The sequence below is a fragment of the Rhodopseudomonas parapalustris genome (assembly GCF_053772255.1).
Genome location: NZ_JAMKBZ010000038.1, coordinates 1 through 42,443, shown reverse-complemented (window position 1 = coordinate 42,443; position 42,443 = coordinate 1). Strand labels below are relative to the sequence as shown.

The 42,443-nt window shown below is 64.9% G+C and carries 41 protein-coding genes; 5 read left to right on the top strand and 36 right to left on the bottom strand.

Annotation, left to right across the window (positions count from 1 at the left end; genetic code table 11):
* Window positions 1–106: 106 nt before the first annotated feature.
* The 14 genes from hemA to bchF are packed head-to-tail and all read right to left on the bottom strand — an operon-like array spanning window position 107 to window position 16,013.
* A complete protein-coding gene (hemA, locus tag M9H71_RS22950) occupies window positions 107–1,318 on the bottom strand; it encodes a 5-aminolevulinate synthase (protein ID WP_455407187.1) in 1,212 nt (403 codons plus the stop codon).
* Window positions 1,315–2,376, bottom strand: a complete 1,062-nt coding sequence (gene puhE / locus M9H71_RS22945; RefSeq protein WP_455407186.1) for a putative photosynthetic complex assembly protein PuhE — start codon at window positions 2,374–2,376, stop codon at window positions 1,315–1,317. Before puhE ends, hemA begins: the two co-directional genes overlap by 4 nt.
* Before the next feature lie 13 nt (window positions 2,377–2,389).
* Window positions 2,390–3,487 carry a magnesium-protoporphyrin IX monomethyl ester (oxidative) cyclase gene (gene acsF, locus M9H71_RS22940; protein WP_455407185.1) on the bottom strand — a complete coding sequence of 366 codons (1,098 nt, stop codon included), beginning with the start codon at window positions 3,485–3,487 and terminating at the stop codon, window positions 2,390–2,392.
* A complete protein-coding gene (locus tag M9H71_RS22935; protein ID WP_164605063.1) occupies window positions 3,484–3,783 on the bottom strand; it encodes a hypothetical protein in 300 nt (99 codons plus the stop codon). Before M9H71_RS22935 ends, acsF begins: the two co-directional genes overlap by 4 nt.
* A gap of 2 nt (window positions 3,784–3,785) precedes the next feature.
* Window positions 3,786–4,292 (bottom strand): photosynthetic complex assembly protein PuhC, encoded by a 507-nt coding sequence (puhC, locus tag M9H71_RS22930; protein ID WP_455407184.1) that lies wholly within the window; start codon window positions 4,290–4,292, stop codon window positions 3,786–3,788.
* A 14-nt stretch (window positions 4,293–4,306) separates the two neighbouring features.
* Window positions 4,307–4,969: a photosynthetic complex putative assembly protein PuhB gene (gene puhB / locus M9H71_RS22925; protein WP_455407183.1), complete on the bottom strand. Its 663-nt coding sequence runs from the start codon at window positions 4,967–4,969 to the stop codon at window positions 4,307–4,309.
* Window positions 4,966–5,733 (bottom strand): photosynthetic reaction center subunit H, encoded by a 768-nt coding sequence (puhA, locus tag M9H71_RS22920; RefSeq protein ID WP_455407182.1) that lies wholly within the window; start codon window positions 5,731–5,733, stop codon window positions 4,966–4,968. The genes puhB and puhA overlap by 4 nt, the downstream gene beginning before the upstream one ends.
* A 22-nt stretch (window positions 5,734–5,755) precedes the next feature.
* On the bottom strand, window positions 5,756–7,189 hold the full coding sequence (locus tag M9H71_RS22915) for an MFS transporter (protein ID WP_455407181.1): 1,434 nt from the start codon (window positions 7,187–7,189) through the stop codon (window positions 5,756–5,758).
* Window positions 7,186–7,887, bottom strand: coding sequence for a magnesium protoporphyrin IX methyltransferase (gene bchM / locus M9H71_RS22910; RefSeq protein ID WP_455407180.1), 702 nt, complete (start codon window positions 7,885–7,887; stop codon window positions 7,186–7,188). The genes M9H71_RS22915 and bchM overlap by 4 nt, the downstream gene beginning before the upstream one ends.
* The gene (bchL, locus tag M9H71_RS22905) at window positions 7,887–8,825 is read right to left on the bottom strand and encodes a ferredoxin:protochlorophyllide reductase (ATP-dependent) iron-sulfur ATP-binding protein (RefSeq protein WP_455407179.1); all 939 of its coding nucleotides are present in this window, start codon (window positions 8,823–8,825) and stop codon (window positions 7,887–7,889) included. The genes bchM and bchL overlap by 1 nt, the downstream gene beginning before the upstream one ends.
* Complete coding sequence (locus M9H71_RS22900; RefSeq protein ID WP_455407178.1) at window positions 8,822–12,568, bottom strand: magnesium chelatase subunit H; 3,747 nt, start codon at window positions 12,566–12,568, stop codon at window positions 8,822–8,824. Before M9H71_RS22900 ends, bchL begins: the two co-directional genes overlap by 4 nt.
* Window positions 12,543–14,165, bottom strand: coding sequence for a ferredoxin:protochlorophyllide reductase (ATP-dependent) subunit B (gene bchB / locus M9H71_RS22895; RefSeq protein WP_455407177.1), 1,623 nt, complete (start codon window positions 14,163–14,165; stop codon window positions 12,543–12,545). The genes M9H71_RS22900 and bchB overlap by 26 nt, the downstream gene beginning before the upstream one ends.
* Before the next feature lies 1 nt (window position 14,166).
* Entirely contained in the window at window positions 14,167–15,456 is a 1,290-nt protein-coding gene (locus tag M9H71_RS22890; RefSeq protein ID WP_455407176.1) for a ferredoxin:protochlorophyllide reductase (ATP-dependent) subunit N, read from the bottom strand.
* Window positions 15,453–16,013, bottom strand: a complete 561-nt coding sequence (gene bchF, locus M9H71_RS22885; protein WP_455407175.1) for a 2-vinyl bacteriochlorophyllide hydratase — start codon at window positions 16,011–16,013, stop codon at window positions 15,453–15,455. Before bchF ends, M9H71_RS22890 begins: the two co-directional genes overlap by 4 nt.
* A gap of 255 nt (window positions 16,014–16,268) precedes the next feature.
* Between bchF and M9H71_RS22880 the strand changes: the two genes are divergently transcribed.
* Complete coding sequence (locus M9H71_RS22880; protein ID WP_455407174.1) at window positions 16,269–17,150, top strand: cobalamin B12-binding domain-containing protein; 882 nt, start codon at window positions 16,269–16,271, stop codon at window positions 17,148–17,150.
* 60 nt (window positions 17,151–17,210) lie between these two features.
* The gene (locus M9H71_RS22875) at window positions 17,211–17,870 is read left to right on the top strand and encodes a biliverdin-producing heme oxygenase (protein WP_455407173.1); all 660 of its coding nucleotides are present in this window, start codon (window positions 17,211–17,213) and stop codon (window positions 17,868–17,870) included.
* A 33-nt stretch (window positions 17,871–17,903) separates the two neighbouring features.
* Here M9H71_RS22875 and M9H71_RS22870 read toward each other — a convergent pair whose 3' ends face one another.
* Complete coding sequence (locus M9H71_RS22870) at window positions 17,904–20,108, bottom strand: GAF domain-containing protein (protein ID WP_455407172.1); 2,205 nt, start codon at window positions 20,106–20,108, stop codon at window positions 17,904–17,906.
* Window positions 20,109–21,491: a transcriptional regulator PpsR gene (gene ppsR, locus M9H71_RS22865; protein WP_455407171.1), complete on the bottom strand. Its 1,383-nt coding sequence runs from the start codon at window positions 21,489–21,491 to the stop codon at window positions 20,109–20,111. It lies immediately after the preceding gene.
* Between the two features lie 321 nt (window positions 21,492–21,812).
* On the opposite strand from ppsR (M9H71_RS22865), the gene M9H71_RS22860 reads away from it, so the two are divergent.
* Window positions 21,813–22,232, top strand: a complete 420-nt coding sequence (locus M9H71_RS22860; protein ID WP_455407170.1) for a c-type cytochrome — start codon at window positions 21,813–21,815, stop codon at window positions 22,230–22,232.
* Between the two features lie 132 nt (window positions 22,233–22,364).
* On the opposite strand, the gene M9H71_RS22855 is transcribed toward M9H71_RS22860, so the two are convergent.
* The 17 genes from M9H71_RS22855 to M9H71_RS22775 form a co-directional block, all read right to left on the bottom strand.
* Complete coding sequence (locus tag M9H71_RS22855; RefSeq protein WP_455407169.1) at window positions 22,365–22,637, bottom strand: hypothetical protein; 273 nt, start codon at window positions 22,635–22,637, stop codon at window positions 22,365–22,367.
* A gap of 33 nt (window positions 22,638–22,670) precedes the next feature.
* Entirely contained in the window at window positions 22,671–23,135 is a 465-nt protein-coding gene (locus M9H71_RS22850) for a TspO/MBR family protein (RefSeq protein WP_455407168.1), read from the bottom strand.
* A 19-nt stretch (window positions 23,136–23,154) separates the two neighbouring features.
* Window positions 23,155–24,360, bottom strand: coding sequence for a geranylgeranyl diphosphate reductase (locus M9H71_RS22845; RefSeq protein ID WP_455407167.1), 1,206 nt, complete (start codon window positions 24,358–24,360; stop codon window positions 23,155–23,157).
* A 1-nt stretch (window position 24,361) separates the two neighbouring features.
* Complete coding sequence (locus M9H71_RS22840; RefSeq protein WP_455407166.1) at window positions 24,362–25,684, bottom strand: BCD family MFS transporter; 1,323 nt, start codon at window positions 25,682–25,684, stop codon at window positions 24,362–24,364.
* Between the two features lie 2 nt (window positions 25,685–25,686).
* The gene (chlG, locus tag M9H71_RS22835; RefSeq protein ID WP_455407165.1) at window positions 25,687–26,580 is read right to left on the bottom strand and encodes a chlorophyll synthase ChlG; all 894 of its coding nucleotides are present in this window, start codon (window positions 26,578–26,580) and stop codon (window positions 25,687–25,689) included.
* On the bottom strand, window positions 26,573–28,006 hold the full coding sequence (gene ppsR / locus M9H71_RS22830; protein ID WP_455407164.1) for a transcriptional regulator PpsR: 1,434 nt from the start codon (window positions 28,004–28,006) through the stop codon (window positions 26,573–26,575). Before ppsR (M9H71_RS22830) ends, chlG begins: the two co-directional genes overlap by 8 nt.
* Before the next feature lie 286 nt (window positions 28,007–28,292).
* Window positions 28,293–29,216, bottom strand: a complete 924-nt coding sequence (gene pufM / locus M9H71_RS22825) for a photosynthetic reaction center subunit M (RefSeq protein ID WP_455407163.1) — start codon at window positions 29,214–29,216, stop codon at window positions 28,293–28,295.
* A 27-nt stretch (window positions 29,217–29,243) separates the two neighbouring features.
* Window positions 29,244–30,077 (bottom strand): photosynthetic reaction center subunit L, encoded by an 834-nt coding sequence (pufL, locus tag M9H71_RS22820; RefSeq protein WP_455407162.1) that lies wholly within the window; start codon window positions 30,075–30,077, stop codon window positions 29,244–29,246.
* Between the two features lie 131 nt (window positions 30,078–30,208).
* A complete protein-coding gene (gene pufA, locus M9H71_RS22815) occupies window positions 30,209–30,400 on the bottom strand; it encodes a light-harvesting antenna LH1, alpha subunit (RefSeq protein ID WP_011157087.1) in 192 nt (63 codons plus the stop codon).
* Between the two features lie 15 nt (window positions 30,401–30,415).
* Window positions 30,416–30,613, bottom strand: a complete 198-nt coding sequence (pufB, locus tag M9H71_RS22810; RefSeq protein ID WP_011157086.1) for a light-harvesting antenna LH1, beta subunit — start codon at window positions 30,611–30,613, stop codon at window positions 30,416–30,418.
* A 153-nt stretch (window positions 30,614–30,766) separates the two neighbouring features.
* Entirely contained in the window at window positions 30,767–30,991 is a 225-nt protein-coding gene (locus tag M9H71_RS22805) for a hypothetical protein (RefSeq protein ID WP_455407161.1), read from the bottom strand.
* 77 nt (window positions 30,992–31,068) lie between these two features.
* Entirely contained in the window at window positions 31,069–32,517 is a 1,449-nt protein-coding gene (bchZ, locus tag M9H71_RS22800; protein ID WP_455407160.1) for a chlorophyllide a reductase subunit Z, read from the bottom strand.
* The gene (gene bchY / locus M9H71_RS22795; RefSeq protein WP_455407159.1) at window positions 32,517–34,106 is read right to left on the bottom strand and encodes a chlorophyllide a reductase subunit Y; all 1,590 of its coding nucleotides are present in this window, start codon (window positions 34,104–34,106) and stop codon (window positions 32,517–32,519) included. The genes bchZ and bchY overlap by 1 nt, the downstream gene beginning before the upstream one ends.
* Before the next feature lie 23 nt (window positions 34,107–34,129).
* Window positions 34,130–35,128, bottom strand: coding sequence for a chlorophyllide a reductase iron protein subunit X (locus tag M9H71_RS22790; RefSeq protein ID WP_455407158.1), 999 nt, complete (start codon window positions 35,126–35,128; stop codon window positions 34,130–34,132).
* Window positions 35,128–36,066: a chlorophyll synthesis pathway protein BchC gene (gene bchC / locus M9H71_RS22785; RefSeq protein ID WP_455407157.1), complete on the bottom strand. Its 939-nt coding sequence runs from the start codon at window positions 36,064–36,066 to the stop codon at window positions 35,128–35,130. Before bchC ends, M9H71_RS22790 begins: the two co-directional genes overlap by 1 nt.
* 88 nt (window positions 36,067–36,154) lie before the next feature.
* The gene (locus tag M9H71_RS22780) at window positions 36,155–37,276 is read right to left on the bottom strand and encodes a methyltransferase (protein ID WP_455407156.1); all 1,122 of its coding nucleotides are present in this window, start codon (window positions 37,274–37,276) and stop codon (window positions 36,155–36,157) included.
* A 49-nt stretch (window positions 37,277–37,325) separates the two neighbouring features.
* Entirely contained in the window at window positions 37,326–38,192 is an 867-nt protein-coding gene (locus tag M9H71_RS22775) for a polyprenyl synthetase family protein (protein WP_455407155.1), read from the bottom strand.
* Between the two features lie 120 nt (window positions 38,193–38,312).
* Between M9H71_RS22775 and crtD the strand changes: the two genes are divergently transcribed.
* Both crtD and M9H71_RS22765 read left to right on the top strand, forming a co-directional pair.
* Window positions 38,313–39,872 carry a 1-hydroxycarotenoid 3,4-desaturase CrtD gene (crtD, locus tag M9H71_RS22770; RefSeq protein ID WP_455407154.1) on the top strand — a complete coding sequence of 520 codons (1,560 nt, stop codon included), beginning with the start codon at window positions 38,313–38,315 and terminating at the stop codon, window positions 39,870–39,872.
* A gap of 4 nt (window positions 39,873–39,876) precedes the next feature.
* Window positions 39,877–40,830: a carotenoid 1,2-hydratase gene (locus M9H71_RS22765; RefSeq protein ID WP_455407153.1), complete on the top strand. Its 954-nt coding sequence runs from the start codon at window positions 39,877–39,879 to the stop codon at window positions 40,828–40,830.
* Window positions 40,831–40,888: 58 nt separating this feature from the next.
* Here the strand turns inward: M9H71_RS22765 and M9H71_RS22760 are convergent, their stop codons facing one another.
* From M9H71_RS22760 to hemF, 3 genes are all read right to left on the bottom strand, one after another.
* Window positions 40,889–41,038, bottom strand: coding sequence for a hypothetical protein (locus M9H71_RS22760; protein ID WP_455407152.1), 150 nt, complete (start codon window positions 41,036–41,038; stop codon window positions 40,889–40,891).
* Window positions 41,038–41,169 carry a hypothetical protein gene (locus M9H71_RS22755; protein ID WP_455407151.1) on the bottom strand — a complete coding sequence of 44 codons (132 nt, stop codon included), beginning with the start codon at window positions 41,167–41,169 and terminating at the stop codon, window positions 41,038–41,040. Before M9H71_RS22755 ends, M9H71_RS22760 begins: the two co-directional genes overlap by 1 nt.
* Before the next feature lie 70 nt (window positions 41,170–41,239).
* Window positions 41,240–42,154 (bottom strand): oxygen-dependent coproporphyrinogen oxidase, encoded by a 915-nt coding sequence (gene hemF, locus M9H71_RS22750; RefSeq protein ID WP_455407150.1) that lies wholly within the window; start codon window positions 42,152–42,154, stop codon window positions 41,240–41,242.
* Window positions 42,155–42,443: the final 289 nt, after the last annotated feature.

Below are 42,443 nucleotides of genomic sequence, written 5' to 3'. Positions count from 1 at the left end.
GGGGGGGGGGGGGGCGCGGCCCCCCCCCCCCCCCCCCCCACACCACCCCCACCCCCGCGCCCGGCGCGCCCCCCGCCAGTCTTGCTCGGGTAGATCAGGTTCTGGATCAGGCGGCCTTGGCGAGGCCGACGCGCGCCCAGATTTCGGCGAGCGCCTGCACCAGATGTTCGATGTCGGCATCAGTGTGCTGCGGCGACGGCGTGATCCGCAGCCGCTCGGTGCCGCGCGGCACGGTCGGATAGTTGATCGGCTGCACATAGATGCCGTAGCGGTTGATCAGCTCGTCGCTGATCTGCTTGCACAGCACCGCGTCGCCGACCATCACCGGAACGATATGGCTCGGGTTCTGCATATGGGCGACGCCGATCTGATCGAGCCGCATCCGGAGCCGGGCGACGCGATCCTGGTGACGCTCGCGCTCGGCCGAGCTCGACCGAATGTGCCGGACGCTGGCCAGCGCACCGGCCGCGACAGCCGGCGGCAACGAGGTCGAGAAGATGAAGCCCGAGGCGAAGCTGCGGACGAAGTCGCACAGAGCCGCCGACCCGGTGATGTAGCCGCCGACGATGCCGAAGGCTTTCGCCAGCGTGCCCTCGATCACGGTGAGGCGATGGCTGAGGCCTTCCCGATCGGCGATGCCGCCGCCGTTCGGACCGTACAGGCCGACGCCGTGGACTTCGTCGAGATAGGTCATGGCGTTGTGCGCGTCTGCGACGTCGCAGATCTCGGCGATCGGCGCGATGTCACCGTCCATCGAATACACCGACTCGAACGCCACCAGCTTCGGCGCATGCGGATCGAGATCGGCGAGCTTGCGCTCGAGGTCGCGCGGATCGTTGTGGGCGAAGATCCGGGTCTCGCTGCGGCTGTGACGGATGCCTTCGATCATCGAGGCGTGGTTCAGCTCGTCCGACAGAATCACGCAGCCCGGCATCCGCGATGCCAGGGTCGACAGCGTCGCCCAGTTCGAGACGTAACCTGAGGCGAACAGCAGTCCCGCCTCCTTGCCGTGCAGTGCCGCCAGCTCCTGCTCGAGCAGAACGTGATAATGGTTGGTGCCCGCGATGTTCCGGGTGCCGCCGGCGCCCGCGCCGCAGGAATCCAGCGCCTCGTGCATCGCCTTCAGCACCTCAGGGTGCTGGCCCATGCCGAGATAGTCGTTGGAGCACCACACCGTGACTTCGTTGGTGCCCTCGGGATGATGATGGGTCGCACGCGGGAACGATCCCGCATGGCGCTCCAGGTCGGCGAACACCCGATAACGCCCTTCGCGATGAAGACCTTCGATCTGGCGCTTGAAATAGGCTTCGTAGTTCATGACGTCCTCCCGTTGAGCGTCGCGGCGGGTTCTGCGACCCGTGCCGATGCCAAGCCGCTCCGGGGATGTTGCTCCAGGAAGGTCTGGCGGAACTGTTCTTCGAGCCGCTGCCGGGCACACACCTGGCGCGCCTTGGGCTCCGAATCGTCGGCGCGGGCGGTCGGCACCACGACGAGCTGCGGCGCGGCGGGGCGACTCTCGACCGTGGCCTGAGACTCGGTGTGCTGCGAAGGGCCCTGCGCGGAGGCAGCGGCGATGGTGGCGGAGGGTTTCTGTTCCATGACGATGTTCTCCGGCGAGAAACCTGGACGAATGCCCCAGCTCCACAGCGTGATGGCAGGCAAGGGCAGCAGCATGAACCAATGCTCGACGACACCGAGCGCGAACAGCGTCGACACCAGCGTCAGTCCGACCACTTCAAACGGCGTATCGGCGACTTCCACAATGCGCTGGATCATAACCACCAGCACTGCGGTCGCCAGAGTCACAGAAATCGGGAAGAAGGCGCTGACCGGCTTGCGCGCGAAGTACGTCTTCAGGAACTGAACGGCGTCCGGCATCAGTTCGTCGTTGGTGACGGGCACGCCGAGAAACAGATTGATCTTCGCACTCTGGCGCAGCACCCAGAGCGCCACATAGGTCCACAGCCCGACTTGATTCTCGGCGCCGAGCGTCACCGCGAGCACCACGGCGCCGCAGGCGAGCAGGCAGATCTCGTGATAGATGATCGCCTGCAGCGCATAGCTCAGCCGGGCGAAGCCCTTGGCGCCGGGCGGGCACGGTTCGGCCCGCGGACCGGTGAGCCAGCCCGACAGGAACGCGATCTCCTGCGCGCCCCACAGGAAGATGATGCAGCTAAATGCCATGTAGGCCGCGCCGACGCTGACGTCGTGCGCGGTGACCGACAGGCCGCACAGCGCGATGGTGAGCATTCCCCCGGCGCACACCGCGCGCAGCAGTTCGGACCGGCCGACGCTGCCGACCAGGAGCAACACCGCCCCGGTGGAGAACCACCAAACGAAGGCTGCGAAGATCGGCGGGCCGAGGTAGCTGACCATCAGACCATCCCCCTCACCACGCCGGACGCAGGCCGATGACGCGCGGCAGTTCGTTGCGCTTCGCCGGCAGCAAGAACAAGCGGCCGAACGCCAGCGCCGCCGAGGCGGCGTAGAACGGCCGCTTCAACTTGCCGAGCAGGCCCTGGCTGTGGCTGCGGTCGATCTTCTCGGCGGCGATACGCAGCCGCTCGAGGTTCTGAAGGAAGCGCGGATCGTCGAGATTGATCGTCACCGGGAACACCTGCTTGGAGATCTCGGTGGTGACGCGGAACACCTGCATGCCATATTCCGTGGCATCCACCCCGAGCGCTTCATAGAAGGCCGGGCGCATGTGATCGCGGACGTACATCGTCGCGAACACCGCCAGCAGGAAGAACCGGATCCACAGCTTGTTGACGCCCGACAGCAGCGACGGATCGGCGCGCATCAGCAGCGCGAACGCCTCGCCGTGCCGGAACTCGTCGTTGCACCAGCGCTCGAACCACTTGAAGATCGGGTGGAAGCGGCGCTCCGGGTGGCGCTCCATCTGCCGATAGATGGTGATGTAGCGGGCGTAGCCGATCTTCTCGGACAGATAGGTCGCGTAGAAGATGAACTTCGGCCGGAAATAGGTGTACTTCTTGACCTTGGTCAGGAACGACAGGTCGACGCCGATGCCGTGATCTTTCAGGATCTCGTTGATGAAGCCGGCGTGGCGTGCTTCGTCGCGGCTGAGAAGGCCGAACAATTCGCGGATTTCCGGGTTCTTGATCCGCTTCTTGATCTCGGCGTAGAGCACGCAGCCGGAGAACTCGGCCGTCAGCGACGACACCAGAAAGTCCTTGAACTCGGCGCGCAGCTCCGGCGGCAGTTGATCAAGGTCGCTGTTGAGGAACTCGTCGGTCTTCTTGAAGTGCGCCTTGTTGTAGTCGGCGCGCAGCTCGTCCATCATCGCGTTCCATTCGGCACGCACGAGGCTGACATCGAGCTTGTCCATCGCCGCATAGTCGGTGGTGTAGAACCGCGGCGTCAGGATGGTGTCTTGCTTGGCGATGTTGAGACTGTCGACGCTGCCCTTGATGTCCGGTCGCGATCGTAGCGCGCCCTGGGCGCCGCCCTCCATTGGAATCATTGAACCCTCCCGGTCGAAAAGCTGACTTCGTACAGTTCGGTCAGTTCACGGTAGCCTTCGAACCGCGCACGGATCTTGTCGAACAGACCGGCACGGACCACGGTTGCGGTGCGACGAACGACCAAACGTTCGCCGAAGTCGACGTGGGTCGGCGCATCATGAACCAGAACCTCGTCGCCGGGTCCGATTTCGATGTCGCCGTCGAGGACGACGTGCGCGTGCAGGGTCTCCGAGGTCTGTTCGATCTCGACCGTGCAGGGGACGTCGAAGCTCGTGCGTTTCCCTAGTCCGAACATGCTTATTTCGAAGCGCCTTTCTCGGTGAGGTTCTCGTTATTGGAGGTGGTTTGTTCAGCGCCGGAGCCGGCGGGCATCAACTGCGCGAAGGCGCGCAGATTGTCGGCGCCGAACGCATTGAGGTCGATCACCTTCTTGGTGACCGGATCGGTCAGCGTGTACTGACCATTGACGTAGCGGGCGAGCTGGAACGCAGGCGCCGAACCGACGCCGGCTTTCTGGCGCTCGCGCGCCATGCCGTGCAGCACCACGCGGACGAAGCCCGAGTGTCCCGGCTGCAGCGACATCACCAATCCGCGGTCGGCGGCGCGATACACCAGCACCGCCCCGTCCGGACTGTCTTCGAAGTTCAGGTCGAGGCTTTCGACCATCGCCGGCGGAGTCATCCGGGACTGTCCGATCCCGGTCAGGCTTGTGGTCGCCGCCGCAGCGATCGTGAAAAACACGACCGCCGCAGCCGCGATCAGAACACCCTTCGGAACATTGAGATTGTGCGCGGCCTCGCTCATCTCGATCTCCGGGTTCAGGCAATTGCCGTTGCGGTGGAACTCGGCAGCGGACCATCCTGGGGGCCGCTGCTGGTGGCTTGTCCGATCGCCAGCGCAGAGCTTTCGGTCTGTGCCTTCACCGCCTCGGTCAACTTGGCGGCGACGGTGGCGACGTCCGGAACCGAATTGAGCATCGGCTCCGGCTGATTGATGTACCAGGGCCGCACATGCGGCCACAGCAACACATAGGAGGCGCGCTTATCGTCGATCATCCGCAGCGGAATATCACCGCTGCCGTCGCGATTGCGGCGCAGGTCGGCGTTGGCGATCTTGGTCAACGGAATGTTGATGGTGATCGGCAGCGCCACGCCCATCTGGAGAAGGACGCGCTTTGAGGTGATGGTGTAGCAGGTCGCGCGACGGAACAACCAGACGAGTAGCGCAAGCAGGCCGAGGCCACCCAGCGCCGGGATCAGAAGCATCGACGCGGAGGTCAATGCTTCCACCGGCGACTGGCCGCTCGACCAGTGCGACCAGGCCTTCCACGCGATCAGCAGGGCGAAATAGGCCGCCACTGCCCGCATGTGGAAGGACCTGATGGCCAACCCTTTATAGGTCGGCTTCCCCTGCCAGATGACGCGCTCTCCCTCCGGCAAGGGCGACGGAAGCTCACGAAACTGGCTGGGGGTGTCCGTCATACCAGAGACTCCGAACGCAGCGGCGTGGCGTAGAGAGTGCCGGCGCCGTAGTACGCACAGATCTTGTCTTCTTCGAGCTTGGTGACCTGGTCGCCCTTGGCGATGGTCGGAACGCCGGCGAACTGATCGCCGCGGATGGCGTCGACCGACACCTTGCCGAACGGGTCGTTGATCAGCGCGAACGGCACCGGAAGCAGCACGCGCTTCTTGCTCTTGGCGACCTCGACTTCGAGGTAGCGGGCGATCACTTCGGCGCGGTCGACCCAGACTTCGGTCACCGTACCGCCGACCACACCGTCGCAGCCCACCACCGGCATGCCGATCGGATTCGGGTCACGCGGATCGAGGAACATGCCCTTGGCGGCGCGCAGCGGAGCGATCGCCGGCAGGTTGTCGAGCGCGAGCTCCGGAACGTCGGCACGCTGTGCGTAGGAGCCCGGACCGACGCCGTCGGCGAACGGGTTCCCGGTCGGCACGAACGGCGCACCCGGCCACGGCGCGGCCGGAGCGAGCGCCACGTTCGGGCGATCGTTGCTGGTCGACGGCACGGTCTTGGTGGCGCCGCCACGCAGCAGGTAGGTCTTCGGATCCGGCGGCGCAGGCACGCCGATCTTCGCCAGACGAGTGCCGGTACCGGCATCGGCGACCAGCGGATAGCCCTCGCGCTTGTCTTCCCGGCGGAGATAGAACAGCAAGCCAGCGAAGAAGATCCAAAATACGTACAGGGTAACCTGCGCTAAGTCCAAATACGCTCCGGGTTGCATGGGACAGACCCCTTCCTCTTAGTTAACCTGGAAATTCGGCAAGGCCGAATTTGGCTGACGACTGCGTGTAGTCCGTTCGTGTCGTGCGCACGAGCGGACCCACGGCGACGAGCGTTGCAAACAGCAACGCGATCTCGATGTAGTAGACGAAGCAATAACCGATCGCCGGCCCCGACAGCACGGCGCCGAGCGCACCGTCGCTGGCGAGCGAAGCAACGGCGTCGCGAATGCCGCCACCCAGCAGGATGCCGCCGCCGGCTGCGGTCGCCTGCACTGCGCCCCACGTACCGAGCGCCATTCCTGAATCACTGCGAGAGGCCACGGCCATCGCCGCGGTCAGCGTGCCGGCCGCGAACAGGCCGCCGCCGAAACCGATCAGCGCCGTGCCGATCCGGAACAGCAGCGCCGATTGCGCCGGCGCCGAGATCACCACCGCCGCGAAGGCGAACATGCCGATCATCGCGCCGAGGCCGGCGAGCCGATACGGATCGCCGCCGCGGCCGAGGGTGCGCGCCGCCAGCGCGAAACCCGCCAGCGTGCCGAGCGCGAAGAACGCGGTCAGCGCCGTGGTCTGGCCGACGGTGAGCTGCAGTACCTGGGCGCCATAGGGCTCCAGCAGAATGTCCTGCATCGAGAAGCCTGCCGTGCCGAGCGCGATCGCAACCAACATCCGGGTCGAGCCGCCGGCATCACGGAACTGAGCCCAGGACTCGGCGAACTGCGGACGTTGACGCGCCACAGCGGTCAGCGCCGGATTGCGGGCCTCCTGCTTCCACAGCGCGACGATGTTGAGCAGAAGCTGCATCACCGCGACGCCCTGGATGACCTGAATCAGCCTGAGCTCGCTGAAGTCGCGCAGCAGCTCGCTGAAGATCAGCGCACTGCCGGTCATCCCGATCAGCAGCATGACATACAGGAACGCCACGACTCGCGGCCGCGAGTCTTCCGGCGCGATGTCGGTAGCGAGCGCCAGCCCAGCGGTCTGCGTGGTATGCAGACCGGCGCCGACCAAGAGGAACGCCAGCGCAGCGCCGAATTGGCCGTACACCGCCGGATACTCACCGCCGCCGGACAGCACCAGCAGCGCGAACGGCATAATGGCAAAGCCGCCGAACTGCAGCAGCGTGCCCATCCAGATGTACGGCACGCGGCGCCAGCCGAGCACCGAACGGTGATGGTCGGACTTGAAGCCGATCAAGACGCGGAACGGCGCGAATACCAGCGGCAGCGACACCATCAGCGAAACGAGCAGCGTGGTGACGCCGAGCTCGACGATCATCACGCGATTGAGGGTGCCGTTGAGCAGCACGACCGAGGCGCCGACCGAAACCTGAAACAGCGACAGACGCAGCAGACGGCCGAGCGGAAGCTCTTTGGTCGCCGCGTCGGCGAACGGCAGGAATCGCGTGCCAAGACGCATCCAGCCTTTCGCCAATGTCGCCGCAAGTTGGCTCATCGTCGAACCATCTCCAGGGCCTGCGAGGTGTAGAAGCCGGACGACACCCGATGGGTGCGGCCGGGCTGCCATTGCGCCAGCAGCGGCTCAGCCGCGACCAGGGCACGTAGTTTCTTTTCGCTGATCGGCTCGATCGCCGGCGCACGATCGGCGCGCGGGAAGAAGCCGCCGACGAAGTGCATCAGCGTCAGCAGCGGAGTCTTCGGGGCGAAGGTCACCGCCATTGATTGGCGGGTGCGCGACGCCAGCGTCGCCAGCATCCGGCAGATGTCGTGGGGCAGATAATGGATCAGCGAATCCATCGCGACCACGAAGTCGAACTCGCCGAGTTCGGGATCGAGCATGTCGCCGGAGCGGAAGTCGATCGCGGCCGGATCGATGTCGGCCGGCAACCGCTCGCGCGCTACCGCGACGAGGGTCGGAGACAGGTCGATCGCCACCACCTTGGCGCCGCGCCGCGCTGCCTCGATCGACAGAGCACCGGTGCCACAACCGGCGTCGAGCAGCCGGGTGCCGGTCATGTCGGCGGGAAGCCACGACAACAGGGTGTTGCGCATCTCGTCGCGGCCGGCGCGCACGGTGGCGCGGATGCCGCTGACGGGCGCGTCCGACGTCAGCTTCGCCCAGGTGTCGGCCGCAGTGCGGTCGAAATAGGTTTCAAGCTCGCCGCGTCGCTCGATGTAGCTGCCCAACGCCATCAATCAAATCCCAAGAGATCAAAGATGTCGCGATCCTTCAGCGGCTTGCCTTGGACCGGGGGCTCCTTCGCCTCCCACAACTCCGTAGCGAGCCGAAGATACTCATTTTGCACAGCTTCGATTTCTGCGGTGTGATCCATCTCAAAAAGTGTCATCTTTTTCAGACGGCTCTTCCGGATGACATCGAGATCCGGCAGATGCGCCACGCGCTGGATACCGGTGCGCTCGCCGAACTTGTCGATCTGGTCGGTCTCACGGCTGCGATTGGCAATCAGTCCGGCCAGCCGCACACTGTAGTTCTTCGACTTCGCCTGGATCGCCGCGGCGATGCGGTTGGCGGCGAAGATCGAATCGAAGTCGTTGGCGGCGACGATCATCGCCCGCTCGGAATGCTGCAGCGGCGAGGCGAAGCCGCCGCACACCACGTCACCGAGCACGTCGAAGATCACCACGTCGGTGTCTTCGAGCAGATGATGCTCCTTGAGCAGCTTGACGGTCTGGCCGACGACGTAGCCGCCGCAGCCGGTGCCCGCCGGCGGACCGCCGGCCTCGACGCACATCACGCCGCTGTAGCCCTCGAACACGAAGTCCTCGGGGCGCAACTCCTCGGAGTGGAAGTTCACCGACTCCAGGACGTCGATCACCGTCGGCATCAGCTTCTTGGTGAGCGTGAAGGTGGAGTCGTGCTTCGGATCGCAGCCGATCTGCAGCACGCGCTTGCCCAGCTTGGAGAACGCCACCGACAGGTTCGACGACGTCGTGCTCTTGCCGATGCCGCCCTTGCCGTAGATCGAGAACACCTTGGCGGAGCCGATCTTGACGTCAGGGTCGAGCTGGACCTGGACGCTGCCCTCGCCGTCGCCTTCGGCGCATTTGCCGGCATTGATGTCGGCGCAGCCCGAGGTCTTCAGCTTCAGGGGGTCAGTCAGGATGTTCATGCGGCCACTCCCACGCCTTCCAGGCGATCCTCGAGCTCTTCGCCTGCCTTGCGCAGGGTCTCGAGCATTTCCGGGTCCGGAGACCAGTAGTTGCGTTCGTGCGCTTCGATCAGGCGGTTGGCGACTTTCGCCGAGGCCACCGGATTGAGCGCGGCGAGGCGTGCCCGCATTTCAGGATCGAGCACGAAGGTCTCGGTGAGCTGCTTGTACACCCACGGCGCGACTTCACCCGTGGTTGCCGACCAGCCCATAGTATTTGTGACGTGCTCTTCGATCTGGCGCACGCCTTCGTAGCCATGCTTGAGCATGCCCTCGTACCACTTCGGATTCAGCATCCGAGTGCGAGTTTCGAGTGCGACCTGCTCCGACAGCGTGCGGACGGTGCCGGCCCCGCGGGTCTGGTCGCCGATATAGACCGGGGCGGCCTGGCCGCCCTTGGCCTTGCGCACCGCGCGGCTGATGCCGCCGAGCGTGTCGAAGTAATGATCGACGGTGGTGACGCCAAGCTCGACCGAGTCGAGATTCTGATAGGCGAGATCGACATCGGCGAGCGCGCTCTTGAGCAGCTCGGCGTGCTGCACCGGCTGGCCCTTAAGGCCGTAGGCGAAGCTCTTGCGCTTGGTATAGGTCTCGGCCAGCTCGTCCTCGTCTTCCCAGCGGCTGTTCTCGACCAGATGGTTGACGTTGGAGCCGTAGGCACCGTCGGCATTGCCGAACACCCGCAGCGACGCCGTCTCCATGTCGCACTTGTGCTCGGCCTGATAGGCCAGCGAATGCTTGCGGATGAAGTTCTGCTCGGCCGGCTCCTCGGCGCTCGCCGCCATGAAGGCGGCTTCGGCGAGCAGCTTGATCTGCAGCGGCAGCAGGTCGCGGAAGATGCCCGACATGGTGATGATCACGTCGATGCGCGGCCGGCCCAGCTCTTCGAGCGGGATCAGGTCGGCGCCGGCGAGACGGCCGTAGCCGTCGAACCGCGGCCGGGCGCCCATCAGCGCCAGCGCCTGGCCGATCGGCGCGCCTTCGTTCTTGAGGTTGTCGGTGCCCCACAGCACGATCGCGACCGTCTCGGGCAGCGGATTGCCCTCGGCGATGTGCTTGTCGATCAGCCGCTGCGCCTGCTTGGCGCCGTCCTGCAGCGCGTAGGCCGACGGAATGCGGAACGGATCGAAGCCGTGCAGGTTGCGGCCGGTCGGCAGCACCGCAGGCGTGCGCAGCAGGTCGCCGCCCGGCGCCGGACGGATGAACTTGCCGTCGAGCGCGCGCAGGATCGCGGCGAGTTCGTGATCCTCGGCGAGCAGCTTGTCGATCCCGGCCAGCTCCTTGAGCATGTCGAGATTGGCCTGGGCCTCGGGACCATTGCCGGACAGATGCTCGGGATGGCCGCCGCGCACCAGCGCTTCGAGTAAGGACTTGTCCGGCCGCTTGCCGTGCATCGCATCCGCAACGGCTTCCAGCGTCTCGACCCGCTCCTCTTCGGACGGCACATTGCCGACCACATGGAGGCCGTGCGGGATCAGCGCGTATTCCATCTCGAGCACGGAGTCGGCGAGCTTGGCGATGGTCGCCCCCGCCTCTTCGGCGGTCCAGGCCGGTTCGGCCGGGGCGAGGTCGAGGCCGGCGGCCTGAGCCTGCACCAACGTCGCGAGATTTGCGCGCTCGGTCTCTTCCTCCGGCGTCAGGCCGCGCCAGCGCTCGAGCGAAGACTTCAGCTCGAGCAGCCCGCGATACAGGCCGGCATGCGCGACCGGCGGAGTCAGATAGCTGACCAGCGTCGCCGCCGACCGCCGCTTGGCGATCGCGCCTTCGGACGGGTTGTTGGAGGCGTACAGATACATGTTCGGCAGATCGCCGATCATGCGGTCGGGCCAGCAGGTGCCGGACAGGCCGGTCTGCTTGCCGGGCATGAATTCCAGCGCGCCGTGGGTGCCGAAATGCAGCACCGCGTGAGCGCCGAAATCCTGCTTGATCCAGCGATAGAACGCCGAGAAGGCATGCGTCGGCGCAAACCCCTTCTCGAACAGCAGCCGCATCGGGTCGCCTTCGTAACCGAACGCCGGCTGCACGCCGACGAACACGTTGCCGAAGCGCTCACCGAGAATGAAGATCGACGAACCGTCGCTCTGCTGCTTGCCGGGCGCCGGACCCCACTGCGCTTCGATCTCCCGCAGATAGCGTTCGTTCTTGACGTGATCGCCGGCCATCACGCGGGCATGGACGTTGGCATTGGCGCCGAACCGTGCCGCATTGCCGTTGATGATCGCCTCGCGCAAGCTATCGACGCTTTCGGGGACCTCGACGGTGTAGCCTTCGGCCTTCATCGCCTTCAGCGTGTTGTAGAGCGACTCGAACACGCCGAGGAACGCCGCGGTGCCGGTGTTGCCGGCGTTCGGCGGGAAGTTGAACAGCACCGCAGCGACCTTGCGGTCCTTGCGTTCGCTCCGGCGCAGCGCCACCAGCTTGGCGGTGCGAGACGCCAGCATTTCGGCGCGCTCGCTGCAGACATGCATGTCGCCGCCGCTTTCGTTGCGCTCGAACTTGCAGAACTTCTCGCAGCCCGGGCAGGCGACGTCGCCGCCGTCGGAGCGGCCGCCATAGACCATCGGGTTGGAGCAGCCGTCGAGCTCGGGGATCGCCACCATGATGGTGCTTTCCACCGGCATCAGACCGCGATCGGACGTCGCCCACTGCTCCAGCGTCTGGAACTCGACCGGATGCGCCGACAGATACGGCACGTCGAGCGCGGCGAGGATGTCTTCGGCCGCCTTGGAGTCGTTGTAGGCGGGACCGCCGACCAGCGAGAAGCCGGTAAGCGACACCACCGCATCGACCGTGGGACGGCCGTTCTTGATGAAGAACTGCTCGATCGCCGGGCGCTGATCGAGGCCCGAAGCGAACACTGGAATCACGCGCAGGCCCTTGGCCTCGAACGTCTCCAGCATGCCGTCATAATGCCCGGCATTGCCGGCGAGCAGATAGGAGCGCAGCAGCAGGACGCCGACCGTGCCCTTGGCCTCGCTCGGGCCCGTCGGCAGCTTGTCGACCGACTCGGCAATCCGGCCCTTCATCTTCGGGTGGTACACGCCGATATCGGGATATTCGAGCGGCGGCTCGACCTTGGCGACGCCGCGCAGACCCTTGCGCGGACCGCTCGCGTAGCGGTCGATCAGCAGCCGCACCATGTTGGCGATGTTCTGCTCGCAACCGGCCAGCCAGTACTGCAGCGTCAGGAAGTAGGCGCGCATGTCCTGCGCGGTGCCGGGCACGAAGCGGAGCAGCTTCGGCAGCTGCCGCAGCATCTTCATCTCGCCCTTGCCGGCCGAGCCTTCGTGCTTCTTGCCGCGCAGCTTCTTCAGCCAATTGATCATGCCGAGCGCTTCGGCGCTCATGTCGAACTTGCCGATGTGGGTGAGCTTCACCACCTCGGAGGCCGACATGCAGCACACCATCGCGTCGCATTCGGTGCGCCGCGCCTGCAGCGCCGGCATTACCGCACGGACGTGATCGTCCATGAACAGCATGGTGGCGATGATGATGTCGCCGGTGGCGATGTCGGCGAGGCAGCGCTGCAGCGCGTGTCCGTCGCTCCCCCACTCGTCGGCGGAGTGCACCGTCAGCTCGATTCCGGGATAATCCTTCCGCAACACGTTGCGAGCACGTGCGGCGGCACCGGACAAATGGCTGTCCAGCGTGACGATGACGACCCGGACCGGGGTCTTATCAGCGGGCGAAGTGCGCTTTGGCATCGTACAATGTCTCGACAGTGATTGTTGCGACACCATTCTCGTTGGCGAAGCGCTCGGTATTTCGTCGAGCCTTGCCGCGGACGAAGAACGGTATCTTCAGCAGTTCCTTTTCGGCTTCCGGCGCCCATACGGCTCCCGTGGGAGCAGTTGCGGCCGGGACCGGTTGAGATGCTGCACCGTCGAGAACCGGCGCGCTTTGCGGCAGCGCAACGGCGACCTCCGCCGCTGCGGGCGCGGGGGCGGGTGCGTGGCCGGTGCCAAGATGCGACGGCAGCGCGCCGTCCTTGAATTCGAAATCGTCCTTGAACATCGCCAGAAGATGTTCTTCGAGGCCCATCATCAGCGGATGGACCCAGGTGTCGAAGATCACGTTGGCGCCTTCGAATCCCATCTGCGGCGCGTAGCGCGCAGGGAAATCCTGAACATGGACCGGCGCCGAGATCACCGCACAGGGCACACCGAGGCGCTTGGCGATGTGGCGCTCCATCTGAGTGCCGAGCACGAGTTCCGGATGCAGCTCGGCAACCTTGGCCTCGACTTCCAGATAATCGTCGGTGATCAGCGCTTCGACGCCGTATTTCGCCGCCGCCTCACGGACATCGCGGCCGAATTCGCGGCTGTAAGTGCCGAGCCCGACCACCTTGAAGCCGAGTTCTTCGGACGCGATCCGCGCCGAGGCGATCGCATGGGTGGCATCGCCGAAGATGAAGACGCGCTTGTTGGTGAGATAGGTCGAATCGACCGAATGCGAGTACCACGGCAGCCGCGTCGAAGCGGCCGCGAGTACCGGCTCGGGATCGACGCCGGCGAGGCCGGCGACTTCGCGAACGAACTCGCGGGTTGCCGAAACGCCGATCGGAATCGTCTTGGTAAACGGCTGGTGGAAGATCCGCTGCAGCCACGAGGCGACCTGCGAAGCGATTTCCGGATACAGCACGACGTTGAAGTCGGCGTCGCCGAGCCGGGTGAGATCGACCGGGGTCGCCCCCATCGGCGCCACGACATTGACGTCGATGCCGAGTTGGCCGAGCAGCTTGGTGATCTCAGTAATGTCGTCCCGGTGGCGGAAGCCGAGCGCGGTCGGCCCGAGCAGATTGCATTTGGGACGCTGGCCTGCAGGGCGTTCGGCACGCTTGGTGCCGGGCGGCGGCGCCTTCGGGCCGGCGATCGCGCGCACGAGCTGATAGAACGTCTCCGACGCGCCCCAGTTTTCCTTGCGCTGATACGCCGGCAGATCGATCGGAATCACCGGAATCGAGAAGCCGAGCGACTTGGCGAGCCCACCGGGATCATCCTGGATCAGCGAGCCGGTGCAGGACGCACCGACGATCATCGCCTGCGGCTTGAAGCGCGCATAAGCGTTGCGCGCCGCGCTCATGAACAGTTCGGCCGTGTCCTTGCCGAGATCGCGCGCGGCGAACGTCGTGTAGGTCACCGGCGGCCGCTTGTTGCGGCGCTCGATCATGGTGAACAGCAGATCGGCGTAGGTGTCGCCTTGCGGCGCGTGCAGCACGTAGTGCAGCCCTTCCATACCGGTCGCGATCCGCATCGCGCCGACGTGGGGAGGTCCTTCGTAGGTCCAGACGGTGAGCTGCATGTCAGGCCACCAACTTGGCGCGCCGCACCAGCGGCCGCGCGAACAATTCAGCGAGATCGGCCGCCTGCTCGTACCCCTGGATCGGGGTGAACACGAGTTCGATCGACCATTTGGTGGTGATGCCTTCCGCCTCGAGCGGATTGGCGAGGCCGAGGCCGCACACCACGATGTCGGGCCGTGCCAGACGGCAACGATCGAGCTGATCGTCGACGTCCTGGCCTTCAGTCAGCGCGACGCCGGCCGGAAGCAGCTTCAGCTCTTCGGCGAGCTGCTCGCGGTGCAGATACGGGGTGGCGACTTCGACGAGCTTCATATCCAGCTCGCGCGACAGGAAGCGCGCCAGCGGCAGCTCGAGCTGAGAGTCGGGGAAGAAGAAGATCCGTCGACCGCCGAGCTCGGACTTGAACGCCGCGAGCGCCCGCTCGGCACGGCTGCGATTGGGCGCAGTGACTTGGTCGAAATGCGCCGGATCGACTCCGAACGCATTGGCGGCGGCCCGCAGCCAACCGGTGGTGCCTTCGACGCCGAGCGGAAACGGCGCCGCCAGGCGCTTGGCGCCGCGCTCTTCCAACGCCCGCACGGTGTCGGGCAGGAATGGCTGCGCCATCAGGATCTTGGTATTCGGCCCGACGCTCGGCAGCGCGGTCGATTTGCGCGGCGGAAAGAACGAGACATTGTCGACGCCGAGCGCATCGAACATCCGAACGAACTGATCTTCGACCACATCCGCCAGCGAACCGATCACCAGCAGCGACGTCTTGGCATTCGTCGACGCCGGCAATTCCGGCACCAGCGAGGCCAGGCAGGCATCCTCGCCCTGCGTGAAGGTGGTTTCGATGCCGCTGCCCGAGTAATGCAGAATGCGCACTTCGGGGGAGAACCGCTGCGACAGCCGCAGCGCAGCACGCGACAGATCGAGCTTGATCACTTCCGACGGACACGAGCCGACCAGGAACAACAGCTTGATGTCGGGCCGGCGGGCCAGCAACTGGGTGACGATGCGATCGAGCTCGTCGTTGGCGTCTGTCAGACCGGCGAGATCCTTCTCTTCCATGATCGCCGTGCCGAACCGCGGCTCGGCGAAGATCATCACGCCGGCGGCCGACTGGATCAGGTGCGCGCAAGTGCGCGATCCGACCACCAGAAAGAACGCATCCTGAATCTTGCGGTGCAACCACACAATGCCGGTCAATCCGCAGAACACCTCGCGCTGTCCGCTCTCGGTGCGAACCTCACGAGACACCAATTGATCCGCAGCAGCGGTTGCACAGCCTGGAACGTGAACGGTCATGCGCGGCTCCCGGAAACCGTAGGCTCACGCAGGCCGGCGATCCGCTCGTCACGACGAGCGGCGCGCAACTTCAGCACGAACTGGGTGGCGTTGACGACATAGGTCGCATAGGCGGCAAGGGCGACGTACATCTGATCGCGCGCATCGCCGAGGCCGAGAAACAGCATCACCAGATAGACGGTGTGCAGCGTCAGCACCAAGAAGCTGAACACGTCTTCCCAGAAGAACGCGGGCGCGAACAAGTAACAGCCGAAGACTTCGCGCTCCCAAATCGCGCCGGTGACCATAATGGTGTAGAGCACCAGCGTTTTGATCACGATCGACGCGGTCGCAGCGGCGTAACCGTCTCCGGTCGCCAGATACCACAACACCAATCCAAGACTGACCAGGAACACCAAAAACTGGACCGGTGCCAAAATACCTTGGACCAGCGTCCATTTTGTCGAATCGCGACGAACTCGCTCTTCGGGCGTGTAGAGCATCTTAACTGCTTGCTTTTGTTGTTGAACCCGCTCGGCGCCAGCATGGCGCGATGCGCCGACCTCGGGATCCTTCATGTAAAGAACGTTTGACACATCCCCATCACGGTGATGCGATACCGAAGTTACCGGTTGGGAGGCCGGGACTGTCGCACCCAGACCCTCATTTTCTTGATCTGTTGCTGACTGACGATGCACCGCGCCACTCCCAAAAGTGCGGCTGATCAACAAAGGCTAGTCTCCACACATGCCACTGTCAATCAAACCATACGTAAATTAAACTTGACGGTCCATTGACCGTCAGCCTTATGTCTATGGTCAGGGAGTACCCCTATGGCGGACTGGGACGATCATCCGACCGCGGCGAATACCGCCGCCGAACCAGCCACCTTCCCGGTGACTCCCCTGCCCCCGGCGATTCCGGAGCCGATCTGGCGGTGTTCCCCGCCACTCCAGTCATCGGCCATCGCCACCTCGCTCCGAACCTTCGCCTTTTCCCGAACGACGCCGTCGCAGATTCCATTTTCGAGCATGTCCACCACGGTCGATCCTGGTACGTCTTTCGGAGTGCAGCAGTTCACCTTCCTGGTTCTCAGCCACGACGAGACGGCAGCCTTCGACTACGTGGAGAGTCTTATCTCGCAGGGGACCGCCACCGAATTGATCTTCCTCAACCTGCTCGCCCCCGCTGCGCATCGCCTCGGTGAGATGTGGGAGGACGACACAGCCAGTTTCGTCAACGTCACGCTCGCGGTTAGTCGCCTGCAGCGCATGCTTCGACGAATCGGCGAGAGCGTCGCCGACGAACGCCGCGTCAGCGGCAGCGGTACGGCGCTGTTGACGACGATTCCCGGCGAGCAACACAGCTTCGGCCTGACGATGGTCGCGGAATTCTTCCGGCGCGACGGGTGGGACATCTGGACCGGCCCGTTCGGCTCGCGCCGCGAGATGATCACGTTGGTGCAGGAGCGCGCGTTCGACGTCGTCGGCTTTTCGGTCGGCGGCGATCGCCATCTCGATCAGTTGAAGCACGACATCCAGGACATCCGCCGCGACTCCCGCAATCGTCATGTTGCGGTCTTGCTCGGTGGGCCCCTTTTGATCCGCCGGCCGGAATTGATCAAAGCGATCGGTGCGGATGGTTGCGCGGTCGATGGCGCGAGCGCGCCGCGGCTCGCCCGTGAGCTGGTCCACGCGGCGCGGAACAAGAGCTGACGTCGGATCGCGCGCGAACCGCGATTTCTGTTATAAGGCCTCCTGCATCGGAGGACAGGCATGGTTGTGGAAGCGGCGGAGCGCGGCGCGGACAGCGTCGTCACCGCGTTGTATGTGCGAACTCGACAGTTACACCTCGAAGCTGAGAAGTCCGGCATCCTCGCAAAGATCCTGCACGGCACCGCGGGGCGCGACGGTTACACACTGCTGCTGCGCAATCTTCATCCCGCCTATCAGGCGATCGAGGCCGGCATCGAACGTCATCGCGACAATCCGATCCTGTCGCCGCTGGCCGCGTATTCGTTGGCACGCACGCCCGCAATCGAATCCGACCTGAAGGCGCTCGCCGGCGCGGATTGGAGCGAACGGCTGCCGGTGCTGCCCGCCGCCGAAGCCTATGCCGAGCGGATCGCGCAAGTAAGCAAAGGCGACGGCAGCCTGCTGATCGCGCACGCCTACACGCGCTATCTCGGCGATCTCAACGGCGGACAGATCGTGCGTCGGCTGCTTGAAAAAACCATGCAGCTCAGCGGCGGCGAACTGGCCCACTACGACTTTTCCGCGATCGGCGATCCGGCGACGTTGAAGACCGACTATCGCGACGCGCTGGAACGTGCCGGCGCGGCAGCGCCCGATCCGGCTGCGATCATCGAGGAAGGCGCGGTGGCGTTCACCTACAACATCGCGCTCTCGATGGACGTGCAGCGACACCGGGCCTGAGAGCCTCCGTTCCGCGGCACGCCCAGGTACGACCTACGTCTTGTCGCGCGATCCGTCTTCGCTGTGATCGCTGTGTTCGCCGCGCGCGGTGCGGGCGGAGTGCTGCACCAGATGACCGAGAACTTCGGCGGTGCGCAGCATCGACTGCCGGACACCCTCGAGCAGTTCGGCGATCCGCCCTGTCTCGACGCCGTAGGTGATTTCGAGCGCGGCGAGCTGGGCATTCTCGACCAGCGCCGACAACAGCTTCTCGTGCAGCAGGTCCGATTTGGAATCCAGCCGGAGGCCGGGCCGCGAGCTGGCGAGGAGCCCTTCCTGAAACCTGGTGCGCGCCGCAGCCGCTGTCCGGCGATCGGTCGCGTCGTTGAAAATCAACACGAAGCCGAGCGCACGGTCCTGCGACGGGGTCACCGGATCGGCGCGAACCAGCAACGGCCGCGGGGTATTGCCGGCGCCGCGCAGCAGCACCTCGCCGCGCCAGCCGCGCGCATAATCGAGCAATTCCGCGACGTTGAGCAGGAAGTCGCGCGGCTCGACGAACAGGCCGGCGAGATCCTCCAGATGTGCCAGCGCAGGCGCACCGGCCGGCAACATCGCACGAAACGCGTCGTTCATCAGCACGATGTGGCCATCGGCATCGGTGATCAGCACAGGCTGCAACGAGGCCTCGAGCTGACTGGAGAACTGCTCGTATTGCTCGCGCGCGATCAGCGTCCGCACGGCGCGGAACTGCAGCACGATGTCGGCGACGGTCTGGCCGATGTTGCGAGCGGCAGCGAGATCGGCCGCGGTCCAGGGATCGGACGTGCCCTCGACCACCTGGTGCCACTTGGCGAAGGATCGCCGCGGCGACAGATCGGCCGGACGGTCGCCGATCGTGAACGGCTTTTTCGGATCGCCGCCCCAGGTGACCGTGTGGACGCGCTCGGGACGAAACCAGACCAGGAACTCACCACGGTGATCCGAGATCGGCGCAGCCACCACGCCGCTCGCCTCTCGGGTCAGATGCGCGAAACGCGGCTCGTCGAGGCCGAGCGAAGCTGTCGAGGTCACCGGTGACCGCTGCAGACCGTCGAGCCAAGCGGCGACCGCACGGATGTCCTGGGTGCCGGGCACTTCGCCGACCGTCCTGATCTGGTCCTCGTAGATCAGCGCACAGCCGGAGGCCCGCAGCGGCTGCAGGATCGATTGTGTGGTGTCGAAGATCGCCGGACGCCAGTCGCCCTCGCGGGTGATCGATTCGATCATCCGCTGCTCGAGCCTCTGCACGAACAGCTCCGACTGGCTCTGTGCGAAGCTCTCCAGCGCGGTAATGCGGGTTGCGATCGCCTCGGCCAGCAACTCGCAGATCGCGCGCAACTCGAAATGGATGAAGCGCGGCAGATAATGGTGGCAGGCGACCAGCCCCCACAGCTTTCCGCCGACCACCACCGACACCACCAGCGTGGCGCGAACGCCCATGTTCTTCAGGTATTGCAGATGGATCGGCGACATCGAGCGCAGGAAGCAGCCCGACATGTCGAGATCCTGCCCAGTCAGCGGCGACAGTCGCGGCTCGATCGGCACCGGTTGATAGCCGACGTCGACCAGCACGCGCACGCGCTGGCGCTCGTAGAGCCTGCGCGCCATCTGCGGAATGTCGGACGACGGATAGCGATTGCCGAGATAGGATTCGAGACCGGGGACGTGGCGTTCGGAGAACACCTCGCCGTGACCCTCCTCGTCGAAGCGATACACCATCACCCGGTCGTAGCCGGTGCGTTGCTGGAACAGCAGCGCAGCATCGTCGCACAGCGCGCGCAGCGAACCGGCACCGCGAATCCGCTCCAGCGCCGGCGCCAACGAACCCGACAGATCGATCGGCGGGCCGGCGCGTTCGAGCTCGATGACCAGTCCGCCGTTCGGCGGCCGGTGGATCAACCCGTCGTAATCCGCGGCCGGCTCTCCGATCCGGCAGCGCACCGCGACCGGCACGCCCTCGGCGGTCGGATCGAGATGCGGCAGGATCTTGATCAACAGATCGCCATCGATCTCAGCGAGCGGAACGCCCAGCACCTGCTTCAGGTTCAGGAATTCCGCAGCGTTGACGCTGGCCTGGATGACGCGATGATCCGGCTCGCTGACGACCAGGAGCGCTCCGTGCGGCTGGATCGAACCGGCGAGATGGATCTCTTCAGTTTCGCAATTCGAAAGATCGGCGGTCCCGAATGCGGGGCTGCTCGAGGCAATAGTTGCCACTCAATCCTCTGCGTCGTCTGCGGCGCTGTCCGCCTCGTCGAGAGCAGCGGAGCCGGCGCTCTTGTCGTCGAAGCCGTACCGGTGGAGCTTGGCATAAAGACTCTGCCGACTCAAACCGAGCAGTTCGGCGGTGGCCGTCCGGTTGCCTCGCGACCGCAGCAGAGCCTCTTTGACGTAATGCTGCTCGACGATGCCGACCGTATCCTTGACCAGCTTCCGCAGTGAGGTTCGCCCGAGCTGTCGGCTGATCGGCCCGAGCGCGTGGCGCAGCGGTTCGCCGTCGTCCGCCGTATCGAGCCGGCGCGACACGTTCCGGATCAACACGGCGATGTAGTTGTCCTCGTCGCCGTCGACGGCGGAGATCTCGATCTCGGTCTCGGTGCCGAGCTCGCCGCGGATGGTGGTTTGAAACAGACGGACCGCGTTGAATCGCCGCAGCAGGGTCAGCAGACTGGACAGGTCGGCGCCGGGCCGCCCCAGCCAGCGTCCCAGCGAACATCCGATCGCGGCCGGCTTGGAGCCGAGCTGCACCAGATCGAGGAACGCCTGATTGACGTGACGGACGACGCCAGCCGAATCCATCGCCACGAAACCGTCGGGGACGCGGTCGATCAATCCCCGCAGCATCATGTCGTCGTCGGCTTCCTCGACGGCGGGCGCGGTCGCGACCGGCGTGAAGTGGAGCAGGAATACCTGGCGGCGATCCGCGGACATCAGTGACCCGCGCAGCGTCCACGCCCTGCCGTGACGACCGAAATGAACCAGGACGCTCAGCGCTGTGCCGCGTTCGCGCACGCGCGCCAACATGTCACGGACGGCATCCCGGTCGGCCTCGGCAACCTGGGGAAGAAAGTCGCCGCCCGCCAGATCGTCGTTGCCGCGCTCGCCGCGGATCGCGTTGATCGCGGCACGGTTGGCCTCGACGATCCGAAAATCGTCAGCGGTGACGATCATCACGGCATCGGCGGCAGCGTCGAACACCAGCCGGTAGCGCGTCTCCAGTTCGCGCAGCCGCCAATAGTCGCGTTCCATCGCCTGCTGCGCGGCGATCAGCCGGGAATGCAGCTCGGTGACCGCCTGCATGTTCTTGCCGACCGCGATCATGCCGGTGCGGTCGCCCAGCAGCATGGTGGTGAATTCGATCGGGATTTCGACGCCGCTTGGGAACGTCTGATTGACCTGCCGGAATGCCGAGATTCCGCTGCGCCGCGCATCGTCCATGATGCGACGCACGCTGTCGTCACCGGCGATGTCAGTCCAACGCCGACCGAGCCAACCATCGACGCGCTCGACCGCCATTGCCGGAGACAATGTGACCTCTCGAATCACACCCTCCATATCGAGCAGAAGGGTGACGTCGGCGTGAACGGATTTTGTGACCATCAGCTCCGCTCGCACACGGCGTGGCGTCAATACGACGCATTGTCGAGACATTGCCGTGTTCACAAGGGCTTAGTCGCACTGACGGGCCATGGCAAGTGGCTTCCGCAACGCGGAAACCGAAAATTAGCCGAATTGCCTATTCGGAAATAAAATTTCGATAGATCAACGTCATCAGGCAAAATTGCTTCGCACAACCTATCGTCATTTACGTTAGAACGACTTTACAGAACCGTTCAGAACGGGTTTGGATGCGACTGTCTGTCATGGCCGACAAGGCCCGGGGTCGCTCGACGCCAAGACGGGTTCTTCAAGGAGAGAGACGTGGTCAAAAAACTTCTCACAATCGTCAGCATCGCCGCCACTGCAGCATCTCTGTCGATCGGCACCGCTTCGGCCCAGGATGCCGCGAAGGGCGAAGCCGTGTTCAAGCAGTGCATGACCTGCCACCGCGCCGACAAGAACATGGTCGGTCCGGCGCTGGCCGGCGTCGTCGGCCGCAAGGCGGGCACCGCTCCGGGCTTCAGCTATTCGCCGCTGAACCATCACTCGGGTGAAGCCGGCCTGGTCTGGACCCCGGAAAACATCATCACCTATCTGGCCGATCCGAACGCCTTCCTGAAAAAGTTCCTGACCGACAAGGGTCATGCTGATCAGGCCGTCGGCGCCACCAAGATGACCTTCAAGCTCGCCAACGAGCAGCAGCGCAAGGACGTGGTCGCCTATCTGGCCACCCTGAAGTAAGTCGATCCGACTTACTGACGTCTGGAAGTCACGAGGGCTTCGGTTCGCACGAACCGGAGCCCTTCGTGTTTTCAGGCACCTGTTGTCGCCTGTTGTCGCCGACGCTGGCTATTGAAGACGCCCTGCCCGCTCTCAGCGCCAGCGCCGCAGCACGTCCACCAGATGCGCGCCTCCGGCGGCGAGCAGACACAGCGTCGGCGCCAGCCATCCCGCACCGGCCAGCACGGCCCGCAGCGCCAGCAGCATCAGCGCGCCAGAGATCATCCCGGGCAGGAAATCGGCCGGCGCGATGCCACGCTTGCGCCACAGCCAATAGCCGATCACCGCGATCGCCTCGATAACGAGGAAGATCAGCACCCAGTCGACGAAGGCGCCGCTGGCGAACAGGTCGGACATCATCTGCATGGCAGTCCTCGGCGCGGCAATATCGTCACGCGTTCAGAACGGCGTATTCAGCCGCACCACGGTCCAGTTGAGATAGGCCGCGAAGGTGACCCAGATCAGATAGGGCAACAGGTAGTAGCTCGCAGTGCGGGCGCTGCGCCAGAACAACACCACGCCGACCAGCACGGACAGCCAGAGCAGCGGCACTTCCAGCAGCGCCCAATCCGGCCGTCGCACCGTGAAGAACAGCATGCTCCAGAGCACGTTGAAGAAGCCGTTGGCGGCGAACAGGCCGATCACCCAGTCGCGTTGCGCGCGGGTACGCGCGCCGCGCCAGGCATAGACCGCGGACATCGCGGCAAGCGCGAAAATCACCGTCCAGGCCGGGCCGAACGCCCAGTCCGGCGGCTGCCACCAGGGTTTGACGAGACTCTGATACCAAGTCCCGGTGTCGGTCAGCGAACCGCCGAGCAGACCGACGAAGATCGCGACGGCGGCCGCGACAAAGATCGGATTCACAAGCCACCGCCTGCAGCAATCAAACCGACGCCAGCCCCGTCATGTGGGCCAGGTTCTTGAAGAAGATGCGAACATGCGCGATCGGCTTGGCTCGCACCAGCCTCTTGTTCATGTAGGAGTCCCACGTCAGCTTCTGGACGTCGCGATCGCGGCAGATGCTGACGAATTGTTCGCGGCGCTTGTCGTTGGCGTACCAGTACCACTGCATCAGGCCGAGAATCCGGAACACCGAGCCGTTCGCACGCATGAAGCGCTTGCGGGCCAGCTTCAGCGCCTTGGCGTCGGCGGTCTGCAGAAACTCGCCGACCGCCTCGGCAGCAAGCCGGCCGCCGAGCAGCGCGTAGTAAATGCCTTCGCCGGACGCCGGCGCGACCACGCCGGCGGCGTCGCCGGCCAGCAGCACGCTGTGGCCGTCGTCCCAGCGCGGCAGCGGATGCAGCGGGATCGGCGCGCCTTCCTTGCGGATGGTCTCGACCTCGTCGAGGCCGGTCGCCTTGCGCAGCTCGGCGACGGAATCGCGCAGCGAGAAGCCCTTGTGCATCGAACCGGTGCCGACGCTGACAGTATTGCCGTGCGGAAACACCCAGCCGTAGAAGTCCGGCGAGACGTTGCCTTGATAGTACACGTCGCAGCGGCGGCCTTCGTAGGCGGCTTTCTGCTCCGGCTGCGGCGCCTTGATGATCTCGTGATAGGCGAACACGAACGGCACCCGGTCGGCATCGTGCAGGAACTGTCGCGCCACACCCGACACCGCTCCGTCGGCACCGATGATCGCACGGCAACGCACCGTTTGTTCAGCGGTCGAACCATCGGGCTGACGCGCGTCGTAGTGAACCGTGTTGACGCCGGCCTCGTCGCGGCTGAACCGCTTGAACAGGCCGGTCCGCCGTTCGGCGCCGACGGTCGCGGCGCGCTGGCGCAGCCACTCGTCGAAATGCTCGCGGTCGACCATGCCGACGAAGCCGCCGTCGATCGGCATGTCGACTTCGACATTGCTCGGCGACACCATCCGCGCGGCGTTGATCTTGGCCACCAGCATGCTGTCGGGGATCGCGAAGTCTTCGATCGCGCGCGGCGGAATCGCGCCGCCGCACGGCTTGATCCGGCCGGCGCGATCCAGCAGCACCACCCGCTTGCCGGTACGCGCCAGATCGCACGCCGCGGTGGCGCCGGCAGGGCCGCCGCCGACGACAACGACATCATAAATTGCGGAGTTCTCGGTCATCTCAACCTCCGGCCACTGCTGCATTGGACATATCGACTTCACGGCGGTTCTGCGCACGATGGACCCACACCGCCATCGCCGCCGACACCAGGAACAAACCGGCTTCCGCGGCGAACACCACGGCATAGGACAAGGCTGGTGCCCCCAGGATCAGGCGCGCCAGGTCGCTCGCCAGCGTGCCGATGAAGCCGCCGATGCCGAACGCGATCGCCTGCGCCGCGCCCCACAGCCCCATCCGCACGCCTTCGCGATGCTCGCCGCCGGCGCCGACCAGCTCCATCATCGAGCCGATCGCCGCGACCGCATAGGCGCCGTTGGTGACGCCGAGCATGAATACGGTGGAGCGCAGAGGCCAAGACGGACCGATGATGGCGGCCGACGACAACCCGAGCAGCGCGATCGCGGAGGCGATGCAGCCACCGATCGTCCACAGCTGCAGATTGCCGCGCGACTTCGGAAACAGCGCACCGATGATCGGCACCATCGCCATGCCGATCAGCGTGCCGCCGTGCTGCATGCTGGACAATTTGGTGGTCTCGCCCGGCGTGAACCCGAACACCGCGCCGGCGAACGGCTCCAGGATCAGATCCTGCGCGCTGTAGGCCAGCATCGACACGAACACGAAGATTGCGAAGCGCCGCGCCTGCGGCTCATGCCAGACGTCCGCGAACGCCTTGCGGAACGATTCCTGCTGTATCGCCGGCTTGACGACCTGCGCCGCGGCGACACGGCCCTCGACACCCCAGACGCCGATCAAGGTCAGCACCATTGCGATCAGCGAGACACCGCCCGACACCGCGACCAGCCGCTGCGGCGAGAACGGATCGAGCAGATGCCCGGCGATCGCCGTGGTGACGATGAAGCCAGCAATCATCATCACCCAGACGATGGTCGCCGCCGCAGCGCGGCGCTTTTCATCGACCCGCTTGGCGAGCAGCACCAGCAGCGATGTGCCGGCCGCGCCGACACCTCCGCCGATCAGACAGAACGCGACGATCGCCAGCGCCGTGCCGGCCAACGGTTGCACCGTCATCAGCGCGGTGGCGCAGGCAGCCAGGAAACCGCCGAGCGCCAGCACCGCCATGCCGCCGATGATCCACGGCGTGCGGCGCGCGCCGCGGTCCGAGCCGTGCCCCCAGGCCGGGCGGAACACCTGCAGCGCGTAGTGGATCGCCACCAATGCACCGGGCAACATCGCCGGCAGCGCCAGCTCCACCACCATCACTCGGTTCAGCGTCGAGGTGGTCAGCACGACGATCGCGCCGAGGCCGGTCTGCACCAGCCCCATCCGAGCAATGCCGAGCCAAGACAGTGGGCGCATCATGATCAAGCTGCTCCGAACGATGAAACGGCGACGGCGCTGGCCATCATGCCGGAAACATACAGCGCGACGCCGAGGCCCGAGAACCAGGTGGCGCGCTCGACCGGCGAGCGCAGAAACCGCACCATCAAGGCGAGTTGGACGGCGAGGACGAAGCCGACGATGCCGGCCTGGATCGGCCGATCCCACGACAGCAGCAGCGCCACCACGATCACCTGCGGGATCGCCATCACGGCACAGAGCACCCGGGCGGCGTTGTCAACGCCGAGCTTGACCGGCAGCGAACCGACACCGGTCTTGATGTCGCCCTCGATCGATTTGAAGTCGTTGAGCGTCATGATGCCGTGGGCGCCGGCGCTGTAGAGCAGCGCGAGCGTCACGATCCACCACGGCGGCAGCCCGGCGAGCATCACCGCGGCGCCGGTGAACCAGGCGAAGCCCTCATAGGTGATGGCGCAGGCGGCGTTGCCGAGCCAGCCGTTCTGCTTCAGCCGGAACGGCGGCATCGAGTACATCCAGGCGAGCACCAGCCCGAGCACGGCGGCGCCGAACACCCAGGCGCCAAGCAGGCTCGCCAGCAGCAGCGAGGCCGCGGTCCACAGGAACGACAGATACAATCCCCACCGCCCCGGGATGCGCCCGGACGGAATCGGCCGGTTCGGCTCGTTGATCGCGTCGACGTCGCGATCGAACCAGTCGTTGACCACCTGACTGGTGGCGACCAGCAGCGGGCCGCACAGCACGATGCCGGCGATCACTTCCATCCAGCGGCTCGAGATCGGCACACCGGCAGAGACCACGCCGCAGGCGAACGCCCACATTGGCGGAAACCAGGTGATCGGGTGCAACACCTCGAGCACCGCGGAGGGCGCCGGACGCAGCGCCACACTATTACTCATCGACTCCGTCTCCTTCCGGCGCGTGTTCGGCCAGACCGTAGCGGCGCAACTTGACGTACAGGCTCTGCCGGCTCAGTCCGAGCATGTCGGCGGCAGAGGCGCGGTTGTCTCCTGTCAGCTCCAGCGCCGCTTCGATCGACAGCTTCTCGATCACGTCGGTGGTCTCGCGCACCAGATCGCGGAGCGGCACCCGGCCGATCAGCTCGGTGAGCTGTGCCACCGAGCGTGGCAGTTCGCGCTTCGATGTCGTTGCAGTCGTCAGCCGCTTTTCGACGTTGCGGATCGCAAAGCCGAAGCACGGCTTGTCTTCGACGTCCTTGAGCGCCACCGCGGAGACTTCAACCTCCGCAACCGCACCATACTCACCGCGCAGAACGGTGGCGAACAGCTTGATCGCGCCGCTTTGCCGCAGGTTGGCGAGCGCCACCGACAAATCGACGCCGGTGCGGCCGAGCCAGCGATCGAGCAGTTCGCCGCGCGCCTGCTCGGCACTGCCGAGCTGCGCCATTTCCAGGAACGCCAGATTGGCGCGCACGACGCGGCCGTCATATTGAGTGACCGCCAGCGCGTCGGCGGCGGATTCGAAATACTTCACCAGCAGCGACGTCGCCTTGGCGCCACCGAGTTCGGGCGACGCGCCGTAAGGCGTCAGCCGCACCAGGAACAGCGAGGCGTTCTCCTGACGGAACAGCGATGCCGACAACTCGCACTCGCGCGCGCCATCGGCGAGCTTGATGCGGGCCCGGCCGTCACGGCCGCTGGAGCGGACTTCGGCAAACAGGCTCAGAACGGTCTGCTGATCGGCGCCGCTCACGAAGCCGAGCACGGGCGCATTCAACGCCTGCGGCGCGCTGGTATCGAACAGCGCGAGCGTCGCCGGATTGGCATCCACAATCAGTTCGCTGGTCGCATCCACGATCATCACTGCTTCCGACGACACTTGGAACAGCAGCCGGTATCGCGTCTCGGCGTGCCGCAGCCGGATGTAGTCGCGCTCCATCGATTGCTGGGCGTTGATTAGCCGCTGCTGCATCGTCGCGAGTTGACGCAGATCACGACCGACCACCAGCATGCGGTCGTCTCGCCCGAAATTGATCGCCGAATACAGCACGGGGATGTCGTCGCCGTTCGGCGAGGGATGGTTGACCTGTCGCCAGATCGGCGCATCACGCAACGTGGCGTCGAGCAGCAATTCGCGGATCTTCGGCTGAGTATCGGACGTGACGATATCGATCAGTCGCGACCCGAGCCACCGCCCCTGGCGATCGAGCTCGTGCGCCAGTTCGTCTTTGTTGAACGCCGTGTCTCGGATCACGCCCTGCGCATCGACCACCAACGCGACATCGGTCGCAGCGGCAATAAGCTTTGCAGCGGACTGGGCGCCGAGATCCCCCAGCGACTCCTTCGGAGATTTGAACACTTGCACCAGGGCAAACATCCTCCAGCGAGAACTCGTCCTGCACTCCGACGTCTGCGTCCTTACAAGTCGAGCCCTGTTGTTGTTGGCAGTCTTCTAGGCTGTTCTTTGGGCCTCTCGGGCGGAGTTGGAGGCGCTTCGTTTACAGCAGGTCGCTTCCTTCGTCACCAGTCAGCGGTACAAAACCACCACCAAGCGATGTCTTTACCGGAAGCTGAAAGCAGCAACGCGCGCCTGATCGGATTTATACCATCAGGCGCGCGCATCATTGGCTCGGATAGACGTGCGGTTGTGTTTACCGCGGCGGCGCCAGGCCGTGCTTCACGCCCCAATCGAACCAGTTGTCGACAACCGGACCGGTCAGGATGATGCCGATGGCACCGGTCAGCGGGCAGAGCACCGCAAACCACCACGCCCAGCGATGGATCGATTCGGCAGTGGCGTTGAAGCCCATCGTCCAGCGCCAGAACAGAGCAGCGCGTTCAAGTGCGGTACCACGGTCCAGCATCTGCTCGATTTCCCGCTCGCCGCCGTAGCGGCTCACGGCCAGGATGGTCGCACCGTGCATGGCGAACAGCAGAGCCGAACCATACAGGAAGGCGATCGAGAGACAGTGGAAGGGGTTGTAGTAGAGGTTGCCGTACTTGATCGAGAAGTTGTTGGTCCAGTCGAGGTGCGGGAATACACCGAACGGCGGCGCTTCGCTCCAGGTGCCCATCAACACCGGCTGAATGAAGCCGAGCGCCAGGTACAGCAGGATCGCGGACGCGAAGGCCCACGCAATGTGGGTGCCCATGCCGAGCGCCCGAGCACGGCGGTAGGTGCGAACCCACCACAGCATGATCGACACGGTCAGGAAGAAGCCGGCCATCAACCACCAGCCACCTTCCTTCAGCGGCGGAATGCTCAGACCGTATTCCGGCTTCGGCGGCTCGAGAGCCAGCCAGCAGAACTGGCGCAGGAATTCGATCGGGCTCCAGTCCACCGACGCCAGCATGTTGAGACCGATGATTTCGATCGCAACAAAGCCACACAGCAGCGAGCAGACACCGGTGAAGCCGAGATAGACAGGGCCGATCTGAGCGTCACCGAGCTTACCAAGCCAATAGTAGAAGATGGTCTTGGTCTCGCGGGGTGAGCTGCCGGGTCGTAGCGGCACCCCCGCATAGGCAGGTCCCTCAACCTGGACCTGCGTGAAGATGTTCTGGTATTGGGCCATGACAAGACTCTCTTGTGACCGGTTGAATTACGAATTCCAGATCGGCAGGTTGCGCCACCAATTCCACCAATCGGGCCACGAACCACCTTCTGCCAGCACCGGACCGCTGAGGATCATGCAGACCGCGCTGAAGAACACGGCCGACAACGCCAGGAACAGACCGAGGCGGTGAATGCCGATGGTACCAATCGAGTAGCCGACGAGATCGCGGAACACGGTATTCTCGTGCTCCGGAGACTTCACGGGTTCGCCACGGTCGGGATTGAGCGCCGACAGCACCAAGCCGCCATGCAGCGCGAGCGCCAGACAGGTGGTGAAGAAGAACGTGATCGCGATCATGTGCGCGGGATTGTAGTGGAACTGGCCGTAGGCGTAGCCGGTGTTCGACACCCAATCGAGATGCGTGAAGATGCCGTAGGGGAAGCCGTAGCTCCAGGAGCCCATCAGGACCGGACGGATCACCACCAGCGTGACGTAAGCAAAGATGGCGAAGCTGAAAGCGAACGGAACGTGGTAGCCAATGCCGAGCTTGCGGCAGATTTCGACTTCACGCAGCGCCCAGGTGACGAACGCGCCGGTCGCGCAAATGCTCACCCACTGCCAAATGCCGCCCTCGGCGAGCGGCGCAAATCCCAGACCGTACTTAGCGTCCGGCGGGTTGACGCTGATCTGCCAGAGATTCCAGGTGGGGCCGAGCGCGGTGTTCCACATGATCAGCGCAACGCCGATCAGCGTGAAGAACACGGTCATGACCCCGAAGATCCCAACGTAGAACGGGCCAACCCAAAAATCGAACAGGTCGCCCCCGATTAGCGTTCCGCCACGAACGCGGTATTTCTTCTCAAAGCTGAGCATTGCCATCGATCGTTCCTCCGCGTGCGAGCCAGGGAAAATCCATCGTCGTCGTCCAGTCCATGTCGCTTCCCGGAAGGGGTTGGGCCCGGCAGATCGGTCCGTTTCCCTTCCCTTCCGGCAAGCAGTGAGTCACGCCATTAGACCGGCATGCTCGGCGGAGTGAACGGCAGCGAGATCGACGCCGCCTTCGCCGCACGCGGACCATCGAGCCAGTTGAACCGGCTGGTGCTCAGCAGGATGAAGTGGATGATGATGGCCAGGCCGAACAGGAACACGAACAGCAGGACCAGCGCGCGACGCGGATCAAACAGAAGCCAAATTCGCCACATAGTAGTCGTCTCCCCTTAGCACAGGAACGAAGTCAGTTGATGCACGCTGTCCATCGCGTAGCCGGTCGCTTTGGGCAGCCACGGACGCCACATCCAGGCGAGGATGTGAGCGACAACCGCAACGACGATGAAGAGGAAGAAGCTGGTCACGAAGATCGAGTGGAATTCCTTGGCTTCCGCTTCGGAAAGTCCCGAGATGGAACCGTCACTCATTTGGTCACCTCCTAGTGATGGCCTTTCGGCCGACACGCCGCCCGAGCGAGGGCGGCTACGATTGCCGTATCGTTTCCGAAACGACAGCGATTTACCGTTTCGTCTCCAAAACGGCAGCCTTCCGTCCGGCGGAGGCCGGACGAAATCTCCGAATTACATTCCCATGAACGACGAGGTCACCAGAACGCTCGCTGCGTTGTGCGCCTCGCTGAACACCGATTCTTGCTGTCCGGACTTCTTGCGCCAGGGCATCGCCCGCGTGACGATCGCGCGGGTCAAGAACAGCGCATAGCAAGCACCAAACATCGCTCGACTCTCGAACGCGGCGCTATCCGGAAGAACCCTCGAGCGACGGCCGGTGTGGACTAAGTCGGACATCGATCATCTCCTCACTCTTGGATTGCTCATAATTGGTCGCGACATTGTGAAGCGCATTGTTCTAGCTCAAATCATCGTTACACCGATTGACCGTCGAGCAGCGCCGCACGCGCTTTACTGACGAATTCGGTCGTGACTTTTTCCTGTCCGGCACGGCGCGCGCTGTTTTCAGCGGCGTCACGCAGGCGTTTTGCAGCCGAAATCCGCACCAACACCGGATGCGCTTCCAGCACTTCGTCGAGCAGCGCCTTGGCCTCGTCGCTCCACAACAATTCTTCGTGCCGGCGCGCAGGCGTCGGATCGACGCGATCGAGGTCGGTGCCGAGCGGCAGAATGTTGAAAAGCGCATCGAACAGCGCGTTGCAGACTTCCTGCACCAAGTAAGTCGCGCCCGAATACCCCATGAAAGGCGTACCGGTGTGACGGCGAATCACCGCGCCGGGGAACGACGCCGGGATGTAGACCGCCCGACCGCCGTTCTCGGCCAAGTACATTCTTTCGTTGTAGCTGCCGAACATGATCAGCGGCGGCGTCTGACGAATCGCCGCACGCACCGCCTCGTTGTCCGTCTTCGCCCCGACCTTGCGCGAGATCGCGAAGCTGCACGGCAGCCCCAGCTCGTCCTCGAGGAAATGACGCACGCCGCGAGCATAAGTATCGGTCGCGACGATCGCGAAGCTGGCGGTGCCGAAGAAATCCTGGGTCACCGATCGCCACAGATCCCACAGCGGCTTGATCGTGGTGTTCTTCTCGCGCTCGATGAACGGCTCCGGATCGAGGCCGGTCAGTTCGCCGAGCTTGCGCAGGAAACGCGTGGTCGAATGCAGCCCGATCGGCGCCTGCAGGTAGGGCCGCTCCAGCGACTCGCACAGCAGCCGACCGAACTCGCGGTACATGCAGACGTTGACGTCGGCATTCACCAATTTCGGAATGTCGGACAGATGCGTTCCGAGCGGAAACACCATGTTGACGTCGGCGCCGATGCCTTCGATCAGCCGGCGGATCTCGGCGAGATCGGACGGCATGTTGAAGGTGCCGTAGATCGGCCCGATGATGTTGACGCGCGGCTTCTCGCCGTCCTTGCGCTTGCGTTCCGGGATCTTCTTCGGGCCGTATTCCTTCCACAGCCAGGAGATCGCGCGGTCGGCGCTCTGCCATTGATCTTCGTCGATGGTGCGCGGCAGAAAGCGCTTGATGCCGGTGCCCTCGGGGGTGACACCGCCGCCGATCATCTCGGCGATCGAACCGGTCACCACCACCGCCGGCTGATATGGATCGAGCGCGCGATGCGCGCGCTTCATCGCGCCTTCGGTGCCGAGCTTGCCGAGTTCTTCTTCGCCGAGGCCGGTGACGACGATCGGCAGTTCGTGCGGCGGCAGAGCGTCGGTGTAATGCAGCACCGAGGTCACCGGCAGGTTCTCGCAACCGACCGGACCGTCGATGATCACCTGCAGACCCTTCACCGCGGTGAAGGCGTAAACTGCGCCCCAATAGCCGCCGGCGCGATCGTGATCGAGGACGAGCATCAGATCATCTCCTCCGCCTTGCGCTTCTTGGCTGCGGCTTCGATCTGCTTCTTGTACTTCTCGCGAAAGGCCGGAACGTCCTTCGGCGTGTCTTCCCAGACACCGGCGGCATAGCCCTGCCCGACCTCGCCAAAGAACTCTTTCATCTCGTCGAATCGCGCCTTGTTGCCGAGCGCGGCGTTGATCACCTGCGCCAGCGAGCCGGCACCGGCGGGACCGAACAGCGGCCGCGCCGAGATCAGGTTGGTGAAGTACAAGGCCGGGATCGACATCGTCTTGGCCTTCTGCACCACCGGGGTGGTGCCGATCGCCAGATCCGGCATGAATTCGTCGACCGCGGCGTAGTCCTGTTCGAGCGAAGCGCGGAACTGCACCCGCACGCCCTTGGCTTCGAGCCACTCACGATCCGGATCCGACCACGGCGTGCGCGGCACTGCAGTGCCGACATACGGCACGGTCGCGCCGCTCTCGATCAGTAGTCGTGCGACCAGCAGCTCGGAGCCTTCGTAGCCGGATACGGTGATGCGGGCATTGATCTGCTTCTGAGCCAGAGCCGCCTTGATCGCCGGCAGGAAGCGGTTCTTGGCCGCGTCGATCTTGGCACGCTCGACGTTGCACGCCGTGCCGATCGCTTCGAGCCACGCTTCGGTGCCGTCGTGGCCGACCGGGGCGGAGCCCACGACCTTGCGGCCGGCGAGCTCGAACTGACGGATACACGACTTGTAGAACGGATGAATCGCCGCGACCACCTGGCAATCGAGCGCCGCATAGAGCTCGCGCCACTCGCGGGTCGGCACCACCGGACCCACGGCAAGACCGAGCGGATCGAGCATCAGATTGATACCGACCGGATCGGCCGGGAACATCTCACCGAGCAGCGTCACCGTCGGGCGCTCGCTGCGTCCGCCGCGCGGCGCCTGCACCGGCCCCTGCTCGGCTTCCTTGCGGGCGTATTCCAGCATCGCGCCGGACAACACGTCCTTGGCCTCGGCATGAGTCGGCACGCCGAAGCCCGGCACGTCGATGCCGATGATGCGAACGCCGTTGATCTCCTTCGGCAGAAGATCGAGCGGCACGCCGGAGGCAGTCGGCACGCAGAGATTGGTGATGATGATGGTGTCGAACTGCGCCGGATCGGCGAGCTTGTAGACCGCCTCGCGGATGTCTTCGAACAGCTTGCCGGTGACCAGGGTCTCCGACGAGAACGGCACGTAGCCGACGGTGCGGCGTGCACCGTAGAAATGCGACACGAAGGTCAGGCCGTACACGCAGCAAGCCGAACCGGACAGCACCGTCGCGGTCCGCCGCATCCGCAGTCCGACGCGCAAGCTCCCGAACGCCGGGCACATGCTTTGCGGCTGATCGTGCGGCCCCTTCGGGTAATCAGCGGCGTAGCGCTCCAGCACTTCGCTCTTGCCGGCGGCCTCGGCCGCGGCCTTCATCTCGGCCGCGCCGGCGTGGCAGCCGAGCCCGTCGGTCTTGGTCGCGGCTTCGTTGATCGCGGGCGCATCGGTGTCGACGGAGAAATCCGCCGCATCGTCGCCGATCGATCCGGCGATGGGGCCGGAATAACGAGACATGACACTCATGACGAACTCCCGATCACCCGATCTCAGACCTCGTCGTAGATCACTTCGAGCGACGGCTTGTTCAGCACCGCAGCACCGCACATGTCTTCCATCGTCGCCGGCTCGAGCACGACGTCGCGACCCGTGACGTCGCTGGAGAACAGGCCGAGCAGGCCGTCCTGGGTCAGCGGCTTCGGCCGCACCGGCGGCGCGGTGGCGACGTTCTCGGCGAGCGTCGCGAACAGCGGACCCCACTGCCCGTCCGGCAAGCCGACGATTTCGTAATTGGCGCTCTTGCGGCGGATGCCCTCGTCGGCGGGAATCGCCGACAGAACCGGGATCCCGGCGGCCGCGGCGAAGGCCTGCGCCTCACCGGTGCCGTCGTCCTTGTTGATCACCATGCCGGCGACGCCGACATTGCCGCCGAGCTTGCGGAAATATTCGACCGCCGAGCAGACGTTGTTGGCGACGTACAGCGATTGCAGGTCGTTGGAGCCGACGATGATCACCTTCTGGCACATGTCGCGGGCGATCGGCAGACCGAAGCCGCCGCACACCACGTCACCGAGGAAGTCGAGCAGCACGTAGTCGAATCCCCATTCGTGGAATCCGAGCTTCTCGAGCGTCTCGAAGCCGTGGATGATGCCGCGACCGCCGCAGCCGCGACCGACTTCCGGGCCGCCGAGCTCCATCGCGAACACGCCGTCGCGCTTGAAGCAGACGTCGCTGATCGAAACTTCTTCGCCGGCGAGCTTTTTCTTCGACGAGGTTTCGATGATGGTCGGGGTCGCCTTGCCACCGAACAGCAGCGACGTGGTGTCGCTCTTCGGGTCGCAGCCGATCAGCAGGACTTTCTTGCCCTGCTGCGCCATCATGTAAGACAGGTTGGCGAGCGTGAAGCTCTTGCCGATACCGCCTTTGCCGTAGATCGCAATGATCTGGGTTTCTTTGGTGACGGGAGTCGTCACCGGGGCATCGGGTTCAATCGACGCCTCGGCCCGGAGTTGTGCGTCTTGCAGGCTAATCTGCGGAACGACGTTCATCAGCTCGGTCTCCAGTTCAGTACCATTTTGAGGCAGGCAGGGTCTTCGAAAGCGATCCGATAGGCGTCGGGAGCCGACGCCGCCTCCTGGTGGTGCGTGATAAGTCCATCGAGCGAGAGCTTTCCGCTGTCGATCAGCGCCTTGGTGGCGCCGATGTCCGGCGGCTGCCATTCCGCCGCGACGCGAATGCGTGCTTCACGCATGAACGCGGGCGGAAACGAGAACGACAGCGGCTCGCTGTAAAATCCAGCGAGCACGATCTCGCCGGTGGCCGCGATGCGCGAGATCAAAGTGTCGAGTAATTTCGGATCGCCGCTGACATCGTAGATGCTACGATAGTCGCGGCGCTCGTCGGCCGCGGGATCGATCACCGCATAACCTTCGGCACCACCGGCGCGGATCGGGTTTTTCTCCCACACCACCGGCGGCGGATTGCCGAGCGCGATCGAAATCCGCGCCAGCAGCCGGCCGAGCACGCCGTGACCGACGATACAGTCGGGCGGCGTCGCACCGCGCGCCGCAATGGCGTGATAGGCGGTCGCCGCAAGCGCAATCATAATACCACGCTCGCCGAGCTTCGAATCCAGCGGCACCACGCGCTTGGCCGGCACCACCAGCCGCGACGCCGACGCACCGAACAGGCCGCGCACTTCACCGAAGCACTTCGCACCCGGCACGAACACCATCTGTCCCGGCTTCAGATCGGTGGCCGATCCGGCCTCCACGACCTCGCCGACCGACTCGTAGCCGGGGACCAGCGGGTAACCCATTCCGGGGAATTGCGGCATCCGGCCCGACCACAACAGCCGCTCCGTGCCGGTGCTGACGCCACTCCAGGCAACATCGACAACGATGTCGTCGTCAGTCGGCGCCGTGAGGCTCAAGCGACTGAGTTCGACCTGTTGTGGCTGCTTGAGTACGACCGCGATGGCGTCCATCGCCTACTCCAAATTCCGAACGGCAGAGCTCTGCCGCCGAGTGTCATGCTAAACTGACGGATCACAGTGTCAAGCCAGATTAACACAACTACCGTTTGGAGGCGGTAATTACGGAGGCAACCAACGGCATCGGAACCGGATGCAACACGACCTGGGAGAAGCCTGCACTCTCCAGCATCGCCTGCAGCCGAGGGAAGCTCCGGGCTTTCCCGGAGCCCATGGCGTAAAGGTAGAAGGCGAAATAGGCGTCGGAGATCGCGGCGGTGCCGGGAAGCCCGGCGATCGGCTCGGCGATCAGCAATTTTCCGTTGTCTGGCAAAGCCTTGTGCACGGCGCGCAGCAAGGCCTCGACGACCTCGTCGTCGTGATCGTGAATCACCCTGATGAGCGAGACGATGTCGGCCCCTTCGGGAAGCGGGTCGGTCGTAAAGCTCCCGCCCACTGCCGTCGCCCTGGCCGCCAGTCCATTCGCCTCGAACCGGGCCGTGGCTTTTTCGGCGACCGCCGGCAGATCGAACAGCATGCAGCGGAGCTGCGGGGCTTGCGCCGCCACCGCCGACAGGAACGAGCCGTCGCCGCCGCCGACATCGAGCAGGCAGCGATGATCGCTAAACGAATAGACGTGCAGCACCTCGCGCACGATCATCGGCTGCGAAGCCGCCATCAGCGCGGTGTAGGACGTGATCGCCTCGGCCGGCAGCTCGCCCGGGCGCTCGCCCCGCACATAGGCCCAATAAGCGGCGAGCTCGCCCCCGCCGCGCGGCGCGCGCAGCAGCGCCACCGGATCGGCGAGATCCCGATACAGCATCGCGTGATGCTCCACGAGCGCGAGCACGCCCCGATTCCCGCGCAGCTCAGCGCCGAGCTGGCCGAGGCCGTAGCGGGATTGGCTGCGCATCTGAAGCAACTTGAGCGCGACCGCGCCGTCGAGCAGCATCCGCATCGACTCGACCGGCAGCGACAACCGCGCGGCGAGGTCTTCGGCGGTAGCCGGACGTTCGGCGACCACGTCGAGCAGCCGAAGCTGCACGCAGGCCAGCAGGATCTGCGAATAGACGAAGCCGGCCACCAGATCGAACATCGCCACGGCGCGGCTGCGCGCGACCGGGCGCATCAGCGGAAACACCGCAGCAAAGCGCTGAAACCGCGGATTCGACAGGATCGAATCGCGCCAGCCGAGCAGCCGGTCACGCAGGCTCAAGGGGACCATTCGGTTCTGCTACCACCGGCGGGCCACCAGGGCCACGCCGGCGGATGCATTAGGCCGCAGTGGCGGCGAGCTTCGCCGGCACCAGACGCGTCGCTTCCGACATGATCAGCGACCGCAGCTCGTTGCCATTGGTGCAGTCCGGCATCGCCTCGACGGCGCCGCGCACCAGCGACTTCAGGTGGTAGATCGCGCCGTCGATACCCATCTCGCGCACCGCGCTGGGGCGATCGTGGGCGATGTCCTGGCCGACCGGCTTGCCGATTTCCTCGACATCGGCGGCGGCGTCACGCAGATCGTCGGCGACCTGATAGGCCTCGCCGATCTTCTCGCCGACCATCCGCCACGGCTCCGGATCGGAACCGGCCGAAGCCGCACCCATCGCGGTCGCGGCGACGAACAGCGCGCCGGTCTTGGAGCGGTGATAATGGGCGAGATTGATTTCGGTCTCACATTCCCAGGCCTGACCGGCAACGATACCGAATGGCACACCGACCGCGCTGCCGATGAGTTGGGTCAGCTTGAGCAGCCGGTCTGCCGGACCTTCGGCCCGTGCGATGGTCTGGAACGCGAGCACGATCATCGCGTCACCGGCAAGCACCGCGAGCGGTTCGCCGAATGCCTTGTGCACCGAAGGACGGCCGCGACGCAGGTCGGCGCCATCGAAGCACGGCAGATCGTCGTGGATCAGCGAGGCGCAGTGCATCAATTCGAGCGCAGCACCGGCAGCTTCGGTAATGCCCGGATTGTCTTCGCCGCAGGCGAGCGCCACGCTGTGGCAAAGCCGGGGCCGGACTCGCGCGCCGCGCGGGAACACCGCGCTCCGCATCGCCGCCGCGAGCCGCGGCGGGCATCCGGCCATGTCGGCCTGATTGAGCGCTTCCGTCAGAGCACGCTCGATCCGATTGGTCACATCCATGGCCACACTCCCGCGCTGAGGCACAAGTGTCAATTTAACTTGTCATGCGAAACTGTAAGTTATTATGGACACCTGTCAATGATATGGCTCAAAGACAGCTAAGCCGGAGTGAGAAAGCGGATGCGGGATCAGACCGCGAGGAATCGCGTCGTAGTGATCGGCGCAGGCGTCGCGGGACTGACGTCTGCGCTGGCCCTGGCCGCACGCGGCTTCGACGTCACGGTGCTCGAACGCGCCGCTAGCCCCGGCGGCAAGATGCGAGAAGTCGCGATCGGGCCGGCGCGGATCGACAGCGGCCCGACCGTGTTCACGATGCGTTGGGTGTTCGAGGAGCTATTCGCCGGAGCCGGCCTGAATTTCTCCGACCATGTCCACCTACGACCTTTGTCGGTGCTGGCGCGCCACGCCTGGGACGACACCCTGCATCTCGATCTGTTCGCCGACGAGGCGCGCTCGGCCGATGCGATCGGCGCGTTCGCCGGCGCTGCTGAAGCGAAGCGGTATCGGCAGTTCTGCGCCGACAGCCGGCACATCTACGAGATTCTGGAAAAGCCGTTCCTCCGCGCCACCGCGCCGAGCCTGCCGAAGCTCGCGACCGCCGGCGGGCTCGGCGGCCTGCTCGAGCTGCGCAAGATCCGTCCCTTCACCACGATGTGGAAAGCGCTCGGCGATTACTTCCACGATCCGCGGATGCGGCAACTGTTCGGCCGCTATGCGACCTATTGCGGATCGTCGCCGTTCGATGCACCCGCGACCCTGATGCTGGTCGCGCATGTCGAACACGAAGGCGTGTGGATCATCGACGGCGGCATGCACGCGCTGGCGCGAGCGCTGGCGGACTGCGCGGCCCGGTTCGGCGCGACGATTCGCTATGAGCAAAGCGTGCGCGAAGTGATGGTGTCGGGCGGCCGCGCCGCCGGCGTGATCCTGGACAGCGGCGAGCGGATCGACGCACATTCGGTGATCGTCAATGCCGATGTCGGCGCGCTGCCAGCGGGACTGTTCGGCGAAGCGGTGCGCTCGGCGGTCGCACCGCTCGCGCCGCGTCTGCGATCGCTGTCCGCCATCACCTGGAGCATGGTGGCCAGGACCGAAGGATTTCCGTTGAGCCGCCATTCGGTGTTCTTCTCGCGGGATTATCCCCGCGAATTCACCGAGATCTTCGGCCGCGGCGAAGTGCCGAACGAACCGACGGTGTATGTCTGCGCGCAGGACCGCATCGACGACGAGGCTCGTCTCGACGCCAGCGGCGAAGAGGAACTGCTGGTGCTGATCAACGCTCCGCCGGTCGGCGATCGCAAGGCGTTCGATCAAGGCGAGATCGACCGCGCCGCCGAGCGCGCCTTCGGCGTGCTGCAGCGCTGCGGCCTGCGGATCGATGCCGACGCGAGCAAGACGCAGGTGACCACGCCGGCCGATTTCAATCGGTTGTTTCCGGCGACCGGCGGCGCGCTGTATGGTCGCGCCTCGCACGGCTGGAGCGCCTCGTTCGAACGTCCCGGAGCGCGTACAAGGATCCCCGGCCTGTACCTAGCCGGCGGCAGCACCCATCCGGGTCCCGGCGTGCCGATGGCCGCCCTGTCGGGCCGCGCCGCCGCGGCGACCTTGTTCGCCGACCTAGAAGCCAACCCGGCGGGTGCGAAGCCTGCGCTACGCCCCGCCTCTGCCAAGACGACGTGAGATTATGATTGCCTGGCCTAACGAAACCGACGAACGCCGCGCCGGATTCAATGCCGATGTTCCACGCAACGGCTACGCCTGGTGGTACGTCGACGCGATCAGCGATGACGGCCGCGAAGGGCTGACCATCATCGCCTTCATCGGCAGTGTGTTCTCGCCGTACTACGCGTTCGCACGGCGCCGTGCGCCCGCCGATCCGCTCGACCACTGCGCCATCAACGTGGCGCTGTATCATCAGGCCGGCAAGCGCTGGACCATGACCGAGCGCGGACGCGGGCGCGTGGCGCGCAACGTCAACGCGTTCCTGATCGGGCCGAGCGATCTCGGCTGGAACGGTAACACGCTGACCATCAACATCCGCGAAACCGGCGCGCCGGTGCCGGGACGGATCGAGGGCCGGGTGCGGGTGACGCCGCTGGCGATCACCAAGGACTTCTTCGTCCTCAATCCGCAGGGCAATCACCGCTGGTGGCCGATCGCGCCGCGTGCGCGCGTCGAGGTCGATCTGCGGCGACCCAACCTGTCCTGGCAGGGCGAAGGCTATCTCGACAGCAATGCCGGCGACGAACCGATCGAGACTGGCTTCCGGCATTGGGAATGGGCGCGCGGCGCGATGCGCGACAAGACCGTGATCCTGTACGAAGCCGAGCGCCGCGACGGCAGCCGGGTCGACCTCGCCGTGACGTTCGACGCCGCAGGCCACAAGCAGGAGTTCACCCCGCCGCAACTGCTGCCGCTGCCGCGCTCGGGCTGGAAGGTCGACCGCAGCGCCCGCAGCGAGACCGATGTGAAACTCGTCCGCACCCTGGAAGACACCCCGTTCTACGCCCGCTCGATGGTGGAGACGACGCTGCTCGGCGAGAAGGTGACGCTGATGCACGAAAGCCTGTCACTCGACCGCTTCCGCATGCCGGTCGTACAAGCCATGCTGCCATTCCGGATGCCGCGGCGGAGGTAGCGCCGCAACTAACGCCCTTCCCACGTCATGGCCGGGACAAGCCCGGCCACGACGACTATCATTCGTCAGAAGACGTATTGATCTTTCCCTTCTCCGCCTCCCGCTTCCGGTCCAGCCGCCGGCCCTGCCATTCGAGCACGGCCCAGCCGGCGGCGAACATGCCGAGCATCAGGATCTCGAAGTAGTTAAAGGCGCTGTCGCTGTTCATCACGGGTCGGCCTTGTCGCGTTCGGCGCGGGCGCGGTCGAGGCGCTTGCCTTGGCGCTCCAGCACCAGCCAGCCGACGACCAGACAGCCGAACACCGCGACCAGCTCGATCAGACCGTAGTACTGTTCCATCACCAACCTCCGCAATCCGATGCGTGGGCGACAGCCAGCTCTGGTCCGCACCCGCGCCGCGCAGGGCAGATCAGCTCCAGCTCACCAGCGGCGGCATCGAGCTCATGATCGTCTCGGTGTTGCCGCCGGTCTGCAGACCGAACATCGTGCCGCGATCGTACAGCAGATTGAACTCGACATAGAGGCCGCGGCAGGCGAGCTGCTGCGCCCGCTCCTCATCTGTCCACGGCTCGACCATGCGCTTGCGCACAATCTTCGGATAGACGTCGAGCAGGGCCGAGCCGACCTCGCGGGCGAAGGCGAAGTCTCGATCGAAATCACCGCTGTCGAGATGATCGAAGAAGATCCCGCCGACGCCGCGGGCGACGCCGCGATGCGGCAGGAAGAAGTAGGTATCCGCCCACGGCTTGAACTTGTCATAGTAGGCCGGATCGTGGGCGTCGCAGGCACGCTTCATCGCCGCGTGGAACGTCACCGCGTCCTCGGCCTGCTGGCTGCGCTGCTCCGGCAGCATCGGCGTCAGATCGGCGCCGCCGCCGAACCAACCCTGCGACGTCGACAGAAACCGTGTGTTCATATGCACGGTCGGCACCCGCGGACTGCGCGGATGCATGATCAGGCTGATGCTGGTCGAGACGTAGTCCAGGCTGACACCGTCGCCCGGCAAATTCCTGGCCATCTCCTGAGTCAGCCTGCCGTTGGCCGAAGACGTGTGAATGCCGATCTTCTCGAACAGACGCCCGTTCGACAGAAAGCCGCCGACCCCGCCGCCGGAGCCTGTCTTGCGTTGCCAGGGCTTGTAGGTGAATGTCGCCGGCTCGCCGGCAAACAGCTCGGTCGGCGCCTCGCGCTCCAGCGTTTCGATCTCGGCGCAGATCCTGTCACGTAGTCCCTCGAACCAGGCTCGCGCCGCGGTCCGGCGAGCCTCAACGGCGGCGTGTTGCGAAGTTTCGGGAGAGCGTTCGAGGTCGGTATCGATGGTCATGGTCGTGATCCGTTGCACAAGGTCAGCATCGGTATCACGGCAGTGTGGCGGCTTCGAGAGATTTTGCAAATCAGTTGCGTTTGAACCGTGCCGAGGTCGTATCGCTCGCGGCCCATCCTTTCGCGACGGCCGCTACGCGGCATCCACAGAGCCCGACTGGAAATGCGGACAATGAAATCAAGCACTTTCGTTTCAACCCGTCATGCCCGGCCTTGTGCCGGGCATCCACGTCTTGCAGCGAAACAGCAAGAAAGGCGTGGATGGCCGGGACAAGTGTTCAGCCCGGAGA

What these genes read in the sequence shown, in the direction of transcription:
- puhB (WP_455407183.1), bottom strand. Translation starts at nt 4,969, where the DNA reads ATGACGGACACCCCCAGCCAGTTTCGTGAGCTTCCGTCGCCCTTGCCG.
- M9H71_RS22875 (WP_455407173.1), top strand. Translation starts at nt 17,211, where the DNA reads ATGGTTGTGGAAGCGGCGGAGCGCGGCGCGGACAGCGTCGTCACCGCG.
- bchZ (WP_455407160.1), bottom strand. Translation starts at nt 32,517, where the DNA reads ATGCTCGTCCTCGATCACGATCGCGCCGGCGGCTATTGGGGCGCAGTT.
- M9H71_RS22880 (WP_455407174.1), top strand. Translation starts at nt 16,269, where the DNA reads ATGGCGGACTGGGACGATCATCCGACCGCGGCGAATACCGCCGCCGAA.
- puhE (WP_455407186.1), bottom strand. Translation starts at nt 2,376, where the DNA reads ATGGTCAGCTACCTCGGCCCGCCGATCTTCGCAGCCTTCGTTTGGTGG.
- M9H71_RS22790 (WP_455407158.1), bottom strand. Translation starts at nt 35,128, where the DNA reads ATGAACGTCGTTCCGCAGATTAGCCTGCAAGACGCACAACTCCGGGCC.
- M9H71_RS22935 (WP_164605063.1), bottom strand. Translation starts at nt 3,783, where the DNA reads ATGTTCGGACTAGGGAAACGCACGAGCTTCGACGTCCCCTGCACGGTC.
- acsF (WP_455407185.1), bottom strand. Translation starts at nt 3,487, where the DNA reads ATGATTCCAATGGAGGGCGGCGCCCAGGGCGCGCTACGATCGCGACCG.
- pufM (WP_455407163.1), bottom strand. Translation starts at nt 29,216, where the DNA reads ATGGCCCAATACCAGAACATCTTCACGCAGGTCCAGGTTGAGGGACCT.
- pufA (WP_011157087.1), bottom strand. Translation starts at nt 30,400, where the DNA reads ATGTGGCGAATTTGGCTTCTGTTTGATCCGCGTCGCGCGCTGGTCCTG.
- M9H71_RS22780 (WP_455407156.1), bottom strand. Translation starts at nt 37,276, where the DNA reads ATGGTCCCCTTGAGCCTGCGTGACCGGCTGCTCGGCTGGCGCGATTCG.
- hemF (WP_455407150.1), bottom strand. Translation starts at nt 42,154, where the DNA reads ATGACCATCGATACCGACCTCGAACGCTCTCCCGAAACTTCGCAACAC.
- M9H71_RS22845 (WP_455407167.1), bottom strand. Translation starts at nt 24,360, where the DNA reads ATGACCGAGAACTCCGCAATTTATGATGTCGTTGTCGTCGGCGGCGGC.
- M9H71_RS22755 (WP_455407151.1), bottom strand. Translation starts at nt 41,169, where the DNA reads ATGGAACAGTACTACGGTCTGATCGAGCTGGTCGCGGTGTTCGGCTGT.
- chlG (WP_455407165.1), bottom strand. Translation starts at nt 26,580, where the DNA reads ATGAGTAATAGTGTGGCGCTGCGTCCGGCGCCCTCCGCGGTGCTCGAG.
- M9H71_RS22900 (WP_455407178.1), bottom strand. Translation starts at nt 12,568, where the DNA reads ATGCCAAAGCGCACTTCGCCCGCTGATAAGACCCCGGTCCGGGTCGTC.
- crtD (WP_455407154.1), top strand. Translation starts at nt 38,313, where the DNA reads ATGCGGGATCAGACCGCGAGGAATCGCGTCGTAGTGATCGGCGCAGGC.
- bchL (WP_455407179.1), bottom strand. Translation starts at nt 8,825, where the DNA reads ATGAACATCCTGACTGACCCCCTGAAGCTGAAGACCTCGGGCTGCGCC.
- M9H71_RS22805 (WP_455407161.1), bottom strand. Translation starts at nt 30,991, where the DNA reads ATGTCCGACTTAGTCCACACCGGCCGTCGCTCGAGGGTTCTTCCGGAT.
- puhC (WP_455407184.1), bottom strand. Translation starts at nt 4,292, where the DNA reads ATGAGCGAGGCCGCGCACAATCTCAATGTTCCGAAGGGTGTTCTGATC.
- M9H71_RS22855 (WP_455407169.1), bottom strand. Translation starts at nt 22,637, where the DNA reads ATGCAGATGATGTCCGACCTGTTCGCCAGCGGCGCCTTCGTCGACTGG.
- pufB (WP_011157086.1), bottom strand. Translation starts at nt 30,613, where the DNA reads ATGAGTGACGGTTCCATCTCGGGACTTTCCGAAGCGGAAGCCAAGGAA.
- pufL (WP_455407162.1), bottom strand. Translation starts at nt 30,077, where the DNA reads ATGGCAATGCTCAGCTTTGAGAAGAAATACCGCGTTCGTGGCGGAACG.
- puhA (WP_455407182.1), bottom strand. Translation starts at nt 5,733, where the DNA reads ATGCAACCCGGAGCGTATTTGGACTTAGCGCAGGTTACCCTGTACGTA.
- hemA (WP_455407187.1), bottom strand. Translation starts at nt 1,318, where the DNA reads ATGAACTACGAAGCCTATTTCAAGCGCCAGATCGAAGGTCTTCATCGC.
- M9H71_RS22775 (WP_455407155.1), bottom strand. Translation starts at nt 38,192, where the DNA reads ATGGATGTGACCAATCGGATCGAGCGTGCTCTGACGGAAGCGCTCAAT.
- bchB (WP_455407177.1), bottom strand. Translation starts at nt 14,165, where the DNA reads ATGCAGCTCACCGTCTGGACCTACGAAGGACCTCCCCACGTCGGCGCG.
- M9H71_RS22890 (WP_455407176.1), bottom strand. Translation starts at nt 15,456, where the DNA reads ATGACCGTTCACGTTCCAGGCTGTGCAACCGCTGCTGCGGATCAATTG.
- M9H71_RS22765 (WP_455407153.1), top strand. Translation starts at nt 39,877, where the DNA reads ATGATTGCCTGGCCTAACGAAACCGACGAACGCCGCGCCGGATTCAAT.
- bchF (WP_455407175.1), bottom strand. Translation starts at nt 16,013, where the DNA reads ATGAAGGATCCCGAGGTCGGCGCATCGCGCCATGCTGGCGCCGAGCGG.
- M9H71_RS22760 (WP_455407152.1), bottom strand. Translation starts at nt 41,038, where the DNA reads ATGAACAGCGACAGCGCCTTTAACTACTTCGAGATCCTGATGCTCGGC.
- bchY (WP_455407159.1), bottom strand. Translation starts at nt 34,106, where the DNA reads ATGAGTGTCATGTCTCGTTATTCCGGCCCCATCGCCGGATCGATCGGC.
- ppsR (WP_455407171.1), bottom strand. Translation starts at nt 21,491, where the DNA reads ATGGTCACAAAATCCGTTCACGCCGACGTCACCCTTCTGCTCGATATG.
- M9H71_RS22915 (WP_455407181.1), bottom strand. Translation starts at nt 7,189, where the DNA reads ATGAGCCAACTTGCGGCGACATTGGCGAAAGGCTGGATGCGTCTTGGC.
- bchC (WP_455407157.1), bottom strand. Translation starts at nt 36,066, where the DNA reads ATGGACGCCATCGCGGTCGTACTCAAGCAGCCACAACAGGTCGAACTC.
- bchM (WP_455407180.1), bottom strand. Translation starts at nt 7,887, where the DNA reads ATGGCGTTGGGCAGCTACATCGAGCGACGCGGCGAGCTTGAAACCTAT.
- M9H71_RS22840 (WP_455407166.1), bottom strand. Translation starts at nt 25,684, where the DNA reads ATGATGCGCCCACTGTCTTGGCTCGGCATTGCTCGGATGGGGCTGGTG.